The sequence below is a fragment of the Mycobacterium sp. 852002-40037_SCH5390672 genome (assembly GCF_001665875.1).
Taxonomy (GTDB): Bacteria; Actinomycetota; Actinomycetes; order Mycobacteriales; family Mycobacteriaceae; genus Mycobacterium.
This window is the reverse complement of sequence record NZ_LZTA01000001.1, coordinates 1-57,671: the sequence shown is the minus strand read 5'-3', so window position 1 is coordinate 57,671 and position 57,671 is coordinate 1. Positions and strand designations below refer to the sequence as shown.

Annotated in this window: 44 protein-coding genes (1 of these 44 running past the window's edge); 25 read left to right on the top strand and 19 right to left on the bottom strand. The window is 67.2% G+C overall.

What is annotated here, in order from left to right; genetic code table 11:
* The 18 genes from A5782_RS00220 to A5782_RS00135 all read left to right on the top strand — a co-directional run.
* Positions 1–279 carry the 3' end of an ABC transporter permease gene (locus A5782_RS00220; RefSeq protein WP_067093500.1) on the top strand. Its footprint begins 552 nt before the window's first position, so 279 of the gene's 831 nt are visible here — the last part of the coding sequence; its start codon lies off the left edge, out of view; the stop codon is at positions 277–279.
* Between the two features lie 36 nt (positions 280–315).
* Complete coding sequence (locus A5782_RS00215) at positions 316–1,776, top strand: HNH endonuclease signature motif containing protein (protein WP_067093498.1); 1,461 nt, start codon at positions 316–318, stop codon at positions 1,774–1,776.
* A gap of 45 nt (positions 1,777–1,821) precedes the next feature.
* Positions 1,822–2,049, top strand: a complete 228-nt coding sequence (locus tag A5782_RS00210; protein ID WP_067093819.1) for a hypothetical protein — start codon at positions 1,822–1,824, stop codon at positions 2,047–2,049.
* A 12-nt stretch (positions 2,050–2,061) separates the two neighbouring features.
* Positions 2,062–3,210: a flotillin family protein gene (locus A5782_RS00205; protein WP_067093497.1), complete on the top strand. Its 1,149-nt coding sequence runs from the start codon at positions 2,062–2,064 to the stop codon at positions 3,208–3,210.
* Between the two features lie 73 nt (positions 3,211–3,283).
* Positions 3,284–3,763 (top strand): GreA/GreB family elongation factor, encoded by a 480-nt coding sequence (locus A5782_RS00200; RefSeq protein ID WP_067093495.1) that lies wholly within the window; start codon positions 3,284–3,286, stop codon positions 3,761–3,763.
* 111 nt (positions 3,764–3,874) lie between these two features.
* The gene (locus tag A5782_RS00195; protein ID WP_156623745.1) at positions 3,875–4,240 is read left to right on the top strand and encodes a GtrA family protein; all 366 of its coding nucleotides are present in this window, start codon (positions 3,875–3,877) and stop codon (positions 4,238–4,240) included.
* A gap of 32 nt (positions 4,241–4,272) precedes the next feature.
* The gene (locus A5782_RS00190; protein ID WP_067093491.1) at positions 4,273–5,664 is read left to right on the top strand and encodes an FAD-binding oxidoreductase; all 1,392 of its coding nucleotides are present in this window, start codon (positions 4,273–4,275) and stop codon (positions 5,662–5,664) included.
* A complete protein-coding gene (locus A5782_RS00185; RefSeq protein ID WP_067093489.1) occupies positions 5,665–6,429 on the top strand; it encodes a decaprenylphospho-beta-D-erythro-pentofuranosid-2-ulose 2-reductase in 765 nt (254 codons plus the stop codon).
* A 2-nt stretch (positions 6,430–6,431) separates the two neighbouring features.
* Positions 6,432–8,339, top strand: a complete 1,908-nt coding sequence (locus A5782_RS00180) for a galactan 5-O-arabinofuranosyltransferase (RefSeq protein WP_067093485.1) — start codon at positions 6,432–6,434, stop codon at positions 8,337–8,339.
* A 6-nt stretch (positions 8,340–8,345) separates the two neighbouring features.
* A complete protein-coding gene (locus A5782_RS00175; protein WP_156623732.1) occupies positions 8,346–11,621 on the top strand; it encodes an arabinosyltransferase domain-containing protein in 3,276 nt (1,091 codons plus the stop codon).
* A gap of 108 nt (positions 11,622–11,729) precedes the next feature.
* Positions 11,730–12,053 carry a helix-turn-helix transcriptional regulator gene (locus A5782_RS00170; RefSeq protein WP_067093482.1) on the top strand — a complete coding sequence of 108 codons (324 nt, stop codon included), beginning with the start codon at positions 11,730–11,732 and terminating at the stop codon, positions 12,051–12,053.
* On the top strand, positions 12,050–12,535 hold the full coding sequence (locus tag A5782_RS00165; RefSeq protein ID WP_067093481.1) for an SRPBCC family protein: 486 nt from the start codon (positions 12,050–12,052) through the stop codon (positions 12,533–12,535). The genes A5782_RS00170 and A5782_RS00165 overlap by 4 nt, the downstream gene beginning before the upstream one ends.
* Positions 12,532–13,155, top strand: a complete 624-nt coding sequence (locus A5782_RS00160; protein WP_067093480.1) for a maleylpyruvate isomerase family mycothiol-dependent enzyme — start codon at positions 12,532–12,534, stop codon at positions 13,153–13,155. Before A5782_RS00165 ends, A5782_RS00160 begins: the two co-directional genes overlap by 4 nt.
* An 80-nt stretch (positions 13,156–13,235) precedes the next feature.
* Positions 13,236–16,562: an arabinosyltransferase domain-containing protein gene (locus A5782_RS00155; RefSeq protein ID WP_067093479.1), complete on the top strand. Its 3,327-nt coding sequence runs from the start codon at positions 13,236–13,238 to the stop codon at positions 16,560–16,562.
* Positions 16,559–19,798, top strand: a complete 3,240-nt coding sequence (locus tag A5782_RS00150; RefSeq protein WP_067093477.1) for an arabinosyltransferase domain-containing protein — start codon at positions 16,559–16,561, stop codon at positions 19,796–19,798. The genes A5782_RS00155 and A5782_RS00150 overlap by 4 nt, the downstream gene beginning before the upstream one ends.
* A 174-nt stretch (positions 19,799–19,972) precedes the next feature.
* The gene (locus A5782_RS00145; RefSeq protein WP_067093475.1) at positions 19,973–20,488 is read left to right on the top strand and encodes a hypothetical protein; all 516 of its coding nucleotides are present in this window, start codon (positions 19,973–19,975) and stop codon (positions 20,486–20,488) included.
* Between the two features lie 118 nt (positions 20,489–20,606).
* Positions 20,607–21,053: an FHA domain-containing protein gene (locus A5782_RS00140; RefSeq protein WP_067093817.1), complete on the top strand. Its 447-nt coding sequence runs from the start codon at positions 20,607–20,609 to the stop codon at positions 21,051–21,053.
* A 40-nt stretch (positions 21,054–21,093) separates the two neighbouring features.
* On the top strand, positions 21,094–22,875 hold the full coding sequence (locus A5782_RS00135) for an acyl-CoA dehydrogenase family protein (RefSeq protein WP_067093474.1): 1,782 nt from the start codon (positions 21,094–21,096) through the stop codon (positions 22,873–22,875).
* On the opposite strand, the gene A5782_RS00130 is transcribed toward A5782_RS00135, so the two are convergent.
* From A5782_RS00130 to glf, 11 genes are all read right to left on the bottom strand, one after another.
* Positions 22,872–24,446, bottom strand: coding sequence for an acyl-CoA carboxylase subunit beta (locus A5782_RS00130; protein ID WP_156623744.1), 1,575 nt, complete (start codon positions 24,444–24,446; stop codon positions 22,872–22,874). The genes A5782_RS00135 and A5782_RS00130 overlap by 4 nt on opposite strands.
* Before the next feature lie 11 nt (positions 24,447–24,457).
* Positions 24,458–29,833 (bottom strand): polyketide synthase Pks13, encoded by a 5,376-nt coding sequence (gene pks13, locus A5782_RS00125; protein WP_067093471.1) that lies wholly within the window; start codon positions 29,831–29,833, stop codon positions 24,458–24,460.
* Positions 29,834–29,846: 13 nt separating this feature from the next.
* Positions 29,847–31,745, bottom strand: a complete 1,899-nt coding sequence (gene fadD32 / locus A5782_RS00120) for a long-chain-fatty-acid--AMP ligase FadD32 (RefSeq protein ID WP_067093469.1) — start codon at positions 31,743–31,745, stop codon at positions 29,847–29,849.
* 324 nt (positions 31,746–32,069) lie between these two features.
* Positions 32,070–33,080 carry a cutinase family protein gene (locus A5782_RS00115; RefSeq protein WP_067093467.1) on the bottom strand — a complete coding sequence of 337 codons (1,011 nt, stop codon included), beginning with the start codon at positions 33,078–33,080 and terminating at the stop codon, positions 32,070–32,072.
* Positions 33,081–33,299: 219 nt separating this feature from the next.
* Entirely contained in the window at positions 33,300–34,202 is a 903-nt protein-coding gene (locus tag A5782_RS00110) for an esterase family protein (RefSeq protein ID WP_067093814.1), read from the bottom strand.
* A 161-nt stretch (positions 34,203–34,363) separates the two neighbouring features.
* Positions 34,364–35,407, bottom strand: a complete 1,044-nt coding sequence (ag85A, locus tag A5782_RS00105; protein ID WP_067093466.1) for a diacylglycerol acyltransferase/mycolyltransferase Ag85A — start codon at positions 35,405–35,407, stop codon at positions 34,364–34,366.
* A 339-nt stretch (positions 35,408–35,746) separates the two neighbouring features.
* A complete protein-coding gene (aftB, locus tag A5782_RS00100; protein WP_304440350.1) occupies positions 35,747–37,720 on the bottom strand; it encodes a terminal beta-(1->2)-arabinofuranosyltransferase in 1,974 nt (657 codons plus the stop codon).
* Positions 37,707–38,615 carry a decaprenyl-phosphate phosphoribosyltransferase gene (locus A5782_RS00095; RefSeq protein WP_067093461.1) on the bottom strand — a complete coding sequence of 303 codons (909 nt, stop codon included), beginning with the start codon at positions 38,613–38,615 and terminating at the stop codon, positions 37,707–37,709. The genes aftB and A5782_RS00095 overlap by 14 nt, the downstream gene beginning before the upstream one ends.
* Before the next feature lie 6 nt (positions 38,616–38,621).
* Positions 38,622–39,155 (bottom strand): phosphatase PAP2 family protein, encoded by a 534-nt coding sequence (locus tag A5782_RS00090; RefSeq protein ID WP_067093460.1) that lies wholly within the window; start codon positions 39,153–39,155, stop codon positions 38,622–38,624.
* Entirely contained in the window at positions 39,148–41,034 is a 1,887-nt protein-coding gene (locus A5782_RS00085; protein WP_067093458.1) for a glycosyltransferase, read from the bottom strand. Before A5782_RS00085 ends, A5782_RS00090 begins: the two co-directional genes overlap by 8 nt.
* Before the next feature lie 49 nt (positions 41,035–41,083).
* A complete protein-coding gene (glf, locus tag A5782_RS00080; RefSeq protein WP_067093456.1) occupies positions 41,084–42,292 on the bottom strand; it encodes a UDP-galactopyranose mutase in 1,209 nt (402 codons plus the stop codon).
* Positions 42,293–42,545: 253 nt separating this feature from the next.
* On the opposite strand from glf, the gene A5782_RS00075 reads away from it, so the two are divergent.
* Positions 42,546–43,592 carry a PirG gene (locus A5782_RS00075; protein WP_197694053.1) on the top strand — a complete coding sequence of 349 codons (1,047 nt, stop codon included), beginning with the start codon at positions 42,546–42,548 and terminating at the stop codon, positions 43,590–43,592.
* A gap of 130 nt (positions 43,593–43,722) precedes the next feature.
* Entirely contained in the window at positions 43,723–45,396 is a 1,674-nt protein-coding gene (locus A5782_RS00070) for an LGFP repeat-containing protein (protein ID WP_231986553.1), read from the top strand.
* Between the two features lie 12 nt (positions 45,397–45,408).
* Here A5782_RS00070 and A5782_RS00065 read toward each other — a convergent pair whose 3' ends face one another.
* Genes A5782_RS00065 through A5782_RS00050 form a run of 4 tightly spaced genes read right to left on the bottom strand, consistent with a single transcriptional unit; the run spans position 45,409 to position 48,588 of the window.
* The gene (locus A5782_RS00065) at positions 45,409–46,224 is read right to left on the bottom strand and encodes a Cof-type HAD-IIB family hydrolase (protein ID WP_067093451.1); all 816 of its coding nucleotides are present in this window, start codon (positions 46,222–46,224) and stop codon (positions 45,409–45,411) included.
* A gap of 34 nt (positions 46,225–46,258) precedes the next feature.
* Positions 46,259–47,044, bottom strand: a complete 786-nt coding sequence (locus A5782_RS00060) for a 1-acyl-sn-glycerol-3-phosphate acyltransferase (RefSeq protein ID WP_067093449.1) — start codon at positions 47,042–47,044, stop codon at positions 46,259–46,261.
* A 14-nt stretch (positions 47,045–47,058) separates the two neighbouring features.
* A complete protein-coding gene (locus A5782_RS00055) occupies positions 47,059–47,814 on the bottom strand; it encodes a 1-acyl-sn-glycerol-3-phosphate acyltransferase (RefSeq protein ID WP_067093448.1) in 756 nt (251 codons plus the stop codon).
* 6 nt (positions 47,815–47,820) lie between these two features.
* Positions 47,821–48,588 (bottom strand): 1-acyl-sn-glycerol-3-phosphate acyltransferase, encoded by a 768-nt coding sequence (locus A5782_RS00050; RefSeq protein ID WP_067093446.1) that lies wholly within the window; start codon positions 48,586–48,588, stop codon positions 47,821–47,823.
* A 222-nt stretch (positions 48,589–48,810) separates the two neighbouring features.
* On the opposite strand from A5782_RS00050, the gene A5782_RS00045 reads away from it, so the two are divergent.
* On the top strand, positions 48,811–50,361 hold the full coding sequence (locus tag A5782_RS00045) for an MBL fold metallo-hydrolase (RefSeq protein ID WP_067093444.1): 1,551 nt from the start codon (positions 48,811–48,813) through the stop codon (positions 50,359–50,361).
* Complete coding sequence (locus A5782_RS00040) at positions 50,358–50,699, top strand: hypothetical protein (protein ID WP_067093442.1); 342 nt, start codon at positions 50,358–50,360, stop codon at positions 50,697–50,699. Before A5782_RS00045 ends, A5782_RS00040 begins: the two co-directional genes overlap by 4 nt.
* A gap of 8 nt (positions 50,700–50,707) precedes the next feature.
* Here the strand turns inward: A5782_RS00040 and A5782_RS00035 are convergent, their stop codons facing one another.
* Both A5782_RS00035 and A5782_RS00030 read right to left on the bottom strand, forming a co-directional pair.
* Complete coding sequence (locus A5782_RS00035; RefSeq protein WP_067093440.1) at positions 50,708–52,270, bottom strand: NAD(P)/FAD-dependent oxidoreductase; 1,563 nt, start codon at positions 52,268–52,270, stop codon at positions 50,708–50,710.
* A 48-nt stretch (positions 52,271–52,318) separates the two neighbouring features.
* Positions 52,319–52,942: a TetR/AcrR family transcriptional regulator gene (locus A5782_RS00030; RefSeq protein ID WP_067093438.1), complete on the bottom strand. Its 624-nt coding sequence runs from the start codon at positions 52,940–52,942 to the stop codon at positions 52,319–52,321.
* 69 nt (positions 52,943–53,011) lie between these two features.
* Between A5782_RS00030 and A5782_RS00025 the strand changes: the two genes are divergently transcribed.
* A complete protein-coding gene (locus tag A5782_RS00025; RefSeq protein ID WP_067093436.1) occupies positions 53,012–53,497 on the top strand; it encodes a DUF2834 domain-containing protein in 486 nt (161 codons plus the stop codon).
* Here the strand turns inward: A5782_RS00025 and A5782_RS00020 are convergent.
* Complete coding sequence (locus tag A5782_RS00020; protein WP_067093812.1) at positions 53,494–54,066, bottom strand: class I SAM-dependent methyltransferase; 573 nt, start codon at positions 54,064–54,066, stop codon at positions 53,494–53,496. The two genes, A5782_RS00025 and A5782_RS00020, sit on opposite strands and share 4 nt — an antisense overlap.
* A gap of 79 nt (positions 54,067–54,145) precedes the next feature.
* Between A5782_RS00020 and A5782_RS00015 the strand changes: the two genes are divergently transcribed.
* On the top strand, positions 54,146–54,895 hold the full coding sequence (locus A5782_RS00015; RefSeq protein WP_067093434.1) for a helix-turn-helix transcriptional regulator: 750 nt from the start codon (positions 54,146–54,148) through the stop codon (positions 54,893–54,895).
* A 4-nt stretch (positions 54,896–54,899) separates the two neighbouring features.
* Here the strand turns inward: A5782_RS00015 and serS are convergent, their stop codons facing one another.
* A complete protein-coding gene (serS, locus tag A5782_RS00010) occupies positions 54,900–56,153 on the bottom strand; it encodes a serine--tRNA ligase (protein ID WP_067093432.1) in 1,254 nt (417 codons plus the stop codon).
* Between the two features lie 111 nt (positions 56,154–56,264).
* Here serS and A5782_RS00005 point away from each other — a divergent pair, with 111 nt between their 5' ends.
* A complete protein-coding gene (locus A5782_RS00005; RefSeq protein ID WP_067093429.1) occupies positions 56,265–57,632 on the top strand; it encodes a septum formation family protein in 1,368 nt (455 codons plus the stop codon).
* Positions 57,633–57,671: the final 39 nt, after the last annotated feature.

The following is a 57,671-nucleotide window of genomic DNA, read 5'->3' as shown; positions in this document are numbered from 1 at the left end:
ATCGGACCGTTGCTCTTTTCGGTGGTGCAGCTGCTGTTCTTCATGACGCCGATCATCTGGAACGACGACACCCTGCGACAGCAGGGCGCCGGACGCTGGGCGAGCATCGTCGAACTCAACCCACTGCTGCACTATCTCGACATCGTCCGCGCCCCGCTGCTGGGCTCGCATCAGGAACTGCGGCACTGGGCAGTGGTGCTGGTGCTGACTGCCGTTGGCTGGATCCTGGCCGCCTTCGCGATGCGCCAGTACCGCGCCCGGGTGCCCTACTGGGTGTAGGAACTGTTGTCGGCGGACGAGCCTATAATCGAATGTATGTTCGAAGTGCTGCAGTCGAAGCTCGGGCTTCGCGGCGTCGACGACGCCGGTGTGGTGGACCTGATCACCGTTGCGGCGCGGGCGCAAAATGCCCAATGCGCGCGTGAACTGGCGGCGATCGGTGAGTTGTATGTACGCCGGGCGCCGGCCGACGACGCCGAACGTTTCAATTGGATCGTCGACGGACACGAGAATGTGGTCGCCGAAGTGGCAGCGGCTTTGGGCATCAGTCGCGGCCGAGCGGCGGGACGGTTGCGCTATGCGATCGCATTACGCGAGCGACTGCCCCGGGTAGCCGAGGCTTTCGCGCAGGGAGATATCGATTTTCGGCTGATGGCGGCGGTGGTATATCGCACGGAGCTGGTTGAAGACCCCGAGCTGATCGCCCGGCTGGATGCCGCGGTGGCCCGGCACGCCCCGAAGTGGATGCGGCTCTCGGAACCGAAAATGGCTGAGCGCATCGACATGTGGGTGGCGCGATGTGACCCCGCCGGGGTGCGCGTGCCGGGGCTGCGCACTGAGGATCGCTATGTGGAGATCGGGCCCATCAGCCCTGGGCTGGCCGGGATCTGGGCAAAGCTGCATTCCACTGACGGCGCCGCGTTGGACAGCAGGCTTGACGCGTTGGCCGCATCGGTGTGCCGAAATGATCCGCGCACCGCAGCCCAGCGGCGCGCCGATGCCCTGGGTGCGCTGGCCGCCGGCCAGGACGCGCTGCGCTGCGCCTGCGATACACCGGATTGTGCAGCGGCACAACGATACCCGGGCACCAGCGTCGTGATCCATGTGTTGGCCGAGCCGGCGGCGGTCATCGGCGAGTCACCCGCTCCGGCATATCTTCCCGCGTTCGGTCCATTGCCGACGACGTTGCTGCGCGACCTGGCCGGTGTCGCCAAGTCGAAGCCCTTGTCGATACCGCCCGACCGCGCGGAAGTCGGCTATCGGCCTTCGGCGGCACTGGCCGAATTCATCCGCTTTCGGGACCTGACATGCCGGTTCCCCGGTTGCGATGCTCCGGCCGACCTCTGCGACATCGACCACACGGTGCCGTTTCCGCTCGGCCCGACGCATCCATCCAACCTCAAGCTGCTGTGCCGCCACCATCACCTGCTCAAGACGTTCTATACCGGCTTCGACGGCTGGCAGGATCGCCAGCGGCCAGACGGCACGGTGGTGTGGACGTCACCAACGGGACACACCTACACCACGAAACCCGGTGGTAGCCTCTACTTTCCGGCGTTGGCGATGCCGACCGGGACGTTGGCATCGCCAACCTTCGTGGCCCCAACCCAGCGCAACCGTGGAGTCATGATGCCGGTCCGGCAGCGCACTCGGGCCCAAGACCGCACCGCCCGGATCCGCTGGGAGCGCGGCATCAACGAAGCACGCATCGTTGCCGAGGCGGCGCGCGACGCCGAGCGCTTGGCGCCCAACAACAACGATCCGCCGCCCTTCTAGCTCGATAACTCGACGCCAAACCCCTTGAGGGTGGAGTATGCGAACGTGAGCGACGCCTCAGCGATCGGTTGTGTTGGCACGCTGACCGTGGCGACCCGCGGTGACCGCGGCGCTGGGGAGGTGTTGGTGACCGTGTGCGGGGCCAAGGAGACGTTTCTGGCGTGGTCGAAGGAACCGCTGCCCAAGGGCTCCACAGTGCTGGTGACCCAAATCCGCGGCGCGCGGGCAGTGTTCGTCGATCCGTGGGAGCACTTTTACAACGGCGAAAGCTAGAAGGAGTCCAAGATGCTCGGTTACAAGGTGCCGGCCCCGGATGAGGCGATGCTCGTTTCCGGAGCACGAACCAAAGGTAATGCTCCGTTCCGGGTGGTGACCGGCCACGGCGCCTTCATCATGCCGTTGTTCCGCAAGGTCCGTTTTCTGACACTGGCCATGTGCGAAGCCGAGGTCGCCGAGAAATGCGTGACCCAACAGGGCATCACTCTCAACGTGCGGGCGGTCATCGCCTTCAAGGTCGGCAATGACACCGAAAGCATCATCAGTGCCGCACAACGATTTCTGTCCGAACAGGACCAGATGGCGGTGCTGACCGGGCGGATTTTCGCAGGCCACCTGCGCTCGATCATCGGCTCGATGACCGTCGAGCAGATCATCCGGGAACGTCAGAAGCTGGCCACCGAGGTCCTCGACGGCTCCAAGGAGGAAATGGCGCGGATCGGGCTCAGCGTCGACGCGCTGCAGATCCAGTCCATCGACGACGACGGCCTTGGCTATATCAACGCCATGTCGGCGCCGCACAACGCCGCCATCCAGCAACAGGCGCAGATCGCTCAGGCGCAGGCCGACCAGGCGGCCGCCGAAGCCGAGCAGGCATCGCAGCGCAAGCAAGCCGAATTCGCTCGGCAGACCGCAATCGTCAAGGCGCAGTACAAGGCCGAGGTCGACAAAGCCCAGGCGCAAGCCGGACAGTCCGGGCCCCTGGCTGAAGCTCAGGCCCAACGCGAGGTACTGCAAATGCGGACCGAATTGGCTGAGCGCGCCGCCGAACTACGCCAGCAGGAACTGGTCGCCGAGGTGGTGAAGCCCGCCGAGGCCGACGCCGAGCGCGTTCGGATCATGGCGGTCGCCGATGCGGAGAAGATGAAGATTCTGGCCGAGGCGGCGGCGTCGCACAATCGGGTGGCGTTGGACAAGGCGCTCATCGATCAGCTCCCGGAGATCGTCGAGAAAGCCGCGCGCGGGCTCGCCAACGCAAACCTGACGGTTCTCAACGGCGCAGAAGGGTTGACCGAGATGGCCAGCGGGCTGGTCGCGCAGGGAGTCGCGATCTTCGACTCGCTGCGCGGCAGCGTCGTCGACTATTACGACGACGAAGGCACCGCTTCGCCGATCACGACGAATTCCGAATCCGGCTCGACGCAGGCGGCCCGCTGACGGTGGCGGGGCGCCTCGTCGTGGTGTCACACTGGAACGCCACCTGAGCATCCTGGGCGAAAGGTCCACCGACGTGAGCAAAAAAGTCCCATCGGCAGCGGACGCCGCGCGGAACAACCTCGAAGCGGAGCTGGACCGGCTACGGCAACGGCGCGATCGCCTCGAGGCCGAAGTCAAGAACGACCGCGGGATGGTGGGCGATCACGGTGACGCGGCCGAGGCGATCCAGCGCGCTGACGAACTGGTCGTGCTCACCGACCGGATCAACGAGTTGGACCGGCGGTTGCGGGCCGGGCCGTCGGACACCGACGCCTCGGAGACGCTGCCCGGTGGCACCGAGGTGACCCTGCGGTTCGCCGACGGTGAAGTCGTCACGATGCACGTGATCTCCATCGTCGAAGAGACACCGGTCGGCCGCGAAGCCGAGACGTTGACCGCGCGCAGTCCCCTGGCCCAGGCCCTTGCCGGGCGGAAACCCGGCGACACGGTGACCTATTCGACGCCGCAGGGCGAGAACCAGGTCGAGTTGATCTCGGTCAAGCTGCCCCGCTAACGCTTCCCGGGGAGCGCCCGGCGGCCCCGTAGACTCCCCTCGATGGTTGCCCCGCTACCCGCGTCTGAGGACTCCCCGGCGCGCCCGCACTTGAGCCTGACGACGCAGGTCATCCGATTCGTCGTCACCGGCGGCCTGGCAGGGATCGTGGACTTCGGGCTCTACTTGCTGCTGTGGAAGGTCATGGGCGTGCAGGTTGACCTGTCCAAGGCCACCAGCTTCATCGTCGGCACCATCACCGCCTACCTGATCAACCGCCGCTGGACCTTCCAGGCGACTCCTAGCACTGCCCGATTCGTCGCGGTCATGATTCTCTACGCCCTCACGTTCGCCGTGCAGGTCGGGCTCAACCACCTGTGCCTGGCGTTTCTGCACTACCGGGGGTGGGCGCCGCTCGTCGCGTTCGTGATCGCGCAGGGCACCGCGACGGTGATCAACTTCGTCGTGCAGCGGGCCGTAATCTTCCGCATCCACTGAGCCGCCGTGCGCAAGCGGTACCCTCTTTGACGATGTCGAGCACCGATCCCCCGACCAAGCCCGCCCGGCTGATGGGCTTTGGGCGCACCGCGCCGTCGGTGGCCCAGGTGCTTTCCACCCGCGATCCCGAGGTGATCGCCAAGGCGGTAGCGCGGGTGGCCGACGCCGGCGACACCAGGGGCCGGGGAGTGATCGCCCGAGGGCTGGGTCGCTCGTACGGCGACAATGCCCAAAACGGCGGCGGCCTGGTGATCGACATGACGGGGCTTAATCGCATCCACTCGATCAGCGCCGACACCCGGCTGGTCGATGTCGAGGCCGGCGTCAGCCTGGACAAGTTGATGAAGGCGGCGCTGCCGTTCGGGCTCTGGGTTCCGGTGCTGCCGGGAACGCGCCAGGTCACCGTCGGCGGCGCGATCGCCTGCGACATCCACGGCAAGAACCACCACAGCGCGGGGAGCTTCGGCAACCACGTCCGATCGATGGACCTTCTCATGGCCGACGGCACCGTCCGCAGCATCACCCCCGACGGGGACGACGCCGAGCTGTTCTGGGCCACCGTCGGCGGCAACGGCCTGACCGGGATCGTGCTGCGCGCCACGATCGCCATGACGCCCACGGAGACGGCCTACTTCATCGCCGACGGCGTCGCCACCCAGGACCTGGACGAAACGGTGGCCGTTCACCTCGACGGCAGCGAGTCCAACTACACATACTCCAGCGCCTGGTTCGACCTGATCAGTCCGCCGCCGAAGCTGGGGCGGGCCGCGGTCAGCCGGGGCAGCCTGGCCAAACTGGACCAACTGCCGAAAAAGCTGGCCAAGAACCCGCTGAAATTCGACGCGCCGCAGCTGTTGACGGTGCCGGACGTCTTCCCGGTCAGCGCGATGAACAAGCTGTCGTTCATGGCGATCGGCGAGGTGTATTACCGGCTGGGCGGAACCTACAGCGGCAAGATCCAGAATCTGTCGCAGTTCTACCACATGCTCGACCTGGTCAGTGGTTGGAATAATGCTTACGGGCCAAGGGGTTTCGCCCAACACCAATTCCTGGTTCCGCCGGACGCGATGGACGAATTCAAGGCCATCATCCGCTGGATCCAGACCCGCGGGCACTACTCGGCGCTGAACGTGTTCAAGCTTTTCGGCCCGGGCAACCATGCGCCCCTGAGTTTCCCGATGGCCGGCTGGAACGTCGCCATGGACTTCCCCAACAAGCCGGGGATCAACGAGTTCCTCAATGAACTCGACAGGCGCGTACTGGAATTCGGCGGAAGGGTCTACACCGCCAAGGATTCCCGCGTGAGCGCCGAAACCTTCCACGCCATGTATCCGCGCATCGACGAATGGATCGCGGTACGCCGCAAGGCCGATCCCCTGCGGGTTTTCGCATCCGACATGGCCCGACGTTTGGAGCTGCTCTAAATGGTGCTCGATGCCGTAGGTAATCCGCAGACCATCCTCCTGCTCGGCGGTACCTCCGAGATCGGCCTGGCCATCTGCGAACGCTACCTGCAGAATGCGCATGCGCGGATTGTGCTGGCCGCCATGCCCAGTGACCCGGGCCGGGATGCCGCGGTGGCTCAGATGCAGGCCGCCGGCGCGCGCTCGGTCGAGCTGATCGATTTCGAAGCCACCGATCCCGACACCCATCCGAAGATGATCGAGGCAGCCTTCGCCAACGGTGATGTCGACGTGGCCATTGTCGCGTTCGGGATCCTCGGGGATGCCGAGGAACTGTGGCAGAACCAGCACAAGGCGGTGCTGGCCGCCGAAATCAACTACACCGCAGCCGTATCGGTGGGTGTGCTGCTCGGCGAGAAGATGCGCGCCCAGGGCTTCGGTCAGATCATCGCGATGAGCTCGGCCGCCGGGGAGCGGGTGCGGCGGTCCAACTTCGTCTACGGCTCCACCAAGGCCGGATTGGACGGTTTCTACCTGGGTCTTTCAGAAGCGTTGCGCGAGTATGGTGTTCGTGTCCTGGTGATCCGACCCGGCCAGGTGCGCACCCGGATGAGCGCCCACGTCAAGGAAGCCCCGCTTACCGTCGACAAGGAGTACGTCGCCAACCTCGCCGTGACCGCGGCCGCCAAAGGCAAGGAATTGGTTTGGGCACCAGCAGCATTCCGTTACGTGATGATGGTGTTGCGACACGTCCCGCGTCCCATCTTCCGCAAGCTTCCCATCTGATCATGCGTAACGCGCTGGCCACCCTCGGCCAGATGGCTTTGGCGGTGCTCGTCGCGGTTGCCGTCGCGGCGGTATCGCTGAACGCCATTTCCCGGGTGCAGTGGCCGGCCTTCCCGTCCTCCAACCAACTGCACGCGCTGACCACCGTCGGACAGGTCGGCTGCCTGGCCGGTCTGGTCGCCGTCGGCTGGGTGTGGCGGCGCTGCGCCCGCCCGCGGAGCCGTCTGCTGACCCAATTGGGTGGCCTGGTCTTCGTGTCCGCGTTCACGGTCGTGACGCTGGGCATGCCGCTGGGCGCGACCAAGCTGTATCTGTTCGGCATCTCCGTCGACCAGCAGTTCCGCACCGAATACGTGACCCGGCTCGCCGACAGCCCCGCCCTGCGCGACATGACCTATCTCGGGCTCCCGCCGTATTACCCGCCGGGCTGGTTCTGGATCGGCGGGCGCGCCGCCGCGATCAGCGGGACGCCGGCCTGGGAGATTTTCAAGCCGTGGGCCATCACGTCGATCACCATCGCAGTCGCGGTCGCACTGGTGCTGTGGTGGCGGCTGGTCCGGTTCGAATACGCGCTGATCGTCACCACCGCCACGGCTGCGGTGACGCTGGCCTACGGTTCTCCCGAGCCCTACTCGGCGATGATCACCCTGTTGCTGCCGCCCATGCTGGTGCTGGCCTGGTCAGGTCTGCGCGCGGGCCCGCGGTCGGGCGGCTGGGCGGCGGTGGTCGGCACCGGGTTATTCCTCGGCTGGACGGCCACCTGGTACCCGCTGCTGTTCGCCTTCAGCGCCTTCACGCTGGGGTTGATGGGGCTCGGACTGGCCGCGGCGCGATGGCGGAACAGAGGCGTCAAGGCGACGCTCGACCCCGTGCGGCGGCTGGCCGTCATCGCCGTCATCGCGGCGGCTATCGGCGCCATCACCTGGACACCGTTTGTGTTGCGGGCCGCCCACAATCCGATCAGCAACACCGGCAGCGCCAACCACTACCTGCCGGCCGACGGCGCCGAGTTGACCTTCCCGATGCTGCAGTTCACGTTGCTGGGCGTCGTTTGCCTGATCGGCGCTCTGTGGCTGGTGGTGCGGGCCCACTCCTCGGTGCGGGCGGGCGCGCTGGCCATCGGCGTCCTGGCCGTCTACCTGTGGTCGGTGCTATCGATGCTCACCACGCTGGCGCGCACCACCCTGTTGTCGTTCCGGCTGCAGCCGACCCTGAGCGTGCTGCTGGTGGCCGCCGGCGCGTTCGGCTTCCTCGAACTCGCGCAGGCGCTCGCCGCCGCGGGCCGCGACCGGAGCTGGGGCCGCGGCTTGCAGAGGTCGATAGTTCCCGTTGCCGGCGCCATCGGCCTGGCCGCCGCGATCGCGTTCAGCCAGGACATCCCCGACGTGCTGCGGCCCGACCTCACCATCGCCTACACCGACACCGACGGGTACGGGCAGCGCGGCGACCGGCGGCCACCCAGCGCCGAGAAGTTCTATGCCACCATCGATCACGCCATCACCCAGGTGACCGGCAAACCCCGCGATCAGACCGTCGTGATGACCGCCGACTACAGCTTCCTGTCCTTCTACCCCTACTGGGGATTCCAGGGGCTCACCTCGCACTACGCCAACCCGCTGGCACAATTCGATTTGCGGGCCGCGCAGATCAACAAGTGGTCCAACCTCAAGACCGCCGACGAGTTGATCCATGCTCTGGACACCTGCCCCTGGCCCCCGCCCACGGTTTTCCTCATGCGTCGCGGCGCCAACGGCAGCTACACACTGCGACTGGCCGAGGACGTCTACCCCAACCAGCCCAACGTGCGGCGCTATACCGTCGATCTGCGCGGAGCCCTGTTCGACAACCCGCGTTTCGTCGTCCAAAGCGTCGGCCCATTTGTGCTGGCCATCCGCAAGCCCGGGACGTAACCGCTGATGAGCACCGACACCACGCCTCAAACGGGGCCCCGTACGGCCGAAGAACTAGCATCTAGCACCGTGAACGACACGGAAGCGAATCACCGGATCGCCCGGTTGGTTGCTTCCGTGGCCGGACTGCTCGGCGTGCTACTGGCGATCGCCACCCCGCTGCTCCCGGTCGACCAGACCACCGCCCAACTGAACTGGCCGCAGAACGGCACATTCGGCAGCGTCGACGCACCGCTGATCGGCTACGTCGCCACCGATTTGACCATCACCGTCCCGTGCGAGGCCGCGGCCGGACTGGCCGCAGCAGGCAACCCCGGCAAGACGGTGTTGTTGTCGACGGTGCCCAAGCAGGCACCGAAGGCCGTCGACCGGGGTCTGCTGATCGTGCGCGCCAACAACGACCTGGTGCTGGTGGTGCGCAACGTCCCGGTGGTGACCGCCCCGTTGAGCCAGGTGCTCAGTCCGGCCTGCCAGCGGTTGACCTTCACCGCGCACGCCGACCGGGTCACCGCCGAATTCGTCGGGCTGACCCAGGGACCCAACGCCGAGCATCCCGGCTCGCCGCTGCGCGGCGAGAAAAGCGGCTACGACTTCCGGCCGCAGATCGTCGGCGTCTTCACCGATCTGAGCGGACCAGCGCCGACCGGCCTCAACTTCTCGGCAACCATCGACACCCGCTACAGCAGCAGCCCCACCCCGCTGAAGATGGCCGCGATGATCCTGGGGCTGGTGCTGACCGCCGCCGCCCTGATCGCCCTGCACATCCTCGACACCGCCGACGGAACCCGGCACCGCCGCTTCCTGCCCGCCCGCTGGTGGTCGATCGGCGGCCTGGACGCCCTGGTCATCGGCGTGCTGGTGTGGTGGCATTTCGTCGGCGCCAACACCTCCGACGACGGCTACATCCTGACCATGGCCCGGGTGTCCGAGCACGCCGGCTACATGGCCAACTACTACCGCTGGTTCGGCACGCCCGAAGCGCCGTTCGGCTGGTACTACGACCTGCTGGCGCTGTGGGCCCATGTCAGCACCACCAGCGTCTGGATGCGGCTGCCCACCCTGGTCATGGCCCTGACGTGCTGGTGGGTGATCAGCCGTGAAGTCATGCCCCGGCTCGGGCATGCCGTCAAACAGAACCGGGCCGCGGCCTGGACGGCGGCGGGCATGTTCCTGGCCGTCTGGTTGCCGCTCGACAACGGGCTGCGGCCCGAGCCGATCATCGCGCTGGGCATCCTGCTGACCTGGTGCTCGGTGGAACGCGCGGTGGCCACCAGCCGGCTGCTGCCCGTGGCGATCGCCTGCATCATCGGCGCGCTGACCCTGTTCTCCGGGCCGACGGGCATCGCCTCGATCGGTGCGCTGCTGGTCGCGATCGGGCCGCTGCGGACCATCCTGCACCGCCGCTCCAAACGATTCGGGGCGCTACCGCTGATCGCGCCGCTGCTGGCCGCGGTCACCGTGACCGCGATCTTGATCTTCCGCGACCAGACCCTGACCGGTGAGATCCAGGCCACCATGCTCAAGCGCGCGGTCGGACCCAGCCTGAGTTGGTTCGACGAACACCTCCGCTACGAGCGACTGTTCATGGCCAGCCCCGACGGCTCGGTCGCCCGCCGCTTCGCCGTGCTGGCGCTGGTCCTCGCGCTCGGGATCACGGTGGCAATGTCGTTGCGCAAGGGCCGGATTCCCGGCACGGCCGTCGGCCCGAGCCGCCGCATCGTCGGGATCACCATCATCTCCTTCGTCGCGATGATGTTCACTCCCACCAAATGGACCCACCACTTCGGGGTCTTCGCCGGACTGGCCGGGCCGCTGGGTGCGCTGGCGGCGGTGGCGGTGACCTCCGTGGCGATGCGATCCCGTCGCAACCGGACCGTGTACGCCGCCGTGGTGCTGTTCCTGGTCGCGTTGTCCTTCGCCAGCGTCAACGGCTGGTGGTACGTATCGAATTTCGGTGTGCCGTGGTCGAATGAGTTCCCGGCCTGGCATTACGCCTTCGCCACGGCGCTGCTCGGCTTGACCGTCGTGGTGCTGCTACTGGCGACGTGGTTCCACTTCGTCGCCCGCGACAACGGACCGCCCAAGACCCGACTGGGCACGCGGGCGGCCGGAATCATCCAGTCCCCCTTGGCAATCGCGACCTGGGTCCTGGTGGTGTTCGAGGTCGCATCGCTGACCCTGGCGATGACCGACCAGTATCCGGCGTGGTCGGTCGGTCGCTCCAACCTGCAGGCTCTGACCGGAAAGTCGTGCGGACTGGCCGAGGACGTGCTGGTCGAACAAGACCCTAACGCCGGAATGCTGACGCCGGTGAGAGCGTCGGTGGCCGACGCACTCGGCGCGGGCTTGTCGGAAGCCTTCACGCCCAACGGAATTCCCGCCGACGTGCGCGCCGACCCGGTGATGGAACGCCCGGGTGACCGCAGCTTTGTCAACGACGAGGAAAAGACCGGCAGCAATCAGGCCGGCACCGAGGGCGGCACCACCCCCGCGCCGGGGATCAACGGCTCGTCGGCGCAGCTGCCGTTCAACCTCGACCCCACGCGCACACCGGTGCTCGGCAGCTGGCGTTCCGGCATCCAGGTTCCCGCGCACCTGCGGTCCAGTTGGTACCGACTACCCGCCCGCGACAAGGCGGGGCCGCTGCTCGTGGTGAGTGCCTCCGGGCGGTTCGACCCGCGCGAGGTCCAGGTCCAGTGGGCCACGGACGACCAGGCGGCCGGCGGACACCCAGGCGGTTCGTTCCAATTCGCTGACGTGGGGGCGTCGCCGGCCTGGCGCAACCTGCGGTTGCCGATGTCGGCAATTCCGAGTTCCGCCAGCCAGATTCGGCTGGTCGCCGACGACGAAGACCTGGCTCCGCAGCACTGGATCGCACTGACCCCGCCGAGGATTCCGCACCTGCGCACGCTGCAAGACGTGGTGGGCTCCGTCGCCCCGGTGTTCCTGGACTGGCTCGTCGGGCTGGCCTTCCCCTGCCAGCGACCGTTCGGTCATCAGAACGGCGTCGACGAGACTCCGAGATGGCGCATCCTGCCCGACCGATTCGGCGCCGAAGCCAACTCCCCGGTGATGGACAACAACGGCGGTGGTCCGCTGGGCATCACCGAGCTGTTGGCCAAGGCGACCACCATGGCGACCTATCTCAAGGACGACTGGTCTCGCGACTGGGGCTCGCTGCAACGGTTGACGCCGTACTACCCCGACGCCGAGCCCGCCCGCCTGCTGCTGGGCACAGCGACACGCAGCGGCCTGTGGGGTCCGGCGCCGCTGAGACACTAAGGGACACAACGCATCACGGTAGGGCGGCGTTGAGTGGGTGCGTCAGGCGTGCATAGGTCGACCCGCGTCCCTTGAGACTCGCTATCGGTAAGTCTATGCTTACGGTTCGTGGCGACTTACCAAACAGGTGACGTCTGGCTGGCCTTGGCGGACGGGACGCGGCGCGCCATTGTGGAACGCCTCGCGCACGGCCCGTTGGCGGTCGGTGAGTTGGCGCGCGACCTGCCGGTCAGCCGACCGGCGGTGTCCCAGCATCTCAAGGTGCTCAAGTGCGCCGGGCTGGTGCGCGACCGCCCCGCGGGAACCCGTCGGGTCTATCAGCTCGACCCCGGCGGTCTGCAGGCTTTACGCGCCGATCTCGACCGGTTCTGGACACAGGCGCTGGCCGGCTACGCGCAGACCATCGACGAGATGAACGAAGGAGCACCATGACGCAGCGAATTCCCAACGTCAACCACCACGTCGTCGTCAACGCCCCCATCGAGCGCGCGTTCGCCGCCTTCACCGAACAGTTCGGCGCATTCAAGCCGCGCGAGCACAATCTGTTGGCGGTCCCGATCGCCGAGACAGTGTTCGAACCCCAAGTGGGCGGCCACATTTACGACCGAGGTGTCGACGGCAGCGTGTGCCGATGGGCACGCATCCTGGCCTACGAGCCGCCCCACCGGGTGATGTTCAGCTGGGATATCGGTCCGACATGGCAGGTGGAAACCGACCCGGCCAAGACGAGCGAGGTCGACGTCCGCTTCACCGCCGAGTCCGACGAACGCACCCGAGTCGAACTCGTACACCGCCATCTGGACCGCCACGGGACGGGCTGGGAGTCCGTCGCCGACGGCGTCGATGGTGATGCGGGCTGGCCGCTGTACCTAGGCCGGTACGTGGCGTTGTTCAGTGGCGGTGACTCGCGATGAGCTCCGATCTGATGACCATGGCCCATGCCGAGCGGGTCGACCTCGCAGATTTTCTTGCCACCCTGACACCGCGAGACTGGGATGCTCCCACCCTCTGCACCCGATGGAGCGTGAAAGACGTTGTCGCGCATGTGATCAGCTACGATGAGCTGGGCGCGTTGGGGCTGCTGAAACGGTTCGCCAAGGGCCGGATCGTGCGGGCAAACCAGGTGGGCGTCGACGAATTCGCGGCCCTGTCCCCGCAACAGCTGCTGGGAGTCCTGCGCAGCCACCTCCAACCGCGGGGATTGACAGCAGGTTTCGGCGGGATGATCGCACTCGTCGACGGCACCATCCATCACCAGGACATCCGGCGCGCGCTCGACCGGCCGCGTGACGTGCCGGCTGATCGGCTCGAGCGGATCCTTCCCCTGGTGCCCGGTAATCCCCGACTCGGCGCCGGACGCAGAATCCGGGGGCTACGCCTGCGCGCCACCGACGTCGAATGGACGCACGGCGACGGGCCCGAGGTGACGGGCCCCGGCGAGGCGCTCCTGCTGGCCATGACCGGCCGTCCGGCCGCCCTGGCCGACCTCGACGGTCCGGGGGTCGCCAAGCTGGCGACCCGAGTCCGCCGATAGCGTCCGACGTTTTGTGTCGAGGGCGTTGCGCGGCCCCGCGTCCTCATCGGACAAAGCCGCGTCGCTTACGATCGAGCCTCGTGCCCCACGACGGTAAAGAGCGATCGCAGCGGATCCCCCGATCGGTGGCCGCCATCGCCGGGATCGTGGGCCTTCTGCTGTGCCTGTCCGTCCCGCTGCTTCCGGTAAAGCAGACCACCGCAACGATCCTGTGGCCGCAGGGCACCACAGACGGGCACGTCAGCCAGATCACCGCACCCCTGGTGTCAGGAGCGCCCCGCGCGCTGGACATCTCCATTCCCTGCCCCGCAATCGCCACCCTGCCCGCCGGCGGCGGCCTGGTGGTCTCGACCTTGCCACCCGGCGGCATGGACGCCGGGAAGAACGGGCTGTTCGTGCGGGCGAACAAGGACGTGGTCGTCGTCGCGTTCCGGGACACCGTGGCCGCGGTCGCACAACGCTCGGCCGTCGACGCCGGAGGGTGCAGCGTGCTGCACGCCTGGGCAGACGCCGGCGCGACCGGCGCCGATTTCGTCGGCATACCCGGCGCCTCCGGGGTCCTGCCGCCCGAAAAGAAGCCCCAGGTCGGCGGCGTCTTCACCGACTTGAAGGTGCCCACCGGGCCGGGATTGTCGGCCCGCATCGACATCGACACCCGATTCATCACCGCGCCCACCGCCATCAAGGAAATCGTGATGGTCCTGGGCGTACTGGCCGTGCTGACGGCCATCATCGCGCTTGCGGTGCTGGATCACCGGAGCCGAGGTGGCAGCACGCTGCTCAACTGGCGCTCCCCGATCGCCTGGCTGTCCAGGTACCGCCCCGGCACGCGCCTTGCCAACTGGCGGCGGGTAGGAATCGCGACGTGGATCGCCGACGCCGGGGTGGTCGCCACCCTGCTGTTGTGGCACATCATCGGCGCCACCTCGTCGGACGACGGCTACAACCTGACCATCGCCCGCGTCGCTCCCGGTGCCGGCTACATCGCCAACTACTACCGCTACTTCGGCGCCACGGACGCGCCCTTCGATTGGTATCTCGGGGTGCTGGCCAAGATGGCGTCGGTGAGCACGGCCGGCGTCTGGATGCGGCTGCCGGCGACGCTGGCCGCAATCGGGTGCTGGCTCATCATCAGCCATTGGGTGCTGCGCCGGCTGGGACCGGGCCGTGGCGGCCTGGCGGCCAACCGGGTTGCGGTCTTCACCGCGGGCGCGGTGTTCGTGGCGGCGTGGCTGCCGTTCAACAACGGACTGCGACCCGAGCCGCTGATCGCCCTCGGCGTGCTGGTCACCTGGCTGCTGGTGGAACGCGCGATCGCCCTGCGGCGGTTGGCCCCGGCGGCGCTGGCCATCATCGTGGCGTTGCTGAGCGCGACGCTGGCACCGCAGGGCCTGATCGCCGTCGCCGCGCTGCTGACCGGGGCCCGGGCCGTCGCCCAGACGATACGGCGCCGCCGGACGACCGACGGATTACTGGCACCCCTGGCGGTGCTGGCGGCCTCGGCGTCGCTGATCCTCGTGGTGGTGTTCCGCAGTCAGACGCTGGCCACGGTCGGCGAGTCGGCCCGCATCAAGTACAAGGTCGGCCCGACCATCGCCTGGTACCAGGATTGGCTGCGCTACTACTTCCTCACGGTGGAATCCAACCCCGACGGGTCCATGGCGCGGCGATTCGCGGTGCTGGTGCTGCTGCTGTGCATGTTCGGAATGCTGGTCATCCTGCTGCGCCGCGGCCGGATTCCGGGCGTGGCCACCGGGCCCGCCTGGCGACTGATCGGCACCACCGCGTTCGGCCTGCTGCTGCTGACGTTCACGCCGACGAAGTGGGCGATTCAGTTCGGTGCGTTCGCCGGGCTGACCGGGGCGCTGGGCGCGGTCACCGCGTTCGCCTGCGCCCGGATCGGCCTGCACAACCGCCGCAACCTGACGCTGTACGTGACGGCGCTGCTGTTCGTGCTGGCGGTGGCGACCTCGGGCATCAACGGCTGGTTCTACGTCGGCAACTACGGGGTGCCGTGGTACGACATCCAGCCGGTCATCGCGAGCCACCCGGTGACGTCGATGTTCTTGACGTTGTCGATCATTACCGGCCTGCTGGCCGCCTGGCAGCACTTCCGGATGGACTACGCCGGGCACACCGAAGTCAAGGACAACCGGCGCAACCGCGTGCTGGCGTCGACGCCACTGCTGGTGGTCGCGACCATCATGGTCATCGGCGAAGTCGCCTCGCTCACCAAAGGCGCGGTGTTCCGCTACCCGCTCTACACCACCGGCAAGGCCAATCTCGCCGCCATCAGCTCGGGGCTGTCGCCCGCCAGCTGCGCCATGGCCGACGACGTGCTGGCCGAGCCCGACCCCAATGCGGGCATGTTGCAGCCGGCGCCCGGGCAGACGTTCGGCCCGGACGGCCCGCTCGGCGGTAGCAATCCGGTCGGCTTCAAACCCGACGGCGTGGGCGATGACCTCAGGTCGTACCCGGTGGTGACCAAACCGGGCGTGGTGAATTCCGACGCGTCACCGAACAAGCCCAACGCCGCCATGAGTGATTCCGCGGGCACGGCCGGCGGAAAAGGCCCGGCCGGGGTCAACGGCTCACGCGCGGCGCTGCCGTTCGGCCTCGACCCGGCCCGCACCCCGGTGATGGGCAGCTACGGCGAGAACTCGCTGGCCGCCACGGCCACCTCGGCCTGGTATCAGCTGCCGCCGCGCACCGGCGACCGGCCGATCGTCGTGGTGTCGGCGTCCGGCGCCATCTGGTCGTACAAGGAGGACGGCACCTTCACCTACGGGCAGTCACTGAAACTGCAGTGGGGCATTTCGCGTCCCGACGGCACCACGCAGCCGCTGGCGGAGGTGCAGCCGATCGACATCGGGCCGGAGCCGGCGTGGCGCAATCTGCGGTTCCCGCTGACCTGGGCGCCGCCCGAGGCGAACGTGGCGCGCATCGTCGCGTACGACCCGAACCTGAGTTCGGATCAGTGGTTCGCGTTCACGCCGCCGCGGGTCCCGGTGCTGCAGACCCTGCAGCAATTGATGGGATCGAAGACGCCCGTGCTGATGGACATCGCGACCGCCGCAAACTTCCCGTGCCAGCGGCCGTTCTCCGAACACCTTGGCGTTGCCGAACTTCCGGGGTACCGGATCCTTCCCGATCACAAGCAGACGGCGTCGTCGTCGAACGGCTGGGAGGCCAGCGAGGCCGGTGGCCCGTTCCTATTCCTGCAGACAATGCTGCGCACCTCGACGATCTCGACGTATCTGCGTGGCGACTGGTATCGCGACTGGGGATCCGTGGAGCAGTACTTCCGGTTGGTGCCGGCTGATCAGGCGCCGGACGCCGTAATCGAACAGGGTGTGATGACAGTGCACGGCTGGAGCCGGCAGGGACCGATTCGAGCGCTTCCATGAGCGTCACGACCGTCAACAATCGCGGAAGCAAAGCGGCCCCCCCCCAGGACGTGCGCGTGACGCGCTGGATCGCGACGATCGCCGGGCTGATCGGTTTCATCCTGTCGATCGCGACGCCGCTGCTGCCCGTCGTGCAGACCACGGCCACGCTGAACTGGCCGCAAAACGGCCAGCTGAACAGCGTTACCGCGCCGCTGATTTCGCTCACACCGGTCGACGTGAAGGTAACCGTGCCGTGCGCTGTGGTGCGCTCCCTGCCCCCAGACGGCGGGGTCGTACTGAGTACGGCGCCCAAGAAGGGCAAGGACGCCGCACTCAACGCGTTGTTCGTGGTCGTCAACGGCAAACGCGTCGACGTCACCGACCGCAACGTGGTGATCGCGAGCGCGGCGCGGGATCAGGTGGCGTCCCCGCAATGTCAGCGCATCGAGATCACTTCGACCAAAGCGGGCGCCTTCGCCACCTTTGTCGGATTGAACGATCCGGCGGGCAAACCGCTCGGCGGCGGTTTCCCCGACCCGAACCTGCGGCCGCAGATCGTGGGGGTGTTCACCGACCTCACCGGGGCGGCCCCGGCGGACCTGAAATTGTCGGCGACCATCGACACCCGGTTCTCCACCACACCAACGACGCTGAAGCTGGTCGCGATGGTGCTGGCGATCGTGTCCACCATCGTCTCGCTGGTTGCGCTGTGGCGCCTCGACCAGTTGGACGGGCGGCGGATGCGCCGGCTCATTCCGGCGAACTGGCGCACGTTCACCCTGGCCGACGTCACCGTGATCTCCGGCTTCGTGCTGTGGCATGTGATCGGGGCCAACTCTTCCGATGACGGCTACATCCTGGGCATGGCCCGGGTCGCCGACCGCGCCGGCTACATGTCGAACTACTTCCGCTGGTTCGGTAGCCCCGAGGACCCGTTCGGCTGGTACTACAACTTGCTGGCGCTGATGACCCATGTCACCGACGCCAGCCTGTGGATGCGGTTGCCGGACTTGATCGCGGGAATAGTGTGCTGGCTGCTGCTCTCGCGTGAGGTGCTGCCCCGGCTGGGCCCCGCGGTGGCCGCGAGCAAGCCGGCGAACTGGGCGGCGGGCATGGTCCTGCTGACCGCCTGGATGCCGTTCAACAACGGCCTGCGCCCCGAGCCGATCATCGCTGTCGGATCGTTGATCACCTATGTGCTGATCGAGCGCTCCATGCGCTACAGCCGGCTGACGCCCGCGGCGCTGGCGGTCATCACCGCGGCGTTCACCCTCGGCGTCCAGCCCACCGGATTGATCGCGGTTGCCGCGCTGGTCGCCGGTGGCCGCCCGATCCTGCGCATTTTGGTCCGCCGTCACCGCCTGGTCGGCACCTGGCCGCTGGTGGCGCCGATGCTGGCCGCCGGCACCGTCATCCTCACCGTGGTGTTCGCCGATCAGACCCTGTCAACGGTGTTGGAAGCCACCAGGATTCGCACCTCCATCGGCCCCAGCCAGGCCTGGTACACCGAGAACCTGCGCTACTACTACCTGATTCTGCCGACCGTCGACGGGTCGCTGTCACGCCGCTTCGGGTTCCTGGTCGCTGCCTTGTGTCTTTTCACGGCCGTCTTCATCATGTTGCGGCGCAAGCGGGTTCCCGGGGTAGCGCGCGGGCCGGCCTGGCGGTTGATGGGTGTCATCTTCGGCACCATGTTCTTCCTGATGTTCACCCCCACCAAGTGGGTGCACCACTTCGGACTGTTCGCCGCGGTGGGAGCGGCGATGGCGGCGCTGACGACTGTGCTGGTGTCCCATGAGATTCTGCGCTGGTCGCGCAACCGCATGGCGTTCCTGGCGGCACTGTTCTTCGTAGTGGCGCTGTGTTTCGCCACCACGAACGGCTGGTGGTACGTCTCCAGTTACGGCGTCCCGTTCAACAGCGCAATGCCAAAAGCCGGCGGAATCACCATCAGCACAGTCTTTTTCGCGCTCTTCGTGGTTACCGCGCTGTGGGCGGTGTACCTGCACTTCGCACCCAGGGACCGCGGCGAAGGCCGATTGGCGCGCGCGCTGACGGCTGCGCCCATCCCCGTCGCGGCCGGCTTCATGGCACTGGTGTTCATCGCGTCGATGGTGGCCGGCATCGTTCGTCAGTACCCCACCTACTCCAATGCCTGGGACAACCTGCGGGAGTTCAGTGGGGGCTGCGGGTTGGCCGACGACGTGCTGGTCGAGCCGGACAGCAACGTCGGTTTCATGGCGCCTCTCACCACAGGGCAGCCCGACAATTACGGCCCGCTGGGACCGCTGGGTGGCGTCAGCCCAACGGGATTCACGCCCAACGGCGTACCGGAACGCACCCTGGCCGAGTCGGTCAAGGAGACGTCGGTGCCACAGCCCGGCACCGACTACGACTGGGATGCGCCGACCAAACTGACGACGCCGGGCATCAACGGATCGACCGTGCCGCTCCCGTACGGCCTCAACCCCGATCAGGTTCCGCTGGCCGGCAGCTACACCACCGGCGCGCAACAGCAGAGCAAGCTCACCTCGGCGTGGTACCAGCTGCCGAAGGCCGACGACGGGCATCCGCTGGTGGTGGTAACCGCCGCGGGCACGATCGCCGGGAACAGCATCCTGCACCACCACACCAGTGGACAAACGGTCGAGCTGGAATTCGGCAGGCCCGGTCCCGGCGGCGCCGTGCTGCCCGCCGGCCGCCTGGTGCCCTACGACCTGTACGGCGAGCAACCCAAAGTGTGGCGGAACCTGCGCTTCGCGCGCTCCCAAATGCCCTCCGACGCGGTCGCGGTGCGGGTGGTCGCCGAGGACCTGTCCCTGACACCGGACGACTGGATCGCCCTGACCCCGCCCCGGGTACCGGAGCTGCGCTCGTTGCAGGAGTACATCGGTTCGAAGCGGCCGGTGCTGATGGACTGGGCGGTCGGGTTGGCGTTCCCCTGCCAGCAGCCGATGCTGCACGTCAACGGCGTCACCGAGATCCCGCAGTTCCGCATCACCCCGGACTACAACGCCAAGAAGCAGGACACCGACACCTGGCAGGACGGCGTCAACGGCGGCCTGCTGGGCATCACCGACCTGTTGCTGCGAGCCCACGTGATGTCCACATACCTGTCGCACGACTGGGGCCGCGACTGGGGATCGCTGCGCAAATTCGACACCATCGCCGACGCGCACCCGGCGCAACTCGACCTGGGCACCGCCACCCGCACCGGATGGTGGTCGCCCGGACCGATCCGCATCAAGCCGTAGCGAGCGACGAAAAACGGTTTCTGGAAAATGGCTTTGCCGGCTCGTTATTCACGGGTGGAATAACGCGCTGAATTAACGTTGGAGTAATTACTCGGCAAAGGTTTATTTGCGCCAATTACGGGTCAATACTAATTCCGCTGTGATCCAGTTCACATGGCGGGAAGAGGTGGCCGGATGCGCACGCGGACACGCCTGAAAACCTGTGCGGTCGCGGTCACCGTGGTGATCATCTCGGCCGGGAGTTCGGCCGTCGGTACCGCGGCCGCCGAGGGCGGCGGCACGACCGTCGTTTTCGACAACTACCTGCGGCGCTGCGATTTCAGCAAGATCGCCATCGCCCCCAAGGTGCCCGGCCCCATGCTGGGCACCGGTTCGGCCGTCGTGCGTGCGAACGGGTCCAGGGCCGTTGCCGACGTACACCTGGTCGACGGCCCCGAACCGGGCATGCATTTCGACGTCGGTCTTATCCAAGAACCCCGCCCGTCGTCGTCGACCTGTGGGCCCGGGGACCCGGGAACCGCCTTTACCGGGATGGTTACCGACGGCGCAGGAAACGCAACGGCGACCGTTGCCGACACCATTCGGCCGGGCACGACCGGGGTTTGGCTGATTATCGAGCGGCCGAATGCAAACTCACAGAACCCGGCGGAGTTCTATACGTCTGAGTTCGTCGTGCCGGTGGGGTCGTAGCCACCGCCTGTGCGTCGACGGGACTGCCGGCTAGGCAGGCGGGGACTTCCGGCCCTATGTTGAGGTTCGAGTCGCATGGTGCGACGGGGAGTGCAAGAAAGCCTGGCGAAGGGGAGTGGTGTCGACGTCGGAGGGGGACGCAAGCCAGCGGCGAACCGCGGCGGATGAAGCCACTGCCGACATCGGTTCGTTGCTGCGTGCCGATGCCCGCGACGAAATCGACATGTCATCGGCTGTCTCCGAAGCGGCGGCGACCCTGGCCCGCGGTTCGGCCATGCTCGTGGTGAAGCGGGGTCCCAACGTCGGGGCGAAGTTCTTGTTGAACCAGCCGGTCATGAAAGCCGGGCGGCACCCCGCCAGCGACATCTTCCTCGACGACATCACGGTCAGCCGCAGGCACGCCGAATTCCACTCCGAGAACGGCGAATACCGCGTCGTCGATCTCGGCAGCCTGAATGGCACCTATCTCAACCGTGCCGCCGTCGACTCGGCGGTGCTGGCCAACGGCGACGTGCTCCAGGTCGGCAATTTCCGGCTGGTTTTCCTCACCTCCCCGCCGGCCTGACAGCGAAGGGCGGGATCGCCCGGCGCGTAGCGTCTGACCCATGAGCGACTACGCCGTAGAGGCGGTGGACCGGTTGCCGTTTTCCACCGACGAGAAATCGCAGCGCTACGCGACGGAGAACTACCGGGGAGCCGTGGGGCTCAATTGGTACCTCACCGATCCCACGCTGCAGTTCACCATGGCCTATTACCTCACGCCCGAGGAACTGAAGCTGGCCGAACGCCATTTGACGCGCATCGGTGAACTGATGGGCGGTCCGGTGGCGCAGTGGGCCGAAGAGACGGATCGCCACCCACCGCAGCTGCAGCGCTACGACCGGTGGGGTCACGACATCAGCGAGGTGGTCATGCCGGCCTCCTTCACGCAGTCCAAGCGGGCAGTCCTGGACGCCCAGCAGGCGCTGCGAACCGAAGCGCGCGAGGCGAAGATGAGCTCGTCGCTCACCATGTTCGCGTCGAATTATCTGCTCAACCAAGCCGATATCGGAATGGGGTGCGCGTTGGGCACCGGCGGCGGCATGGTCGAATCGCTGGTGGCCGCCTACGCGCCGCCCGACGTGGCCGAGCACGTGCTCGCCAAGTTCGCCTCCGGCGAGTGGGCCGGCGAGACGGCGCAGCTGCTGACCGAACGCACCGGTGGCTCCGATTTGGGAGCGCTGGAGACCACGGCGACCCGCCATGGTGACGCATGGATGTTGAACGGCTTCAAGTGGTTTGCGTCCAACTGCGCCGGGGAGGCGTTTGTCGTCTTGGCGAAACCCGAAGGCGCACCGGACTCTTCGCGGGGCGTCGCCAACTTCTTGGTGCTGCGCACCCGCCGCGACGGCTCCCGCAACGGGGTGCGGGTCCGGCGGCTGAAGGACAAGCTGGGCACCCGATCGGTGGCCTCGGGTGAGGTCGAATTCGTTGATGCCGAAGCGTTTTTGTTGTCCGGCGAGCCCACCGACGCCGCCGCGGGCCCCTCGGACGGCAAGGGGCTGGGACGCATGATGGAACTGACCAACGCCGCGCGCCTCGGCATCGCCCTGTTCGGGCTCGGTAATGCCCGACGCGCCCTGGTCGAATCGCTGTGTTATGCCCGGCAACGCCGGGCGTTCGGCGGCGCGCTCATCGACAAGCCGCTGATGCGGCGCAAACTCGCCGAGATGATCGTCGACGTCGAGGCCGCGCAGGCGTTGGTGTTCGACGGCACCGGCGCCACCAACCATCGTCAGCCGCGCAGCATGCGGCAACGCATCGCCGTGCCGGTCACCAAGCTCAGGGTCTGCCGGCTGGGGATCACCGCGGCCTCGGATGCGATCGAAATCCACGGCGGCAACGGCTATATCGAGACCTGGCCGGTGGCCCGCCTGCTGCGCGATGCGCAAGTGAACACCATCTGGGAGGGACCGGACAACATTCTGTGTCTGGATGTGCGACGCGGGATCGAGCAGACCCGCGCGCACGAGTCGCTACTGGCGCGGCTGCGTGACGCGGTGTCGGTCGCCGACAACGACGACGCCACCCGGCTGGTCGCCGGCCGGATCGAGGATCTCGCCGCGGCGATCACCGCGTGGACCAAACTCGATAGGGAGACGGCCGAGGCGCGGCTGTTCGGACTTGCCCAATTCATGGGTGACGTCTATGCCGGTGCGTTACTCATCGAGCAGGCCGCCTGGGAGCGGGCCACCCGCGGCGGGGAGCGCAAGGCACTGGTGGCGCGGCTGTACACGCAGCGCTATCTGACCGATCGCGGGCCGCTGCGCGGGATCGACGCCGACTCCGACGAGGCGCTGGAGCGCTTCGACGAGCTGCTCGACGGCGCGCTGCGGCTCCAGGACTAGATCGGGATGAGCCCGTGCTTGCGTGCCGTGCGGAACCACAGCTGCTTGTCCCGCAACAGCTTCATCGACTTGCGCAGCAGCAGCCTGGTTTGGTGCGGATCGATGACCGCATCGATGAATCCGCGTTCCGCGGCGGTCCACGGGATCGCCATGTTCAGGTTGTAGCCCTCGATGAAGTCCTTCTTGATCTGCTGCGCCTCGGGGGTGGTCGGGTCGGGGAAGCGCTTCATCAGCAGCTGCGCGGCCCCCTCGGCGCCGATCACCGCGATGCGCGCGGTCGGCCAGGCGAAGTTGAAATCGGCGGTGAGCTGCCTGGACCCCATCACGGCGTAGGCGCCGCCGTACGACTTGCGCACGGTGATGGTCACCTTCGGCACGTCCGCCTCGACCACCGAGTACAGGAACCGACCGCCGCGCTTGATGATGCCGTTCTTCTCCTGCTCGGCGCCCGGCAGGAAGCCCGGCGTGTCCACCACGAAAACCAGCGGGATGTTGAACGCGTCGCAGAACCGGATGAATCGCGCCGCCTTGTCGGAGGCCTCGTTGTCGATCGACCCGGACAGGTGCATGGGCTGGTTGGCGATCACGCCCACCGGGCGCCCGTCGACCCGGGCGAACCCGGTGATGATGGCCGGTCCGTGCTGCGCGGCGACGTCGAGGAAGTCGCCGTCGTCGAAGATCCGCAGCAGGATCTCGTGCATGTCGTAGGCCATGTTGTCCGAGTCCGGCACGATCGAGTCGAGCTCCAGATCGGTCGGGGTGGTCTCCGGCTCGAGGCCGGGGTTGACGATCGGCGGCTCGCTGACGGCGCTCGACGGCAGGAACGACAGGAACTCGCGCACGTACTGGAACGCCTCGGCCTCGGAGTCCACCACCTGGTGGATGTTGCCGTAGCGGGCCTGCGCGTCGGAGCCGCCGAGCTCGTCGAGGGTGACTTCCTCGCCGGTGACTTCCTGGATCACGTCGGGCCCGGTGACGAAGAAGTACCCCTGGTCACGCACCGAGACCAGCAGGTCGTCCTGGATCGGCGAATACACCGCTCCCCCAGCGCATTTGCCGAAGATGAGGGAGATCTGCGGTACCAGCCCGGATAGCGCCTCGTGACGGCGCCCCAGCTCGGCGTACCACGCCAGCGAGGTGACCGCGTCCTGAATCCGGGCGCCACCCGAGTCCTGGATGCCGATGATCGGGCACCCCACCATCGCGCACCACTCCATCAAGCGTGCGACCTTGCGGCCGAACATCTCACCGACGGTGCCCTGGAACACCGTCTGGTCGTGGGAGAACACCCCGACCGGCCGGCCGTCGATCATGGCGTGTCCGGTGACGCAGCCGTCGCCGTAGAGAGCGTTCGGGTCGTTCGGCGTCTTGGCCAGCGCCCCGGTCTCCAGGAAGGTGCCGGGATCGACGAGCGCGTGCACCCGGGCGCGGGCGCTGGGGAGGCCCTTCTTGTCGCGCTTGGCGACGGCCTTCTCGCCGCCGGGCTCTTTGGCCAATTCCAGGCGACGGTAGAGCTCGGCCAGCTTCTCGGCGGTGGTGTGCTGGATGGGAGCTGTCCCCGAAGCTGGCACGGTCTCCGTCACTACTTGCCCACCTCACTCGTCTGACTGGTTTCCGTCTCCACCTTATTCAGCACGTCCGCCAGGTGAGCGCCGACCTTGCCGATGATCGGTTCGTCGATGGCCTGGATGTGCTCACCACCGATCGGCACCACCTCGAGGTCGGCCACGTATTCGCCCCAGCCGCCGTCGGGCTTGCGGATTGCATACCGGGGCTCGAACTCGATGACGTCGTCGTGGTAGCGATCGGCCATGTAGAGGGTCACGTGTCCGTCGTAAGGCTCGATCTGGACGGTTTCGAGCGCCCGGTTGTCCAGGTAGGACGTCCGCTGGTGCTCGACGATGCCACCCGGAATCTGGACGCCGCTCTGCTGGACGATGTCCAACACGAACTTGACCTGCCCCTCGTCGTCGAGCTCCTCGAGCTGCTCGTAGGGGATCTCGGGAATCTCGACGTTGAAGGTGCGCTCGGCGAACTTCGCGTACCGGTCCCAGCGCTTGCGGGTCTCCTCCTGCGTCTGTGGGATCTCCTCGCCGGGGCGCACGGTGTCGATCATCCCGACGAATCGCACGTCGGCCCCGGCGCGCTTCAGCCCGATCGCGCACGCGTACGCCAGCGCGCCGCCGAGCGACCACCCGGCCAGGATGAACGGCTTGCCCTCGTTCATCTCCAGCAGCTTCGGCACATACTGGGCGGCCCGTTCCTGAACGGTGCCCTCCACGCGTTCGAACCCGTACATAGGCGTATCCGCCGGCAACCGGTTCAGCAGCGGCTCGTAGACCACGGTCGAACCGCCGGCCGGGTGGAACACGAACACCGGGGGTTTGGAGCTGCCCTCGGGCCGCGCCCGCAAAGTGCGGACGAAGCCGTCGATCTGACCGGCCTCCAGGTATTGACGAACCTTTTCGGCCAGCGCCTCGATGGTCTCCGACGTCAGGACGTCCTCGGCGGTGACGGCGCCCTCGGCGCGCTCCGAGAGTCGTTGCGCCATCTTGGCCGCGGTGTCCTCGTCGAGCTTGGGCAGCGGGTTGAAGATGCCGCCCGGTGACTTGCCGGTGACGATCGCCCAGGTGGCGAAGGTGACCCGCTCGGCGGCGTCGCGCGGGGGCACGTCGGAGTTGAGCGCCTTGGCCACCGCTTCGGAGGTGAGCGCCTGGGCGGCCCCCTTGAGATCCGGGGCCAGGTTCGGCTGGCCACCGTTGCTCGCCGCGCCCTTCGGGCCGGCAGGGTCCGTCGGCGGCGCCGGGATCGTCGTGTCCGGCGACGGTGCCGGCTGGGTCTCGGGTTCCGCCTGCGGGTCCGGATCCGGGGCAGCGGCCGATGTCGGCGTTGCCCCGCTGAGCAGCTGGGCCTGTTCCCTGGCGATCTCCTCGGGCGTCAGCGTCTTCTGGTGCTCGTGCAGCTGCTCGACCTCGTCGCGGTGCTCGATCGCGTACTCGATCAGCTTCTCGATGGCGTAAAGATTGGCGTCGCGCACGGCCGTGAGCTGGATCGGCGGCAGGTCGAAGTCGTATTCGACGCGGTTCTTGATCCGCACCGCCATCAGCGAGTCCAGGCCGAGCTCGATCAGCGGCACCTCCCACGGCAGGTCCTCGGGCTCGTAGCCCATGGCCGCCGAGACGATCAGGCCCAGCCGATCGGCGACGGTCTCGCCGGAGTCCGGCGTCCACCTGCCCACGCTGGACGGCAGGTAGCGGTTGGTCAGGCTGTCCGACAGCGTCTCTGCGTCGGCCTCCTCGGCGGGCGCCGCGGGTGCCTCAACCGCGGCGGTCGTGGTCGGGGCGGCGATCGCGGCACCGGCGCCCACCGCGGTCGGCAACGCGGCCACACTCTGACCGGCCCGGGACACCAGCGCGTCGTAGACCAGGGTGAAGGACTCGTCGATGCGGGCGTGCACCTGAACCGAGGCGCCACCCGGGTGCCGGGTCATCGTCGTCACCAGCCGGGCGCCCGCGCCGGGCACCGCGCGCTGCTCGGACGCCACCAACTGTGCATCCGAAAGCACTTGTGTCGCAGCAGATTTCACCAACGCGGCCAGATCCGTCTCGCCGTTGCGCGGCGCGTACTCCCAGACGTGTCGGCCGTCCGGCAACGCGACATGGGTGCCCGGCATGATCACCGAGCCGTCGCCGGAGAAGTGCACGTCCAGCCAGTGCTCTTTGCGCTTGAACCGGGTCAGCGGGATGTTCGCGTAATCCTCGGGCCGCTGCGCACGGGTGAACAGGGTGCGGATGTCCAGGTCGTGACCGTGGACGTAGAGCTGGGCCATGGCCGAGATCATCGACTCGACGTCGTCCTGCTTGCGGGCCAGCGTCGGAATCAGTTGGGCGTCATGAAGACCCGCGGCGGCGGTGGTCAAGCCGATCTGCATCAGCGCCACCGGGTTGGGCGCGAGCTCTAGGAACGTGGTGTAGCCGCTGTCGACGGCGTTACGGACGCCGTGGGTGAAGTAGACCGAATGCCGCATTCCCTTGACCCAGTAGGCGACATCGTGGATCGGCGCGCCGCCGGGCTTGATGTAGGTCCCCTCGTGCACCGTCGAGAAGATTCCGACGGTCGGGCTCATCGGCGCGATGCCCTGCAGCTCCGCGGAGAACTCCCCGAGCAGCGGATCCATCTGCGACGTGTGACCGGCGCCCTTGGTCTGCAGCTTGCGGGCGAAGCGGCCCTCGGCTTCGCATCGGGCGACGATCGCGTCGATCTGCTCCGGTGGACCGCCGATCACGGTCTGACTGGGTGCGGCGTAGACGCACACCTCCAGGCCGGGGAAGTCACCGAACACGGTCTTCAGCTCGTCGGCCGAGTACTCGACGAGCGCCATCAGCCGGATGTACTCGCCGAACAGCATCGCTTCGCCCTCGCCCATCAGGTGCGAGCGCGAGCAGATCACGCGGGCCGCGTCCGCGAGGGACAGCCCCCCGGCGAAATATGCCGACGCGGGCTCACCAAGCGACTGGCCCACCACCGCAGCGGGTTTGGCGCCGTGGTGCTTGAGCAACTCGCCGAGGGCGATCTGGATCGCGAAGATGACGACGTTGCTGGTTTCGATGCCGTAGTCCTGCGAGTCGTCCAGGATCAGCTCGAGCACGGAGTAACCCCGCTCGTCCTGGATCAGCGCGTCGACCTTCTCGATCCACTCGGCGAAGACCTCGTTGCGCAGGTACAGGCTCTTGCCCATCTTGCGGTGCTGCGCACCGAAACCGGCCATCGCCCACACCGGGCCGCTGGTGACCGGCCCGTCGGTGCTGAACACGTTGGGTCGCTGCTTGCCGTCGGCGATCGCCCGCAGGCCCTTGACGGCCTCTTCGTGGTCGTGGGCCAGCACCACCGCGCGCGAGCGGCCGTGGTTGCGACGCGACAGCGCCCGGCCGATCGATTCCAGCGACGACGCCTGCCCTTCGGGGCTTTCCATCCAGTCCGCGAGCTCGGCGGCCGCGGCCTTCTTGCGCGACGTCAGGAACGCCGACACCGCGAGCGGGATCAGCGGCTTGGTCGGCTCTGATTCCTCTTGGGCGGCAAGCTCTTCCAGCGCGATCGCTTTGAGGCGCAATGCCTCGTCGGTGACGCCCGGGAGCTCGTAGGATTCCTCCTCGACCTCGGAGGCGTCGGGGATGATGTTGCCGAAGTCGTCGAACCGCAGCGAATGGCTTTCGAGCGTGGGCGCCTCGGCCGCTTCGGCGGCCGGCGCAGCGGCGACGGGCTGCGGTTCGGGTTCGCGCTCGATCACATCGCGGGGCAGCACTTCGCGCACCACCAGGTGCGCGTTGGCCCCACCGAAGCCGAAGCTGGACACCCCGGCCAGCGCGTAGCCGCCGTAGCGCGGCCAATCACTGGCGCTGTCAACGACTTTCAACCGCATGCCGTCGAAGTCGATGTAGGGGCTCGGGCCGGCGAAGTTGATCGACGGCGGCAGCTTGTCATGCTGTAGCGCCAGCACCACCTTGGCGAGGCTGGCCGCACCGGCCGCCGACTCCAGGTGTCCCACATTGGTTTTCACCGCGCCCAGCAACGCCGGACGGTCGGCCGGACGGCCCCGTCCGACGATGCGGCCCAGCGCCTCGGCCTCGATCGGGTCACCCAGGACGGTGCCGGTGCCGTGCGCCTCGATGTAGTCGACGGTGCGCGGATCGATGCCGGCGTCCTTGTAGGCCCGGCGCAGCACTTCGGCCTGGGCGTCCTGGTTGGGGGCGATCAGTCCGTTGGAGCGACCGTCGTGGTTGACCGCGCTGCCGGCGATGACGGCCAGGATCTGGTCGCCGTCGCGGCGGGCGTCGTCGACCCGCTTGAGCACGAACATGCCGCCGCCCTCGGAGCGGGTGTAGCCGTCGGCGTCCGACGAGAACGACTTGATCCGGCCATCGGGGGACAGCACCGCGCCGATCTCGTCGAAACCGAGCGTCACCAACGGTGTGAGCAGCGCGTTGACACCACCGGCGACCGCCACGTCGCACTCACCGTTGCGCAGCGCCTGCACCGCCTGATGCGTCGCCACCAGCGAGCTCGAGCAGGCGGTGTCCAGCGCCACCGAGGGACCGCGGAAGTCGTAGAAGTAGGACACCCGGTTGGCGATGATCGAGCTGGCCGTTCCGGTGATCGCGTAGGGGTGCGCCACCGTCGGGTCGGACACCGCCAGGAATTGGTAGTCGTTGTTGGAGAAGCCGACGTACACGCCGACGGCCTCGCCGCGCAGGCTCGACGCCGGGATCCGGGCGTGCTCGAGCGCCTCCCAGGTGAGCTCCAGCGCCATCCGCTGCTGTGGGTCGATGTTGTCGGCCTCGGTCTTGGCGACCGCGAAGAACTCCGAGTCGAAGCCCTTGACGTCCTTGAGGTAACCGCCGCGGGTGCGGGCTGTCGCGACCCGTGCGGCGATCCGCGGCTCCTCGAGGAATTCCGACCACCGGCCTTCGGGCAGATCGGTGATGGCGTCGCGGCCTTCCATGAGCGCCACCCAGGTCTCATCCGGGGAGTTCATGTCACCGGGAAGCCTGGTCGCCAGGCCCACGATCGCGATGTCGACGCGCTCGGCCGGGCCGGTGCGGGTCCAGTCGAAAGCGTCATCGGCCGCTGTGTCTATTTCGGGCTCGCCCTCGACGATGCGGGTGGCCAGCGATTCGATGGTCGGGTGCTGGAAAGCCACCGCGACCGACAGGGTCACACCGGTCATGTCCTCGATGTCGGCGGCCATCGCCACGGCATCGCGCGACGCCAGGCCCAGCTCGACCATCGGCACCGACTCGTCGATGTCGTCGGGTGATTTCCCGACCGCCCGGCCCACCCAGTTGCGCAGCCACTGGCGCATCTCGGGGACGGTCAGCTCGGCGCCCTTGACGGGCGGTGTGGCGGGCACCTCCCCGCCAGGGCTCGGGGTGTCGTTTTCGGGGTGCTCAGTGTCAGCCATGGTCCTAAGAGATTCAGTCGGTGGAGCTGGCGAAGGCCGTCGGCGAACCGACACCGCTTCGCAGACTGCCGTCGAGGTAGGCGGCGCGGCAGGCGCGGTGCCCGATCTTGCCGCTGGAGGTGCGCGGGATCGTCCCCGACTGCACCAGCAGCAAGTCACGGATGGTCACGCCGTGACGCACGGCGATCGCGGCCCGGATGTCGTCGGCGATCGGCTGGTAGTCCAGCTTGTGCGAACCGGCCGCGCGCTCGGCGACGATCACCAGCTGCTCGGAGCCGTCGTCGGGGTCGTACTTGATGCCGGCGTGCGGGTTGTCGAACACTTCCTGCGGCAGTTGGTTGGCCGGCACCGAGAACGCGGCCACGTAGCCGGTGCGCAGCGCCTTGCTGGCTTCCTGCGCCGAGTACTCGAGATCCTGCGGGTAGTGGTTGCGGCCGTCGATGATGACGAGGTCCTTGATGCGGCCGGCGATATAGAGGTGGCCCTTGTGGTAGGTGCCGTAGTCGCCGGTCTTGACCCACATGCCGTCGTCAGGCGCGCCCTCGGCGTGCGACTGGCTGATCCGCGACTTGAGGATGTTGCGGAAGACGTCGTTGGTCTCTTCTTCCTTGCCCCAGTAGCCGATGCCCAGGTTGTTCCCGTGCAGCCAGATCTCGCCGATCTGACCGTCCGGCAGCTCGCTGGCGGTCTCCGGATCGACGATGACGGCCCACTCGTCGACACCGATGACACCCGCGGAAACCTGCGGAACGGCCTTCGGCGAATCGGCGGGCACCTCGACGAAGCGCTGCTTGTTCAGCTCGTCACGGTCCACGTGGATGACCGTGGGCGCCTCGTCCATCGGCGTGGTGGAGACGAACAGCGTCGCCTCGGCCAGACCGTAGGACGGCTTGATCGCGGTCTCCCGCAGGCCGTAGGGCGAAAACGCGTCGTAGAACTTGCGCATCGACGCCGGGGACACCGGCTCACTGCCGTTCAGGATCGCCTTGACGTTGCTCAGGTCCAGCGGCGGCTCACCCTCCTTGGGCACCCCGCGGACCGCCGCATGCTCGAACGCGAAGTTCGGCGCCACCGTGATGACTTCGCAATCCGGGGCGTCCTCGGGCTTGCGCGCCATCTCGCGGATCCACCGGCCGGGCCGGCGCACGAAGGCGGCCGGCGTCATGAAGGTGAACTTGTGACCGACCACCGGTGACAACAGCGCGGTGATCAGCCCCATGTCGTGGAAGAACGGCAGCCAGGACAGGCCGCGGTCGGCCTCTTTGCCCTCCAGGCCGTTGAGCACCTGCAGCACGTTGGTGGGCAGGTTCAGGTGGGTGATCTCCACCCCCGTCGGGGTGCGGGTGGAACCGGACGTGTACTGCAGGTAGGCGATGGTGTTCTCGTCGGCCTCCGGCGGCTCCCAGGTGGATGCGACCTCGTTGGGTACCGCGTCGACGGCGATGACGCGGGGACGCTCCTTGGCCGAACGGGCGCGGATGAACTTGCGGACGCCCTCGGCGGCCTCGGTGGTGGTCAGGATCGTCGACGGGGTGCAGTCGTCGAGCACGGCGTGCAGGCGACCGACGTGGCCCGGCTCGCTCGGGTCGAACAGCGGCACCGCGATCCGGCCGGCGTACAGCACGCCGAAGAGTGCGACGAGGTAGTCCAGGTTCTGCGGGCAGAGCACGGCGATGCGGTCGTCGGGCTGGGTGACTTGCTGCAGCCGGGCGCCCACGGCGCGGTTGCGGGCGCTGAACTCCGACCAGGAGATGTCGCACTCGACGCCGTCGCGTTCGGTCGAGTAATCCAGGAACCGGTAGGCGAGCTGGTCGCCACGAACTCTCGCCCACTTCTCAACGTGCTTGACCAAGTTCGTGTTGTCCGGGAACTTGATCTTCCCATTCACGATGAACGGGTTGTGGTACACCATGCCGCTCTCCTGTCACACCTGTTTTTGGTCGGCCTGGCCGACGCTTTGTTCCTAGGTCGGCTCCGCCGACGGCTTCGTTCTTCAGCCGGCTGATGCCGACGGTTACATGTCTACGCGCACGCCGGACCTCGCACGGCACCTACTGGGCAACGCCGGTGATGTGCCGGCCGCAACCAGCATCGACCTGACCGGATGCGCGACAAAGGTCCGATAGCTCTTAAATTCCTCTTAATGTTACGGGGCTGCCTACGGCAGACCAAATCACAAGGTACCGCTGATCGACACCGGCAACCGCCACCTAACGCATGTGTCCCACCGCGCCAATCATCCGTGTTTTGGTTGTGGCGCATTTGCGATAAGACCGTGAGCCCAGTTCAACGTCCAGTCGGTCGCCGGCGCCCCGTCGATGCTCCAGCACTGCGTCGTGGCGTACAGCGCATGGACCGGCTGACCCGCACCGCCGGCCAGGGTGTTCAGCGTGGCGGGCAAGTTGGCGATGCTGAAGGCTTCCTCCGGAGCGGCACAGATCAGGTCGCCCGGGGCGCAGATCTCATTGGTCTTGCCGTTGAGGTCGCCGAAACCACCCGGGCGCGGACCTGTCATGGTCAGACCCATCCCGGACAGGATGGGCACCTCGTGCAGCGTGACCTCGGCACCCTGCCCCGGCGGGTTGGGCCCGATGTCGTTGCCGACCCCCATCTGACGACGACCGTCAGCGATCAACGTCACACCCAGCACCAGGTCGTCGTCGACGGGTCCCCGGCCGTTGCCGATATCGCTGGCGATGTCACCGGCGATCACCGCGCCCTGCGAAAAGCCCATCAGCACGTAACTGGTCAGCGGACACTTGGAGTTCATGTCGGTCATCGCTTGAACCGTCGCGCGGGTGCCCTCGGCCCGGCTGGCGTTGTAGGACATCTGCGTGTCACCGCTCAACGGATTGTGGAACTGCGCGGTGTACGGGGTGGTGTACGCCTGCACCCGCGACGACGGGAACTGCTGGGTGAGGCTCGCGGTCGCCTTGTGCAGCAATGCGTTGGGGAATTGCAGTGGGTTGGCGGGGTCGTCCTGCACGGCGGACTCCCACGTGCCGGGAACATTGACCAGATACACGTCGGGGCACGAGGCGTCCTGAGACGCGGGTCGTGGCTTGTGGGGGTGCGTCGTCGTCGACGACGGAGGCAGGACCCCGGACGGCACCGCGCTGGGCTCCGACTCGTGGCCACGCAGCAAGGTCACCGCCGCCAAGATGCCCAGCAGGACGACTGCGGCGACCGACAGGGCGGCGATCCAAGCGAGGGTGCGTTGACGTTTACGCCGCGCGCTTTTAGCCATGTTCTCCTGCCAGCAGAGTCGGTGGATCGCAGCTACGCGGTCCTCCCGACCCCTGCTGCACCCCCTACACGGTACCGGCTCGACGGACTGGCTAAGTCGGGCAGCGACCCGCTACCGAATGGCGCCGACCCGCTGCGCCCGGCTGCGCCGCGCTTGCGATCGCCGCTAGCGAATGGCGCCGACCCGCTGCGCCCGGCTGCGCCGCGCTTGCGATCGCCGCTAGCGAATGGCGCCGACGATGTCGCCCGACATCGCCCCGAGCTGCCCCGACCACGAGCCCCAGCCGTTGTCGCCGCCGCCCGGGAAGTCGAAGTGGCCGTTGTGTCCGCCGTTGCTGCGGTACTGCTGATAGAACTCCCGCGAACTGCCCATCGCCGCGCCGGCCTGGCCGATCATCGCGGCGTCGTCGCCGCCCATGTTCGTCGGGCTGTAGACCCACACCCGGGTGTTGTTCTGTGCCAGGAGCGAGGCGTGCACGTAGGGGTCGTGCCACTTCCACCGGCCCAGCTGCGGGGCGCCCCACATGCCGTTACCGTCCACGCCGCCGAACTGCTGCAGGCCGGCCAGGATCGCGCCGTTGTAGTTGGTGCTCGATGGATACAGGAACCCGGACAGCGATCCGGCGAAGCCGAAGCGGTCGGGGTGGAAGGCGGCCAGCGCCATCGCGCCGTAGCCGCCCTGCGAGGCACCGACGGCGGCGTGACCACCGGGCGCCAGGCCTTTGTTGGCGGCCAGCCAATCGGGCAGCTCGCTGGACAGGAACGTGTCCCACTGCTTGCTGCCGTCCTGCTCCCAGTTGGTGTACATGCTCCAAGCGCCGCCGGCCGGCGCCACCACCGAAACGCCCTTGCCGCCCAGCGTGTTCATGGCATTACCGGCGGTGACCCAGTTGCTCACGTCCGGGGCCGCGTTGAAGGCGTCCAGCAGGTACACCGCGTGCGGACCACCGGCGAGGAAGGCAACCGGGATGTCGCGGCCCATGGCCGCCGACGGAACCATCAGACTTTCGTAACCCGCCGCCCGGGCTTTGCCCACGGTTCCAGCGGGTTGCAGCGCCAAGGCCACCCCGACCGCCAGCACGGCTACGCAGAACAACCGCAGAAGCCCTGACACACCCCGCACGACCGTCATGTCCACCCTCCATCGTCTCGTCGCTGAATGCACATTAGCCAGGGCCTCAGTTCCCCCGCCCGCCGGGTAGTGAAACACATCACACATGCCGCAAACGACGAGCGGCGGAAACCCCGAAGGGTTCCCGCCGCTGGTCTTAATGCTTGGCGTGTTTAGGTGCCCTGGCCGTTACCGGCGTTGGTGGTGGCGGCCGTGGCCGGACCCGCACCCGGGGTGGCGCCCAGCACCGACTGCAGGTCAGGCTTCATCGCCTGCAACTGCGCGCCCCAGTAGGGCCAGTCGTGAGTGCCGTTGGCGTCGAAGTTCCACACCGCGTTGTGGCCACCGGCCCCGTTGTAGGCGTCCTGGAACTTCAGGTTGCTGGTCCGCACGAAGCCCTCGAGGAACTTCGCGGGCAGGTTGTCGCCACCGAGGTCGGACGGCTTGCCGTTACCGCAGTACACCCAGATGCGGGTGTTGTTGGCGACCAGCTTGCCGACCTGCAGCGACGGGTCGTTGCGCGCCCACGCCGGGTCCTCCTTCGGCCCCCACATGTCGGCTGCCTTGTAGCCACCGGCGTCACCCATGGACAGGCCGATCAGCGACGGGCCCATGCCCTGCGACGGGTCAAGCAGTGCCGACAGCGAACCGGCGTAAACGAACTGGTCGGGGTGGTAGGCGGCCAGGATCAGCGCCGACGAACCGGCCATCGACAGGCCGACGACGGCGCTGCCGGTCGGCTTGACCTGCTTTTGCGCCGACAGGTACTGCGGCAGCTCGCTGGTCAGGAAGGTTTCCCACTTGTAGGTGGTGCAGCCGGCCTTACCGCAGGCGGGCTTGTACCAGTCGGAGTAGAAGCTGGACTGGCCACCGACGGGCATGGCGACCGAGATGCCGGACTGGTTGTACCACTCGAACGCCGGGGTGTTGATGTCCCAGCCGTTGAAGTCGTCTTGCGCACGCATACCGTCGAGCAGGTACAACGCGGGCGAGTTGGCGCCACCGCTTTGGAACTGAACCTTGATGTCGCGGCCCATTCCGGCGGACGGAACCTGCAGGTACTCCACCGGCAGACCCGGGCGCGAGAAGGCCCCGGCGGTCGCCGAGCCTCCAACGGCGCCAATCAGGCCCGAGAGCAGCGCCGCACCAGCGGCTGCCACGACGAGCCGGCGCGGCATACCCGCTACGGCGCCGCGCAATCTGTCGACAAGCGTCATCCTTGCTTCCTCATCCTTCTTGCGGCCTTTCGGCGCATTTCACCGATCGGTCGCTTTCTTGATTGGGTCGAAACTGCCTGCGCGCAGGCGCGGCAGTGCTCGTGTAGTCAACCACACCTCATGGCGTTCAGCCGCATCGAGGCGGCGCCGCCAACCGTCGAGCGACCCTCGTACCCAGCGGTTTTCAATTCAAACATGTGTCTAAAAGGCACTGTTTTTGCATGTGCTTGATCGTCATTGCCACCTGGTGAGAGGCCAAATGTGATGTTGCTGCCATTTTTTCGCGGCGTGCGCACGGCGATCTGTTCGCGATCTGCCGAAAATTCTTCTGCGCGATGCTTACTCGCGAGGCGGCGGTGGGGCCTCTTCGGGTACCGGTAGCCCACACCGGGCGAGTTCGTAGCGCGGTACCCGGTCGATTCGGTACCCGGTGAATTGGAAGGAATTCACCAGGTTGGACAAGAATCGGTGTGGGGTCATCGGCGCGCGCACGGAGCTCAGCACCGCCTTCGTCTCGGGGCATTGCAGCGCCGAGACGGCCTCTGTGACCCACTGCATATCCAGATAGCCCGGAATCCCGGGGTACACCTTCACCCACGGGCCGTCGGCGATCACCCAGTCCGGGAAGAGGTTCTTGTCGTGGCCGATGCGGCCGTGCTTGAGCCGTTCGGTGTGTTGCGCAAGCGGATTCGCCAAACCGATTTGATCGATCACCCGCACATCGAGCCCGACATTCATCCCCACCATGCCGAGGTTGGTGAAGAACACCGCATGCTGCGGTTTTTGCGGGGCCTTGTCGCCCGGCGGCGGCGGGGCCATCGGTATCAGGTCCCATTGGATGTAGTTACCCGACGGCAGCAGTAACGCGCCTTCGGGAGTGTTGTTGAGGGCGGTCAGGATGGCCGCCATCCGCGGATAACCCAGGTAGTCCGCGGCGGTCAGCGGATGCGCGTGACCGGTGGCCTGGCTATAGAAGCGGCGTTCGTCGACGATCCCGGAGTAGGTGACGTGGGTGGCGTCGTCGCCCATCCCCGGTGAATTCGCCGCCCACAGTGCCCACCCGGCCAGTGCCAGCCACAATGCGCTGGCGGCACCGGCGACCCAGTTACCGGTTTCCCGCGAATAGTCCTGGCCGTCGGGGATGGCGATCGGGATGACGGCGACCGGAGCCAGCAGACAAAACAGCGGCGCCAGCAGCACCCGGGCGTGCATGAAGTCCCCGCCTTGCCGGATCCAGTAGAGGGCCTGCAGCAGACCGCTGACCAGCACCCACGCCACCACCGCCGGCGGACTGTGCACGGCGCGGGCCAGTCGCCCGTAGTTGGGCGCCAGCGCGGGGCGTAGGAAGGACGGCCGACGACGGGCGGCGAACAGCAGCGCGCCCAGCGGTACGAGTAGCACCACGGGTATCCACACCGCGTACGGCGCGTCGAAGTTGAAGAGGTAGATCATGCCCTGGGACCACTTGTCCCCGGCCGCATCCTTGGCCAGGGCGGTGCCGGGCACCAACAGGCCGTAGTAGCCCATCCGGAAGATCTCGTAGGCGACCGGCACGAAACCCCCGGCCACCACAATCAGCATGCGGCGGCGCCAGGTCCGGGCCGCGACGAGCATCATGATCAGCGCCAGCCCGCCCATGAGCGCCAGTTCCGGCCGGACCAGCACGCTGAACCCGGCGACGAAGGCCAGGGCGCCGGCGAACACCTTCTTGTCCGCGCGGCTGCGCACCGGCTGCGCCCAGCAGACCATCATCCACCACAGCAATCCGAGATAGGCCAGCGCCAAACCGCTCTCCAGCCCGGACGTGGCGAAGTCCCGCGCCGGTGGCAGCGCGATGTAAACGAGCGCACCGGCGGGCAACATGATGGCCCTGCGGCCCCGCAAGCTCGGCGCATACAACCGCGCGGCCCCCAGCATCAGCAGCGCCACGCCCACCACCGAAAGCGCAAGCGCGAGCGCGAGCGCCACGTATTCCATGCGCAACGGGCCGCCCACCCAGCTACCGGCGTACATCAGGTAGGTCCAGGCGGTGGACGTATTGGCCTCCACCCGCTCACCCTGGTTGAACACCGGTCCATTGCCGGCGAGCAGATTGCGCACGGTGCGCAGCACGATCAGGCCGTCGTCGGCGATCCACCGCCGCTGCCAGCTCCCCCAGCCGAACAGCACGGCGACCACCGCCACGCTGATCCACAGGCTGACCCGCACCATGGTGGTGTACGGAAATACGGGCCAGCCGGCCCGCCTGATCACCGGCCGGCTCCGCATCATGCGCGCTTTGAGAGCCTGCAGTTCGGGGCTAACCGAAGGCAACGGCGGCTCCGACTGTTGCGATCCACGCCAGGAACAGCAGCTGCAGCACCCGGTCCCGCAGTGCGATGTCTTCGGGTTCACCGGCCAGCCCGCCGTCCACGTCGACCGCGTAGCGCAGGATCGCGATGGTGAACGGGACCATGGAAACCGCGTACCAAGACCCCGAGTGATGGCCGCGCTCGAACGCCCACAGCCCGTAGCACATCACCACCGCGGTGGCCGACAACGTCCATACGAATCGCAGGTATGTGCTGGTGTAGCTCTCCAGTGACTTGCGGATCGCCGCGCCGGTGCGCTCGGCCAACTGCAATTCCGCATAGCGCTTGCCGGCCACCATGAACAGCGACGCGAACGCCGCCGAGAGCAAAAACCATTGAGACAGCGGGATTTTGGCGGCCACACCGCCGGCGATGGCGCGAAGCAGATACGCCGAGGACACGATGCAGATGTCAAGCACCGCTTGGTGTTTGAGGCCGAAGCAGTACGCCAGCTGCATGCCGAGGTAAACGGCCATCACCAACGCCAGGTTTGGCGTCACCGTCCACGCGATGCCCAGCGAGGCCACGCCCAGCAGCACCGCGACAACGTAGGCCAGCCACGCGGGCACCACACCCGCCGCGATCGGGCGGAACCTCTTGGTGGGGTGTTCGCGGTCGGCCTCGACGTCGCGCGCATCGTTGATCAGATAGATCGACGACGCCCCCAGACTGAACACCACGAACGCGAACCCCACCTGGGTGAGCATCTGGGCGTAGTCGTACCGAATGCCACTGCCCAGCCCGGCCACCGGCGCGGCCAGCACCAATACGTTCTTCACCCATTGCCGGGGGCGGATCGCCTTGATCACCCCGGTGACCAGGTTGCCCGGCGGTCGGGTCACGACGTCCTCACTCATTCGGCTTCACCCCTTACGACCTCTCGTGCCGCGGCGCGCCATCGCCGCAACGACGGCACCCAGGGCGATGCCGAAGGCCACGTCGCTGGGGTAGTGCACACCCAGCAACATCCGCGACAACGCCATCGGGGGCACCAAGACCGCGGGCAGCGGCAGACCGGTGGTCCGGCCCATCAGAATGGCCGCGGCGGTGGTCGAAGTGGCATGAGCGGACGGAAAACTCAGTTGGCTGGGCGTGCCGACGTTCACCGCGACGGCGGGATCTTGCGGCCGCTTGCGGCGCACGATCCGCTTGACGAGGACAGCGGCGGCGTGTGCGGCGAAGGCACCGGCCCCGGCCACCAGCCAGTCGCGGCGCCGCCTCGGTGAAAGCACCGCACCGAGCCCGGCGACTGCCACCCAACCGATGCTGTGCTCGCCGAAGCGGGACAGTGCGCGCGCCGCGGGCAGCACCCCCCGACGATCGCTCAGTGCCGCCTGGATGGCGACCAGCGCGGCCACTTCGCCGCGCGGCGCCTCTGCAGCAGCGGCCTCATGCATGTTCTGCAGCTGGCAGCAACGCCGTCTCCCACTTCTGCTTGCTGGACAGCACCGGCAGCGCGTCGCGATACACCCGGCGCATCTCGTCGAAGCGGCTGAGCAGCAGACGCTGACGGCGCATTGATTTGAACAACAGCGAGAACATTTTTTGTCGGTCTCGCTGGCGGTAGACCACACCGCAGCCGTCGGCCGTGGTGACCGTTACGCCGTCGACCGTGCACAGCCGGAACCAGCGCGCATCCTGGGTCGCCACGTTGAACTCGGGCCGGGTGTGCGATTCCGTGTCGGCCTTGGTCATGTTGTGCAGGACGCCGCGGGCCAGCCGGTAGCTGATCGACACCGGGTTCACCGGTGGCTTCATCGCCTTGCTCTGGTATTGCGGCGGGGCGAGTTCGCTCGCCGCCGGCAGCACAACCGCATCCGGGTATTCCTTGCGCAGGCGATGCACCTCGGGCAGTGCGGATTCCAGGATGGAGAAGATGTGTTCGGGTCCGGCGAGGAAGTCGTCAATCGCCCTGTTCTGGATTGCCACCGTCGAATACTCAAGGCAGGCAAGGTGTTTCAGCGTCGCCTTGAGGTGGCTGCGGACCAGCCCGGTGATGTCGCCATCCCAGTGCATGGCCGCGACCACCAGGCGGTTGCGCAGGTGGAAGTAGGCCTGCCAGTCGATGGCGTCATCCTTGTCGCTCCAGGCCATGTGCCAGATCGCGGCGCCGGGCAGCGTGACGGTCGGGTACCCGTGCTCACCGGCGCGCAGACCGTACTCGGCGTCATCCCATTTGATGAACAGCGGCAGCGGCTGGCCCAGTTCCTCGGCGACTTGCCGGGGGATCATGCACGTCCACCAGCCGTTGAAGTCGACGTCGATGCGGCGGTGCAGCAGGGCGCTGCGAGGGTTCTTGTCGCCCAACGGATATTCGGCGAAATCGTGGTCGTACTCGGCGTGCGGCGCGGCGGTCCACATGAAGTTCGACTGGTTGACCACCTCGCCCATGATGTGCAGGTGTGACGGCTCCTGCAGGTTGAGCATCTGCCCGCCGATCAGCATCGGCGTCTTGGCGAAGCGGTGCAACGCCAGCACCCGCAGGATCGAGTCCGGCTCGATGCGGATGTCGTCGTCCATGAACAGAATCTGTTGGCAGTCCGTGTTTTTCAGCGCCTCGTACATCACCCGGCTGTAGCCGCCGGAACCACCGAGATTGGGCTGGTCGTGGATCGACAGCCGATTACCCAGGCCCGCCGCCGCTGCCGGGAAGTCCGGGTGATCGCGCACCTTGCGCACGCCCTGGTCGGGGACGATGACCGCCCCGATCACCTGGTCCACCAATGGATCCGCGGTGAGATCGGCCAGCGCGTTGACGCAGTCGGCGGGGCGGTTGAACGTGGGAATACCGACGGCGATGTTGGCCGTGCCGGGCGCGGGCTCGGTGGCGTACCAACCACCGCTCACCAGGTTGACCACCGTGTCGGTGGTGATGTCGAACCAGATCCAGCCGCCGTCCTCGAACGGCTTGAGCGCCACCTCGATCTCGACGATGGCCGGCTGCTCGTCGGTGCCGACGAATTGGCGGCCCTCCACCGAGATTCGCACCCCGGTGGCCTTGGTCCGGTAGACGTCGACGCGCCCGGTTCCGGTCAGCTCGACCCGCAGCACCACGGACTGACAGATGGACCAGCGCCGCCAGTAGCTGGCCGGGAAGGCGTTGAAGTAGGTGGCGAACGACACCTCGGACTCTTTGCCGATCTCCAGCGAGGTGCGGCTGGTCGCGTGGGCGCGCCGGGCGTTGGTCGTCGACTCCTCGAGATACAGCTTGCGCACGTCGAGCGGCTCGCCGGGACGCGGCAAGATGATCCGGGACAGCAGGCTCATGGCGGTCATTTGGCGCCACTCCTTCTCATCGCTTCGCTCAGCATCGTCAAGGCGCGCATCAGCGCGCACCTTCCTCTTTGTTCTGGGCTTCTGCCAGGGATGCGCCGTCACGCAGGTGCGGCGCGAGGACGTTGTCGTACATGTTCAGGGCGCTGGCAATGGCCATGTGCATATCCAGATATTGGTAGGTGCCCAGCCGGCCGCCGAACAAGACCTTCGACGACGCGGTCTCGGATTTCGCCCTGGCTCGATAGGCGGCCAACAGGGCGCGGTCGGCCTCGGTGTTGATCGGATAGTAGGGCTCGTCGTCGTCTTCGGCGAAGCGCGAGTACTCCCGCATGATCACGGTCTTGTCGGCCGGATAGTCGCGCTCGGTGTGGAAGTGACGGAACTCGTGGATGCGGGTGTAGGGCACGTCGGGGTCGTTGTAGTTCATCACCGGTGTGCCCTGGAAATCCGCGATGGGCAGCACTTCCAGCTCGAAGTCGAGGGTGCGCCAGCCCAGCCGGCCCTCGGCGTAGTCGAAGTAGCGGTCCAGCGGCCCGGTGTAGACGACCGGTGCGTCGGGGCTGTCCGCGCGCAGCTGATCGCGCACGTCGAACCAGTCCGTGTCCAGCCTGACCTCGATGCCGTCGTCGGCGGCCATGTTCTGCAGCCAGGCCGTGTAGCCGTTGACGGGCAGGCCCTCGTAGGTGTCGCTGAAGTAGCGGTTGTCGAAGGTATAGCGCACCGGTAGCCGGGTGATGTTGGCGGCCGGCAGCTCCTTGGGGTCGGTCTGCCACTGCTTGGCCGTGTAGCCCTTGACGAAGGCCTCGTAGAGGGGCCGGCCGATCAGCGAGATCGCCTTCTCCTCGAGGTTCTGCGCGTCGGCCGTGTCGATCTCGGCGGCCTGCTCGGCGATGAGCTTGCGGGCTTCGTCGGGGGTGAAGTACTTGCCGAAGAACTGCGACACCAGGCCCAGTCCCATCGGGAATTGGTAGGCCTGCCCGTTGTGCATCGCGAAGACCCGGTGGCGGTAGTCGGTGAAGTCGGTGAACTGCCGCACGTAGTCCCAGACCCTCTTGTTGGAGGTGTGGAACAGGTGGGCACCGTACTTGTGCACCTCGATGCCGGTGTGCGGCTCGGCTTCCGAGTAGGCGTTGCCGCCGATGTGGGGGCGGCGGTCCACGACGAGGACGCGTTTCCCGAGCTGGGTAGCTACGCGCTCGGCAATGGTCAGTCCGAAGAATCCAGAGCCGACGACGAAAAGATCGAAACGAGCGGTCATCGGTTGCTTAGGGTATCCGACCGCGTGGCCCTAACCCATTTGGCGAGGCCATGCAGCGGGCTCGGCGCTGTGACGGCGCCCGTTGCGGCGTCCGGAATCCGCGATCACAGTCGAGGTCGCAATTGCCTCACGATTCAATATCACCACTCTAGTAACAGCGTCACCACTCGTACCATCGACTTTGTGTGATTCCCACCAGATGCGACAGGTGGGACGCGCCGACACAACACATAGTCAGATAGAGGAGACTTCCGTGCCGAACCGACGCCGACGCAAGCTCTCAACAGCCATGAGCGCGGTTGCCGCCCTGGCAGTGGCGAGTCCTTGCGCATACTTCCTTGTCTACGAATCGACTGCCGGCGCCAAAGCGCCCGAGCATCACGAGTTCAGGCAGGCCGCGCTGATGAGCGACCTGCCCGGTGAGCTGATGGGCGCGCTGTCGCAGGGGTTGTCGCAGTTCGGGATCAACATGCCCCCGGTGCCCGCCCTGAGCGGGGGCGCGACCGGCACACCCGGTCTCGCCAGTCCCGGCCTGGGCACTCCGGGCCTCGGAACCCCCGGATTGGGGACGACGGGCCTGACCAACCCGGGCGTGACCAGCCCCGGTTTGACCAGCCCCGGTTTGACGCCGGGCTTGGCCACTCCCGGCTTGACGAGCCCGGGCCTGACGAGCCCCGGTATGGCGCCCATGACGCCCGGTCTCACCGCGCCCGGCGCGTTGCCGACCACCCCTGGTGGCGGTGTCGCGACCCCGGGTGCCGGGCTCAACCCGGCGCTCTCCAACCCCGGGCTGACCAGCCCGGCCGGGGTTACGCCTGGTCTGGGCGGGCCGGCGATGTCGCCGAGCGAGGTGCCGATCGACTCCGGGGCCGGGTTGGACCCGGGTGCCGGCGGCACCTACCCGATCCTGGGCGACCCGTCGACGTTCGGTAACGCTTCGCCGATTGGCGGCGGCGGTACCGGCCTGGGCGGCGGCTCGAGCACCGGTGGTGCCAGCGGCGGTCTGGTCAACGACGTGATGCAAGCCGCCAACCAGTTGGGCGCTGGCCAGGCGATCGACCTGCTCAAGGGCCTGGTCATGCCGGCCATCACGCAGGGTATGCACGGCGGCGCGGGTGCCCTACCGGGTGCCGCGGGCGCCCTACCGGGTGCCGCGGGTGCCCTGCCGGGTGCCGCGGGCGCTCTGCCGGGTGTTGCGGGTGCCCTGCCGGGTGCCGCGGGCGCCCTGCCGGGTGTTGCGGGCGCGGCCGGTGCGTTGCCGGCGGCCGCAGGCGCGGCACCGCTACTGCCCCCGGTCTAGTCCTTGGCAAACCTTCCACAAGACGGCACCGCAGAGTCATCTGCGGTGCCGTCGATTTTCGTGGAGATTAACCAGCGCCCAGCTCGTGTCGCCTCATAGATAACATTAGAATCACAAGTAACATCAGCTGGTGTCTCGCAGTCGTGCGCCAACGATGTTGCTCACCGCTATGGCGGCGACCGTCGTGCTCGTCTCGTGGCTCGCGGGCACGACACGCGATCGCGGCACCGCCGGCACGACGCCGCCCCGCGGCACCCAACTCGTCGAGCAACCGTTGATCGGGCTGGGGGCCGGAGTCACAGTTCGCGAAATCAGTCAGGACAGCCCGTTTTCTCTGGTCGCCCTGACCGGCGACCTGGCCGGCACGTCGACCCGCGTTCGGGCGAAGCGGCCCGACGGTTCGTGGGGCCCCTGGTATCAGACCGAGTACGAGACCGCAGCACCCGACCCGGCGCCCCGCGCGGGCGGTGCAGAGTTGGCGGGCCCAGACCGTCCCAACGCGGCGACAGAGGGGCCCCGCGGCACCGATCCGGTGTTCGTCGGCACCACCACGACCGTCCAGATCGCTATCACCCGCCCGCTCGACGCGCCGGTGACCCAGCCGGCGCCGGCGCCGCCGAGTGAGAAGAACGATCTGGGCTACAAGCCGGCATCGCGGGAACAGCCCTTCGCGCAAAACATCTCCGCCGTCCTCATCTCCCCACCGCAAGCGCCGGTCGGAACGCATTGGACGCCACCGGCCGGGGTCTTGATGCCCGGACAGGCTCCGCCCATCATCAGCCGCGCGCAATGGGGCGCCGACGAGTCGCTGCGATGCGGTACCCCGCAGTACGACAACGGGATTCGCGCCGCGGTCGTCCACCACACCGCCGGTAGCAATGACTATTCCCCGCTTGAATCGGCCGGGATCGTCAAGGCGATTTACACCTACCACAGCAAGACGCTGGGCTGGTGCGACATCGCCTACAACGCGCTGGTCGACAAGTACGGCCAGGTGTTCGAGGGCAGCGCAGGCGGTCTCACCAAGGCGGTCGAGGCTTTCCACACCGGTGGCTTCAATCGCAACACCTGGGGCGTGGCGATGATCGGCAACTTCGACGACGTGCCGCCGACACCCATCCAGCTCAGAACCATGGGCCGGCTGCTCGGCTGGCGGCTGGGCCTGGACGGCGTCGACCCCAAGGGCACGGTGCAACTCGAGTCGGCCGGTAGCCACTACACCACTTTCCCGGCCGGCTCCATCGCGACGTTGCCGACCATCTTCACCCACCGCGACGTCGGCAACACCGATTGCCCCGGCAATGCCGCCTACGCACTGATGGATGAAATGCGTGATATCGCATCACATGTCAACGATCCGCCGGAAGAATTGCTCAAGGCGTTGCAGGGCGGCGCGATCTATGACCACTGGCAGGCGATCGGCGCGATGAACAGCGTGCTGGGTGCCCCGACCGCACCGGAAGACAGCGCAGAAGGCGACGGCCGCTTCGTCACGTTCGCCCGCGGCGCGATGTACTGGTCACCCGAGACCGGCGCCCAGCCGGTCACCGGCGCAATCTACGACGCCTGGGGCTCACAGAGCTACGAACGTGGCCCGCTCGGATTGCCGACCAGCGCGGAAATACAAGAGCCGCTGCAGATTACGCAGAACTTCCAGCATGGCACCCTGAACTACGAGCGGCTGACCGGAAATGTCACCGAGGTCGTCGACGGAATCACCATTCCGCTAACAACCGAATCACCAAGCGGCCCAACGGTACCGGCCGAACACTTCTCGCTGCCGTCACATCCCACGCCCACGTAGCCGACTGCGCCGTCAAAGCCACCAGCGTTCCAGCACCCGGCCCACCCCGTCGTCGTTGTTGGCGGTAGTGACCTCGTCGGCGACCGACTGCACGTCGGGATGGGCATTGCCCATCGCCACGCCATGTCCGGCCCACCGCAGCATCGGCAGGTCGTTGGGCATGTCGCCGAACGCCACCACCTCCTCGGGGGCGATCTTTAACGGCCGTGCGATCTCGTCGATACCGGTGGCCTTGCTGGTCCCCAGCGGCACGATCTCGATCAGGCCGTTGTTGGTGGAGTAGGTGATGTCGCCCTCGATGCCGACGTGCTTAGCCAGCTCGGCTGCCATGTCGGCGCTGCGGGCTCCGGATCGGCGAATCAGCAGCTTGATCGCCGGGGCGCTGAGCAGGTCCTGGATCGACACCTCGGTGTTGTCCGGATTCAGCCAGGCATGCTCGTAGCCCGGCGAGCTGACGAACTGAGGTGTCGCCGTGTCATGGGCACTTTCGCCGATGCGCTCGACGGCCAGGCCCGCGCCGGGGATGACGCGGGTCGCCAGCTCCGCCCACTCGGCCAGGGTGTCGACGGCCAGCGTGCGGGTGGACATCACCCGGTCCGTCGCCGCGTCATAGATGACGGCGCCGTTGGCGCACACCGAGATCGGCGCGAAGCCCAGGGCGTCGACGACGGGTCGTATCCAGCGCGGTGGACGCCCGGTCGCCACCACGAACTGCGCACCGGCGGCCACGGCGGCACGGATAGCGTCGCGGGTGCGCGGGGAGATCTTCTCGTCATCGTCGAACAGGGTGCCGTCGACGTCGCAGGCGATGAGCGCAGGCAGGGTCATCGAAACCGCCCGCCCTGACAGCTGGCCGGACCGCTCAATGCAGCCCGCTCTGTCTCTGCCCGGGTCGCGTCACGCCGTCGGTTCCGTACCGCTGCATCCGCTCCTGCAACTCCGACAACCGGATGGCCCGGGAATCCTCCTGGGTGGGCGCGCCACCGCCGAGGCGCCGCGGCACCCAGAACTCGTCTTTGGGGTGCGGATATTCCTCCTGCACCCGGTACAGCAGGTCGTTCATCGCCGAACGCAACAGCAGGTTGAGTTGCTCGGGCGTGCCCCGGGGGGCCAACGGCTGCCCGGCCGCCACCGTGACCGGAACCTTGTTGCGAATCACCTTCTTGGGATGGTCCTTTGGCCAGATCCGGTGAGCGCCCCACACGACAATCGGAACGATCGGCACCTGGGCGTCCAGCGCCATCCGCGCCGCCCCGGTCTTGAATTCCCGCAGTTCGAAACTGCGGCTGATGGTGGCCTCGGGATGCATTCCGATCAGCTCACCCTCGCGCATGCGCTGGACGGCCACATCGAAGGCGTCGTGCCCCGACCTGCGATCCACCGGGATCAGCCGGGCGTGATTGATGACGTAGTTGACCGCCTTCACGTCGGCCATCTCCGCCTTGATCATGAAGTACGCGCGTCGCCGGCGCTCACGCACAGCCATCAGCGTCGGCAGCCAGTCCAGGTAGCTGGTGTGGTTCTGGGCCAGCAAGGCGCCGCCGCGCGCGGGAATGTTCTCCAGGCCTTGGTAGGTGAACTTGGTCCCCTGCATCGCAACCATCGGCGGGACGATCCACTCCGCCAGCCGGTAGAAGCCCTCGGGCATGTCTTCTCCTTCGCCTACTGCGACGGGCGCTCGGCCCTTTTAGCCGATCGAGCCGCCGCCTCGATGGCCTCGATGCGAGCAGCCTCGGCCAGGGTCGGCGCTCCGCCGCCCAGCCGGCTCGGCATCCAATACGCTCCGGGCTCGCCCGGATAGCGCTCCTGCGCGCGGTGCAGCAAGGTGGTCATCGAGTCGCGCAGGGCAGCGTCGGTCTGCGCGATGTCTTCACGCGCCCGTAACGGCGCGCCTACCTGCACAGTAATGGGTATTTTGGCGCGGCCCACATTTCGCGGGTGATCCTTGGTCCAGATTCGCTGCGCTCCCCAGACGATCACCGGCACGATCGGGACGTCGGCGTCGATGGCCATCCGCGCAGCGCCGGTCTTGAACTCCTTGAGCTCAAAGCTGCGGCTGATCGTGGCCTCCGGGTACACCCCCACCAGCTCGCCCTCGCGTAGCCGCTGCACCGCCACCGCGTAAGCACCCGCCCCCGCGCCGCGGTCCACCGGGATGGTGCGGGTGTGCTTGATCAGGAAATTGACCGCCTTGACCTGCTGCATCTCGGCTTTGATCATGAACCTCAGCCGACGTCCCCGGCGGTGTACCGCCAGCGCGGCGGGCAGAAAGTCGACATAGCTGGTGTGGTTGATCGCCACCACCGCGCCGCCCCGCTCGGGGATCTGCTCCTCACCGCAGTAGGTGATCCTGGTGCCGGTGGCCTTCACCGCCAGTTGAGCCAGAAGCTCCAACGCGCGGAAGGTCGGCTCCACCATCGATCACTACTCCGGCGCCCCTGCGGACCGGCCCCGACGAGCCGCCCGGGCGGCCGTCTCCTCGGCCTCCAGCCGGGCCGCTTCCGCCAGGGATGGAGCGCCGCCGCCCAACCGGTGGGGCACCCAGAACTCGCCGGCAGGGTGAGGTCCATACATTTCCTGCGCGCGTTCCAGCAGGTGCTGCATGCGCGAGTGCAGCAGCCCCTTGAGTTCCTCGATGCCCAACGTGGGCTCGATCGGTTCGCCGACCAGCACCGTGATGGGAACCTTGGGACGCCACAGCTTTTTCGGGTGATCCTTGGTCCAGATCCGCTGGGCACCCCAGACGATGTGCGGGACGATGGGCACCCCGGCCTCGACCGCCATCCGCGCGGCCCCCGATTTGAATTCCTTGATCTCGAAGCTGCGGCTGATCGTGGCTTCGGGGTACACGCCGACCAGCTCGCCGTCCTTCAGGTTCCGGACGGCGGATTCGAAGGAGGCGGCGCCGTCTTGCCGGTTCACCGAGATGTGCCGCAGGCTACGCATGATCGGCCCGGTGACCTTGTTGTCGAAAACCTCCTGCTTGGCCATGAATCGCACCTTGCGGCCAAGGCCCTGCTGGTAGGCGGGCAATCCCGCGAAGGTGAAGTCCAGGTAGCTGGTGTGGTTGATCGCGACGACCGCACCGCCACTTTTCGGCACGTTCTCCACACCCGCGATCGTGATTTTCAGACCCTGGACGCGCCACACCAGGCGGGCGAGCTGAATGACAGTCCCGTAAACCGGTTCCACAACACTTCAGCCTAATGCTCCCGGCCTGGCGCCGCCCCAACAGCCAGAAATCGCAGGTGGACGGCCGTCGAGCCGGACCCGGTGCGCGTGCGCGTCCACCGGGGGCGGTGACCGGCCGAAGGTGTCGGCTCGCGCTAAGCTCGGGGGCTGAAAAGCCGTCATCCCCCGGCCGAGGCCGCAGAAGCCTTTCGAAGGCCTTCTACCGGCCCCAGGAAGGTATCAGTGCAGGTCACCAGCGTCGGCCACGCCGGATTTCTGATCCAGACCCGAGCGGGCAGCATCCTGTGCGACCCGTGGGTCAATCCCGCCTACTTCGCGTCCTGGTTCCCGTTCCCGGACAACAGCGCGCTGGACTGGGACGACCTGGGCGCCTGCGACTACCTCTATGTGTCACATCTGCACAAGGATCACTTCGACGCGAAGAATCTGGCCGAGCACGTCAATAAGGACGCGGTGGTGTTGCTGCCGGACTTCCCGGTGCCCGACCTGCGAAATGAATTGCAGAAGCTGGGTTTTCATCGATTCTTCGAGACCAGCAATTCGGTCAAGCACCGGATCGGTGGCCCCAGGGGCGAGCTTGACGTCATGATCATCGCCCTGCGGGCACCGGCTGACGGCCCGATCGGCGATTCGGCGCTGTTGGTTTCCGACGGCGCGACAACGGTTTTCAACATGAACGACGCCCGGCCGGTGGAACTGGACGTGCTGGCGTCGGAGTTCGGGCACATCGATGTGCACCTGCTGCAGTACTCCGGAGCCATCTGGTACCCGATGGTCTACGACATGCCGGCCCGGGCCAAGGAGTCGTTCGGCATCCAGAAGCGGCAACGGCAGATGGACCGTGCCCGCCAATACCTCGCCCAGGTCGGGGCGACATGGGTGGTTCCGTCCGCGGGGCCGCCCTGCTTCCTGGATCCGGAGCTACGCCACCTCAACGACGACCACGCGGATCCGGCCAACATCTTCCCCGACCAGATGGTCTTCCTCGATCAGATGCGCAGGCACGGGAACGACGGTGGGCTGCTGATGATCCCCGGATCGACCGCCGATTTCACCGGGTCCAGCCTGAATTCGCTCACCCATCCGCTGCCCGCCGACCAGGTCGAGGCCATCTTCACCACCGGCAAGGCGGACTACATCGCCGAGTACGCCGAGCGGATGGCACCGGTCGTCGCCGCCCAGCGGGCTAGCTGGGCGCCCGCCACCGGGGAGCCGCTGCTGGAACCGTTGCGCGCGCTGTTCGAGCCGATCATGTCGCAAAGCGACGAGATCTGCGACGGGATCGGCTACCCCGTCGAACTGGTGCTCGGGCCGGAAACAGTGGTCCTGGACTTTCCGAAACGGGCAGTGCGGGAACGGATTCCGGATGAGAAGGTTCGGTACGGATTCGCCATAGCACCGGAGCTGGTTCGCACCGTACTGCGCGACCGCGAGCCGGACTGGGTCAACACCATCTTCTTGTCTACTCGTTTCAGGGCCTGGCGGGTCGGCGGCTACAACGAGTACCTCTACACGTTCTTCAAGTGCCTGACCGACGAGCGGATCGCTTACGCCGACGGCTGGTTCGCCGAGACCCACGACGACTCCGCGTCCGTCACGCTGGACGGCTGGGAGATTCAGCGCCGCTGCCCGCACCTCAAGGCCGACCTGTCGAAATTCGGCGTGGTCGAGGGAAACACGTTGACGTGCAACCTGCATGGGTGGCAGTGGCGATTGGATGACGGGAGCTGCCTGACGGCCAAGGGCCACCAACTGCGGAGTTCCCGGGCGTGAACAAGTCCTACGACTCCTACGATGATGGCCTGGTCCAGCTGGACCGCGCGGCGATCACGTTGCGCCGCTACCACTTTCCGTCGGGCACGTCGAAGGTGATCGCGCTCGACGCGATTCGCGGGTACAAAGCCGAAGACCTGGGTCTTTTCACCCAGCGGTTCCGGATATGGGGCAGCTCGGACCTGCGCCGCTGGCTGCCGCTGGACATCAGTCGGCCCTTCAAGTCGACGCTGATCACACTGGACGTACCCGGCACGCGTCCCTGCCCCGCGTTCACACCGGCCCGGCCCGACGAATTCACCGCCCTGTTGGACGACCTGCTGAGGCAGCGCGGTTAGGACGCCTCTCAGCGGCCCCGGTCGGCGAGCGCTTGCCGCGCCGCGTTGTAGCCGGGGATGAAGGTGATCCCCGGGCCGCCGTGGCAGCCCGCGCTACCCAGATACAGCCCTTCGATCGGGATCGGCTGGCCCAGAAAACCGCGGGGGCCGGGCCGGTTGGGGCCGATCTGGTTGGCATTCAACAGGCCGTGGCAATAGTCGCCGCCGGGGGCGCCGAACATCACGCCCATGTGCTTGGGCGTGAAGGTGGTGTGCCGGATGATGCTGCGTTCGAAATTCGGGGCGAGCCGGGTGATCTTGTCGATCACCCGCTGGCCCATCTCGACCTTGGCCCGCCCGTAATCCACGCCACCCTCGATCGGGAAGAACAGCGCGAACGCCGACGCGGCGTGCTTTCCCTCGGGTGCCAGGTCCGGGTCGTTCTGTGACGGGATCTGCAACACGACCGTCGGGTCGGCCGGGACGATTCCGCGCCGCGCGTCCTCCCACTGCTGCTGGACTTCCTCCGGCGTGCAGAACAGGCCGATCGAGGCCTGCATGGCGGGCTCGTTGAGGGCCTCGTAGGGCGCGGCGAAGACTGGGGCCTCCTCGAGCGCGAAGTGCATCTGCAGGTAGCTGCCGCGGTGGTCGATGCGCGCATAGCGTTCCCGGATATCCGCGGGCAGCGCGCCGTGTTCGATCATCTCGTTGAGCGTGACGTCCGGCGCGATGCCGGAGACCACGATCGGGGCGTACAGCGTCTCTCCCGCCTCGGTGCGCACCCCGGTCACCCGCCCGTCGGCGACCAGAATGTCGGTCACCTTGGTACGCAACCGAAGTTCGCCACCGTGGCTGGCCAGCACGTCGCACAGATGGGAGGTGAGCGCACCGATGCCACCGCGCAGCTTCTTCATCTGCATGGTGTCGCCGTCGGGGACGCCGAGTCCGAAGGCGAGGGCGGCCGCGCTGCCCGGCGTGGACGGGCCCCGATAGAGCGTGTTGACGGCCAGCACCGTCATCGAGCCGCGCAGCGCGCCGTGCTTCTCGCGGTCCGGCAGGTAACGGTCCAACACGTCGGTGACCGATCCGAACAGCATGTCGTCGATCGCCGAGCGCTCGAATTCGTTTGTGGCGCAGGCATACATCTCGTCGATGCTTTTCGGTGGCGTTCCGGCCTCGAACCGGCCCAGCGCGCGAGTGGGCGCCTGGGCCCATCCCATCAGGCCCGCCATGCCGTTGACGGCGTCCGCTCCGTGCACGTCGTTGAGATGGGTGAACAGCTTGATGGGGTCGCTGTACTGCACCAATGGATCGTCACCGACACCGCGCACGGCCACCGACATCACGTCCAGGTCGATGGTCGCCATGGTGTCCAGGCCCAGCTCGTCGACCACCACCTGGGATGTCGGGAATTGCACCGAGCCGGCGATCTCGAACTGGTATCCGTCGAAAAGCTCGACAGTGGAGGCCATGCCGCCCGCATAGAGCTTGGGATCCAGGCACACCGTGCGCAGTCCGGCCTTCTGCAGCAGCACGGCCGCGGTCAGCCCGTTGTGTCCTGCACCGATAACTATCGCGTCGTAATCAGTCATGTCCTGCCCTCCGAAAGGGAGGCTCGCACGACGGCAAAGTTTTGTCAATTATGACGAAACCGCGGTGACCCACGTGCCGGAAATGCCGCCGCGCAGCGACTCGAGCGCCACATGGGTGATCCGGGCCAGCTCGCCGAGCGACCGGTCGTCGCCGACCATCCAGGCCTCCATGGCGCCGAACACCGCGGCCGCGATGCACCGCGCGCTCACCGTGACACGCAGCCGCACATCCGGTGCCCGATCGGCCGCGCCACTGCGCCGGCGCAGCTGCTCCTCGATGGCGTCGGACAGGTCGGCCTGGACGTCGCGGATGTGGCGGACGATGCGGCCCTGGTCGAGGTCGCCGCCCCGGAGCGCGGCGATTTTCGTAACGGCCTCAACGTCATAGGGAAAGGCGAAGACGGCCGCCTGCACCGAATCGATGACCGGCTCGTCGACTGGCCTGGCATCCAGCGCGGCGCGAAACCAGTGCAGCCCGGTGTAGTCCGCAAACAGCAGATCGTGCTTGGAGCTGAAGTGGCGGTAGAAGGTGCGCAACGAGACGCCGGCGTCGGCGGCGATCTGCTCGGCGGAGGTGTCTTCGACACCTTGGGCCAGGAATCGCACCACGGCGGCCTGGCGCAGCGCTTCGCGCGTGCGCTCGCTGCGTGCCGTCTGAGCGGGCCGGACCATGGCAGTAAGGTACCAAGAATCTTTTTGACAATATTGACAAAACTTCGGGGGCGGGGTGAAACTGCGCCCATGGTCTCGCTACTCACTCACGCGGTACTCGGACTGGCGGTCATCAGCTGGATCGTCACGGCCAACTCCAAGGTTTTCGCCCGGCCGGCCACCGGCCCGCTCTTCTCTCCGATGGAAGTCGTGTACTACGTCGTCGGCGTCGCGTCGGTCGCCCTCGGCTGGTACTTCAACGTCACCTACGTGCAGGAGTACGCGCACGGATCCACCAACCCGCTGTGGGGCGAACACGGCAGCTGGGTTGAATACATCAAGCTGATGTTCACCAACCCGGCCGCCAGCTCGGCCAGCCAGGACTACACGATCGCCAATGTTGTTCTGCTGCCGATCTTTACAATCGTGGACGGCTACCGCCGTGGTCTGCGCCACCCGTGGCTGTATTTCGTGTCGAGCCTGTTCACCAGCTTCGCGTTCGCGTTCGCGTTCTACTTCGCGACGATGGAACGCCAACGCCGGCACGAGCAGGCACGCGCGACGGTCGACGCTTAACCCATCGGTTTGGTGGCCCGCCATCTCTGTCGGGTGCCCTTGACGTCGGTGTGGATGTCGGTGAATCCCGCGGCCCGAAGCCGCCCGGGGAGGTCCTCCGGCGCGATCGGGTTGTAGGTGTCGGCGAGATGGATCAGACGGAACGCCCACGACGGAACGCCGTCGCTACCGGCGAAAGCCCCGCCGGGTTGCAGCACCCGGAACGCCTCGGCGAACAGGTGGTCCTGCAACTGGGCACTGGGAACGTGGTGCAGCATCGTGAAGCACACCACCGACGTGAAGTGGTCTGCCGGCAATCCCGTTTGGCTGCCGTCAGCGTGGATGATGCGCGCCCGCTCGCCGTACAGTCGCTGCAGGCGATCGGCCATCGCGCCGTCGACTTCGACCGCGGTAAGCGAAGCCGCACGGTCGAGCAGCGCGCGCAGCGTAGCTCCGTATCCGGGGCCGATTTCCAAAGTGCGCGTTCCCAATTCGACGCCCTGCAACGCCCAGGGCAGCAGCTCATCGGCCACCGCCTTCTCCCAGCCGGTCGAGCTGCACCGGCGCCGGTGCAGGAGATTCATCGCCATCGCGATCACGCCTTTCCATCAGTCACTGCAAACGGTAGGCGAAGGCGTGGGCTGCGGACTTCCGATATCCTGCCGTGATATGTCGGGATCCAGCCACCACGGCCCGGCGACATCGTCGCAGACGTTGCCGCCGGGAGCCCACATCGAACGGCACCGGCATCCCCTGCACCAGATCGTGTACCCGTCCTCGGGCGCGGTTTCGGTGACCACCCCGGCGGGAACGTGGATCACGCCGGCGAATCGCGCCATTTGGATACCGGCGGGTTGCTGGCACGAACATAAGTTCCACGGCATCACGCAGTTTCACGGCGTCGCATTGGATCCGAACCGCTATCACCGCGTCCCCGGGGCCCCCGCCGTGCTGGCGGTGAATCCGTTGATGCGCGAACTGATCATCGCCTGTTCGCAAACCGATGGCACCGACACTGCCGAGCACCACCGGATGCTGGCCGTGCTGCACGATCAGCTGCAAGCGACCAGCATCGGGGAGCCACTGTGGATTCCCACGCCAGTCGACAGCCGGCTGCGTCAAGCATGCGCATTGATCGCCGACAACCTGCGTGAGTCATTGACGTTGGAGCAGATCGGCCGCCGGCTCGGCGTCGGCCAGCGCACGCTGAGCCGCCTGTTCAGCGACGAGCTGGCTATGACGTTCCCGCAATGGCGCACCCAAGTCCGGCTTCAACACGCCCTCGTGCTGCTCGCCGAGCGGCGCAATGTCACGTCGGTGGCGGCCGAATGCGGTTGGGCCACACCAAGCGCCTTCATCGACACCTACCGGCGGGCCTTCGGGCACACGCCAGGCCAGCTGGCCGGCAAGACGCTCTAAACGCTTAAGGCTCCAGCACTTCGACGCCCACGAACGGCACCAGCGCCTCGGGCACCCGCACGCTGCCGTCGGTCTGCTGGTGGTTCTCCAGGATCGCCACCAACCAGCGCGTGGTGCCCAGCGTGCCGTTGAGCGTGGCCGCGGTTTGCGGCTTGCCCGCCTCGTCGCGATAGCGGGTGGTCAGCCGACGGGCCTGGAACGTGGTGCAGTTCGACGTGGACGTCAGCTCGCGGTAGGCGCCCTGCGTGGGAACCCAAGCCTCACAATCGAATTTGCGCGCGGCCGACGAACCTAGATCGCCCGCCGCCACGTCGATCACCCGATACGGCACCTCGATGCGGGCCAGCATTTCGCGCTGCCAGCCCAGCAGCCGCTGGTGTTCGGCCTCGGCGTCCGCGGGTGTGCAGTAGACGAAGCCCTCGACCTTGTCGAACTGATGCACCCGGATGATGCCGCGGGTGTCCTTGCCGTAGCTGCCGGCCTCGCGGCGGAAGCACGACGACCATCCCGCGTAACGCAGCGGCCCGCCGGACAGGTCCAGGATCTCGTTCCAGTGGTAGCCGGCGAGCGGCACCTCCGAGGTGCCCACCAGGTAGAGGTCGTCGGCCTCGACCCGGTAGATCTCGTCGGCGTGCGCGCCCAGGAATCCGGTACCGGCCATCACCTCCGGGCGCACCAGCACCGGCGGGATCATCGGGATGAAGCCGTTCTCGATGGCCAGCCGCAACGCCAGCTGCAGCAGACCCAGCTGCAGGAGCGCGCCCTTGCCGGTCAGGAAGTAGAACCGCGACCCGGACACCTTGGCACCGCGCTGCATGTCGATGAGCCCCAGCGATTCACCGAGCTCCAGATGATCCTTCGGGTTGTCGAGCGCCGCGGGCTCGCCGACCACGTCGAGGACGGCGAAGTCATCTTCCCCGCCGGAGGGGACCCCGTCGATGACGACGTTGGAGATCGCCATGTGCGCCGCGGTGAAGGCCGTCTCCGCGTCGGCCTGGGCGATTTCGGCGGCCTTCACCTGCTCGGCCAGCTCCTTCGCCCGCGCCAGCTTGGCCGGACGTTCCTCGGGGGAGGCCGCCCCCACGCTCTTGCTGGCGGACTTCTGTTCGGCCCGCAGCCCGTCGGCCGACGAGATCGCGGCCCGGCGGGCGGCGTCGGCGGTCAACAAGGCGTCTACCAGCGAAGGGTCCTCGCCGCGACTGAGTTGGGAGCGGCGCACGACGTCAGGGTCTTCCCGGAGCAGCTTCAGGTCGATCACGGCCCTGAGACTACTTTCCGCGGTTCCGCCCCACTGGCAGAGCATCACCTCAAATGGCCGCAGGACTCACATCCGTAACTTTTGTCACCCACCTCAGGTGCTGCTGTCAGAATGGAGCGGATGTCGCAAGCGCCCGAGAAGGAACTTTCGGAAGCCCGGGAAGGCCGGGTGGTCGAGTCGTCCGCCGCCTCGACCGGTCAGTCGTCCGATCAGCAACCGTCCGCCTTCCTGTGGCCGCGCAGTCTGCAGGCCCGGGCGACCCGCCGCGCGCTGCTGCTGACCGCCCTGGGCGGCCTGTTGATCGCCGGCCTGGTCACCGCGATCCCGGTCGGTGGTCCCGGGTCGGGACGGTTCCTCGACAGCAGCCCCGTGCGCAGCACCGGAACCAAGAGCGACGCGGCCTTCAACCGAGCCTCTACCGGCCAATGCCTGATGTGGCCGGACACCACCCCGGAGTCGGCGAGGATCGTCAACTGCGGCGACGACCACAAGTTCGAGGTCGCCGAATCCATTGACATGCGGACGTTCCCGGGCTCCGAGTACGGGCCCAACGCCGCACCCCCGACGCCCGCGCGCATTCAGCAGATCACCCAAGAGCAGTGCGAGGCCGCCGTCCGCAGTTACCTCGGCCCCAAGTTCGATCCGAACAGCAAGTTCACCGTCAGCCTGCTGTGGCCCGGCGACCGCGCCTGGCGCCAGTCCGGCGACCGCCGCATGCTGTGCGGCCTGCAGCTGCCCGGCACGAACAATCAGCAGCAGGCGTTCAAGGGCAAGGTCGCCGACGTCGACCAGTCCAAGGTGTGGCCGACCGGCACCTGTCTGGGTATCGATCCGGCGACCAACCAGCCGACCGATGCACCGGTTGACTGCGCCGCGCCGCACGCGATGGAGGTCACCGGCACGGTCAACCTGGCCGAGAAGTTCCCCGGCGCTCTGCCCGCCGAGCCCGACCAGGACGGCTTCATCAAGGATTCGTGCACCAAGATGACGGACGCCTACCTGGCGCCGGTCAAGCTGCGCACCACCACCTTGACGCTGATCTACCCGACGGTGCCGCTGGCCAGTTGGACGGCGGGCAGCCGCGAGGTGGCCTGCAGCATCGGCGCAACGCTGGGCAACGGCGGCTGGGCCACCCTGCTGAACAGCGCCAAGGACCAGCTGCTGATCAACGGCCAACCGCCGGTACCGCCACCGGACATTCCCGAAGAGCGGCTCACCATGCCGCCGATTCCGCTTCAGGCTCCGGCTCAGGCGCCATCCAGCCAGTCCGGCGCCGGCACCGGCTCGGCCCCGGAGATCCCGCCGAACAACCAGCATCTGCCCGGGCAGCAGCCGGCCCAGCAACCCCAGCAGGCCCCGCAGGCCCCGCAGCAGCAGGCGCCCGCCCAGCAGGCGCCGCCGCCGGCCGATAACAGTGCCCCGCCGGCCAATCCGGCACCCGAGGCGCCGCCGCCCGCCGAGCCTCCGCCGGGAGGCTAGGGCGGGTGAGCGTGCGGATGGATCCGAAGCGCTTCGACG

Excerpts from the sequence above, each read along its gene's own strand:
- A5782_RS00175 (WP_156623732.1), top strand. The coding sequence starts at position 8,346 with ATGAGCACCGACACCACGCCTCAAACGGGGCCCCGTACGGCCGAAGAA.
- A5782_RS00150 (WP_067093477.1), top strand. The coding sequence starts at position 16,559 with ATGAGCGTCACGACCGTCAACAATCGCGGAAGCAAAGCGGCCCCCCCC.
- A5782_RS00160 (WP_067093480.1), top strand. The coding sequence starts at position 12,532 with ATGAGCTCCGATCTGATGACCATGGCCCATGCCGAGCGGGTCGACCTC.
- A5782_RS00135 (WP_067093474.1), top strand. The coding sequence starts at position 21,094 with ATGAGCGACTACGCCGTAGAGGCGGTGGACCGGTTGCCGTTTTCCACC.
- A5782_RS00205 (WP_067093497.1), top strand. The coding sequence starts at position 2,062 with ATGCTCGGTTACAAGGTGCCGGCCCCGGATGAGGCGATGCTCGTTTCC.
- A5782_RS00025 (WP_067093436.1), top strand. The coding sequence starts at position 53,012 with ATGGTCTCGCTACTCACTCACGCGGTACTCGGACTGGCGGTCATCAGC.
- A5782_RS00215 (WP_067093498.1), top strand. The coding sequence starts at position 316 with ATGTTCGAAGTGCTGCAGTCGAAGCTCGGGCTTCGCGGCGTCGACGAC.
- fadD32 (WP_067093469.1), bottom strand. The coding sequence starts at position 31,745 with ATGGTGTACCACAACCCGTTCATCGTGAATGGGAAGATCAAGTTCCCG.
- A5782_RS00090 (WP_067093460.1), bottom strand. The coding sequence starts at position 39,155 with ATGCATGAGGCCGCTGCTGCAGAGGCGCCGCGCGGCGAAGTGGCCGCG.
- pks13 (WP_067093471.1), bottom strand. The coding sequence starts at position 29,833 with ATGGCTGACACTGAGCACCCCGAAAACGACACCCCGAGCCCTGGCGGG.
- A5782_RS00065 (WP_067093451.1), bottom strand. The coding sequence starts at position 46,224 with ATGACCCTGCCTGCGCTCATCGCCTGCGACGTCGACGGCACCCTGTTC.
- A5782_RS00180 (WP_067093485.1), top strand. The coding sequence starts at position 6,432 with ATGCGTAACGCGCTGGCCACCCTCGGCCAGATGGCTTTGGCGGTGCTC.
- A5782_RS00015 (WP_067093434.1), top strand. The coding sequence starts at position 54,146 with ATGTCGGGATCCAGCCACCACGGCCCGGCGACATCGTCGCAGACGTTG.
- A5782_RS00190 (WP_067093491.1), top strand. The coding sequence starts at position 4,273 with ATGTCGAGCACCGATCCCCCGACCAAGCCCGCCCGGCTGATGGGCTTT.
- A5782_RS00145 (WP_067093475.1), top strand. The coding sequence starts at position 19,973 with ATGCGCACGCGGACACGCCTGAAAACCTGTGCGGTCGCGGTCACCGTG.
- A5782_RS00085 (WP_067093458.1), bottom strand. The coding sequence starts at position 41,034 with ATGACCGCCATGAGCCTGCTGTCCCGGATCATCTTGCCGCGTCCCGGC.
- A5782_RS00115 (WP_067093467.1), bottom strand. The coding sequence starts at position 33,080 with ATGGCTAAAAGCGCGCGGCGTAAACGTCAACGCACCCTCGCTTGGATC.
- A5782_RS00060 (WP_067093449.1), bottom strand. The coding sequence starts at position 47,044 with ATGCCCGAGGGCTTCTACCGGCTGGCGGAGTGGATCGTCCCGCCGATG.
- A5782_RS00005 (WP_067093429.1), top strand. The coding sequence starts at position 56,265 with ATGGAGCGGATGTCGCAAGCGCCCGAGAAGGAACTTTCGGAAGCCCGG.
- A5782_RS00035 (WP_067093440.1), bottom strand. The coding sequence starts at position 52,270 with ATGACTGATTACGACGCGATAGTTATCGGTGCAGGACACAACGGGCTG.
- A5782_RS00020 (WP_067093812.1), bottom strand. The coding sequence starts at position 54,066 with ATGGCGATGAATCTCCTGCACCGGCGCCGGTGCAGCTCGACCGGCTGG.
- A5782_RS00165 (WP_067093481.1), top strand. The coding sequence starts at position 12,050 with ATGACGCAGCGAATTCCCAACGTCAACCACCACGTCGTCGTCAACGCC.
- ag85A (WP_067093466.1), bottom strand. The coding sequence starts at position 35,407 with ATGACGCTTGTCGACAGATTGCGCGGCGCCGTAGCGGGTATGCCGCGC.
- glf (WP_067093456.1), bottom strand. The coding sequence starts at position 42,292 with ATGACCGCTCGTTTCGATCTTTTCGTCGTCGGCTCTGGATTCTTCGGA.
- A5782_RS00095 (WP_067093461.1), bottom strand. The coding sequence starts at position 38,615 with ATGAGTGAGGACGTCGTGACCCGACCGCCGGGCAACCTGGTCACCGGG.
- A5782_RS00055 (WP_067093448.1), bottom strand. The coding sequence starts at position 47,814 with ATGGTGGAGCCGACCTTCCGCGCGTTGGAGCTTCTGGCTCAACTGGCG.
- A5782_RS00185 (WP_067093489.1), top strand. The coding sequence starts at position 5,665 with ATGGTGCTCGATGCCGTAGGTAATCCGCAGACCATCCTCCTGCTCGGC.
- A5782_RS00030 (WP_067093438.1), bottom strand. The coding sequence starts at position 52,942 with ATGGTCCGGCCCGCTCAGACGGCACGCAGCGAGCGCACGCGCGAAGCG.